The sequence below is a fragment of the Streptomyces sp. BK340 genome, from assembly GCF_007827595.1.
GTDB lineage: Bacteria > Actinomycetota > Actinomycetes > Streptomycetales > Streptomycetaceae > Streptomyces.
On record NZ_VISR01000028.1, the window covers coordinates 1 to 55,991 of the forward strand.

General features: G+C 72.5%; 53 protein-coding genes and 2 pseudogenes. 22 read left to right on the forward strand and 33 right to left on the reverse strand.

Features of this window, described 5'->3' with window-relative positions:
* Positions 1–130: 130 nt before the first annotated feature.
* The gene (locus FB157_RS36175) at positions 131–1,234 is read right to left on the reverse strand and encodes a lysylphosphatidylglycerol synthase transmembrane domain-containing protein (RefSeq protein WP_186581845.1); all 1,104 of its coding nucleotides are present in this window, start codon (positions 1,232–1,234) and stop codon (positions 131–133) included.
* A gap of 226 nt (positions 1,235–1,460) precedes the next feature.
* On the opposite strand from FB157_RS36175, the gene FB157_RS36180 reads away from it, so the two are divergent.
* The gene (locus tag FB157_RS36180) at positions 1,461–2,105 is read left to right on the forward strand and encodes a DedA family protein (RefSeq protein ID WP_145884960.1); all 645 of its coding nucleotides are present in this window, start codon (positions 1,461–1,463) and stop codon (positions 2,103–2,105) included.
* Between the two features lie 23 nt (positions 2,106–2,128).
* On the opposite strand, the gene FB157_RS36185 is transcribed toward FB157_RS36180, so the two are convergent.
* A complete protein-coding gene (locus tag FB157_RS36185) occupies positions 2,129–2,656 on the reverse strand; it encodes a gamma carbonic anhydrase family protein (RefSeq protein ID WP_145884961.1) in 528 nt (175 codons plus the stop codon).
* Between the two features lie 110 nt (positions 2,657–2,766).
* Between FB157_RS36185 and FB157_RS36190 the strand changes: the two genes are divergently transcribed.
* Entirely contained in the window at positions 2,767–3,531 is a 765-nt protein-coding gene (locus FB157_RS36190) for an acyltransferase (protein ID WP_145884962.1), read from the forward strand.
* Between the two features lies 1 nt (position 3,532).
* Here the strand turns inward: FB157_RS36190 and FB157_RS36195 are convergent, their stop codons facing one another.
* Positions 3,533–4,390 carry an EamA family transporter gene (locus tag FB157_RS36195; RefSeq protein ID WP_145884963.1) on the reverse strand — a complete coding sequence of 286 codons (858 nt, stop codon included), beginning with the start codon at positions 4,388–4,390 and terminating at the stop codon, positions 3,533–3,535.
* A 100-nt stretch (positions 4,391–4,490) separates the two neighbouring features.
* On the opposite strand from FB157_RS36195, the gene FB157_RS36200 reads away from it, so the two are divergent.
* Together FB157_RS36200 and FB157_RS36205 are read left to right on the forward strand one after the other, a co-directional pair.
* A complete protein-coding gene (locus FB157_RS36200; protein WP_145884964.1) occupies positions 4,491–5,063 on the forward strand; it encodes a helix-turn-helix domain-containing protein in 573 nt (190 codons plus the stop codon).
* Positions 5,064–5,106: 43 nt separating this feature from the next.
* Positions 5,107–5,664 carry a YbaK/EbsC family protein gene (locus FB157_RS36205; protein ID WP_145884965.1) on the forward strand — a complete coding sequence of 186 codons (558 nt, stop codon included), beginning with the start codon at positions 5,107–5,109 and terminating at the stop codon, positions 5,662–5,664.
* Positions 5,665–5,666: 2 nt separating this feature from the next.
* Here the strand turns inward: FB157_RS36205 and FB157_RS36210 are convergent, their stop codons facing one another.
* Positions 5,667–6,785, reverse strand: coding sequence for a cation diffusion facilitator family transporter (locus tag FB157_RS36210; protein WP_145884966.1), 1,119 nt, complete (start codon positions 6,783–6,785; stop codon positions 5,667–5,669).
* Positions 6,786–6,866: 81 nt separating this feature from the next.
* Here FB157_RS36210 and FB157_RS36215 point away from each other — a divergent pair, with 81 nt between their 5' ends.
* Entirely contained in the window at positions 6,867–7,268 is a 402-nt protein-coding gene (locus FB157_RS36215; RefSeq protein ID WP_186581846.1) for a metalloregulator ArsR/SmtB family transcription factor, read from the forward strand.
* Here the strand turns inward: FB157_RS36215 and FB157_RS36220 are convergent.
* A complete protein-coding gene (locus FB157_RS36220; RefSeq protein WP_186581847.1) occupies positions 7,236–7,502 on the reverse strand; it encodes a hypothetical protein in 267 nt (88 codons plus the stop codon). The genes FB157_RS36215 and FB157_RS36220 overlap by 33 nt on opposite strands.
* A 48-nt stretch (positions 7,503–7,550) precedes the next feature.
* On the opposite strand from FB157_RS36220, the gene FB157_RS47685 reads away from it, so the two are divergent.
* Positions 7,551–7,691 (forward strand): hypothetical protein, encoded by a 141-nt coding sequence (locus tag FB157_RS47685; protein ID WP_186581848.1) that lies wholly within the window; start codon positions 7,551–7,553, stop codon positions 7,689–7,691.
* 51 nt (positions 7,692–7,742) lie between these two features.
* Here the strand turns inward: FB157_RS47685 and FB157_RS36230 are convergent, their stop codons facing one another.
* The 3 genes from FB157_RS36230 to FB157_RS36240 form a co-directional block, all read right to left on the reverse strand.
* Entirely contained in the window at positions 7,743–8,966 is a 1,224-nt protein-coding gene (locus tag FB157_RS36230; RefSeq protein ID WP_145884967.1) for a 4-hydroxybenzoate 3-monooxygenase, read from the reverse strand.
* Positions 8,967–9,041: 75 nt separating this feature from the next.
* Positions 9,042–10,679 carry an APC family permease gene (locus tag FB157_RS36235; RefSeq protein ID WP_261386758.1) on the reverse strand — a complete coding sequence of 546 codons (1,638 nt, stop codon included), beginning with the start codon at positions 10,677–10,679 and terminating at the stop codon, positions 9,042–9,044.
* Positions 10,680–10,883: 204 nt separating this feature from the next.
* On the reverse strand, positions 10,884–11,291 hold the full coding sequence (locus FB157_RS36240; protein ID WP_145884968.1) for a CoA-binding protein: 408 nt from the start codon (positions 11,289–11,291) through the stop codon (positions 10,884–10,886).
* 142 nt (positions 11,292–11,433) lie between these two features.
* Between FB157_RS36240 and FB157_RS36245 the strand changes: the two genes are divergently transcribed.
* Genes FB157_RS36245 through FB157_RS36255 form a run of 3 tightly spaced genes read left to right on the forward strand, consistent with a single transcriptional unit; the run spans position 11,434 to position 13,459 of the window.
* The gene (locus FB157_RS36245; protein WP_145884969.1) at positions 11,434–12,228 is read left to right on the forward strand and encodes a hypothetical protein; all 795 of its coding nucleotides are present in this window, start codon (positions 11,434–11,436) and stop codon (positions 12,226–12,228) included.
* The gene (locus tag FB157_RS36250; protein WP_145884970.1) at positions 12,225–12,773 is read left to right on the forward strand and encodes a histidine phosphatase family protein; all 549 of its coding nucleotides are present in this window, start codon (positions 12,225–12,227) and stop codon (positions 12,771–12,773) included. The genes FB157_RS36245 and FB157_RS36250 overlap by 4 nt, the downstream gene beginning before the upstream one ends.
* A gap of 59 nt (positions 12,774–12,832) precedes the next feature.
* A complete protein-coding gene (locus tag FB157_RS36255) occupies positions 12,833–13,459 on the forward strand; it encodes a YigZ family protein (protein ID WP_145884971.1) in 627 nt (208 codons plus the stop codon).
* Positions 13,460–13,507: 48 nt separating this feature from the next.
* Here the strand turns inward: FB157_RS36255 and FB157_RS36260 are convergent, their stop codons facing one another.
* Positions 13,508–14,842 carry an MFS transporter gene (locus FB157_RS36260; protein WP_261386768.1) on the reverse strand — a complete coding sequence of 445 codons (1,335 nt, stop codon included), beginning with the start codon at positions 14,840–14,842 and terminating at the stop codon, positions 13,508–13,510.
* Positions 14,843–14,984: 142 nt separating this feature from the next.
* On the reverse strand, positions 14,985–15,383 hold the full coding sequence (locus FB157_RS36265) for a DUF3291 domain-containing protein (RefSeq protein ID WP_145884973.1): 399 nt from the start codon (positions 15,381–15,383) through the stop codon (positions 14,985–14,987).
* A gap of 115 nt (positions 15,384–15,498) precedes the next feature.
* Here FB157_RS36265 and FB157_RS36270 point away from each other — a divergent pair, with 115 nt between their 5' ends.
* Entirely contained in the window at positions 15,499–16,119 is a 621-nt protein-coding gene (locus FB157_RS36270; protein ID WP_145884974.1) for a MerR family transcriptional regulator, read from the forward strand.
* Between the two features lie 6 nt (positions 16,120–16,125).
* On the opposite strand, the gene FB157_RS36275 is transcribed toward FB157_RS36270, so the two are convergent.
* Positions 16,126–16,764 (reverse strand): hypothetical protein, encoded by a 639-nt coding sequence (locus tag FB157_RS36275; protein WP_186581849.1) that lies wholly within the window; start codon positions 16,762–16,764, stop codon positions 16,126–16,128.
* Positions 16,765–16,826: 62 nt separating this feature from the next.
* On the opposite strand from FB157_RS36275, the gene FB157_RS36280 reads away from it, so the two are divergent.
* The 3 genes from FB157_RS36280 (at position 16,827) to FB157_RS36290 (ending at position 21,596) form a co-directional block, all read left to right on the forward strand.
* Positions 16,827–17,228 (forward strand): IclR family transcriptional regulator C-terminal domain-containing protein, encoded by a 402-nt coding sequence (locus tag FB157_RS36280; protein ID WP_261386769.1) that lies wholly within the window; start codon positions 16,827–16,829, stop codon positions 17,226–17,228.
* Between the two features lie 217 nt (positions 17,229–17,445).
* The gene (locus tag FB157_RS36285; protein ID WP_145884976.1) at positions 17,446–18,609 is read left to right on the forward strand and encodes an exonuclease SbcCD subunit D; all 1,164 of its coding nucleotides are present in this window, start codon (positions 17,446–17,448) and stop codon (positions 18,607–18,609) included.
* On the forward strand, positions 18,606–21,596 hold the full coding sequence (locus FB157_RS36290; protein ID WP_145884977.1) for an AAA family ATPase: 2,991 nt from the start codon (positions 18,606–18,608) through the stop codon (positions 21,594–21,596). The genes FB157_RS36285 and FB157_RS36290 overlap by 4 nt, the downstream gene beginning before the upstream one ends.
* Positions 21,597–21,599: 3 nt before the next feature.
* Here FB157_RS36290 and FB157_RS36295 read toward each other — a convergent pair whose 3' ends face one another.
* Positions 21,600–22,046 carry an Lrp/AsnC family transcriptional regulator gene (locus FB157_RS36295; RefSeq protein ID WP_145884978.1) on the reverse strand — a complete coding sequence of 149 codons (447 nt, stop codon included), beginning with the start codon at positions 22,044–22,046 and terminating at the stop codon, positions 21,600–21,602.
* Between the two features lie 94 nt (positions 22,047–22,140).
* Between FB157_RS36295 and FB157_RS36300 the strand changes: the two genes are divergently transcribed.
* Together FB157_RS36300 and FB157_RS36305 are read left to right on the forward strand one after the other, a co-directional pair.
* On the forward strand, positions 22,141–22,614 hold the full coding sequence (locus FB157_RS36300) for a rhodanese-like domain-containing protein (RefSeq protein ID WP_145884979.1): 474 nt from the start codon (positions 22,141–22,143) through the stop codon (positions 22,612–22,614).
* Between the two features lie 23 nt (positions 22,615–22,637).
* Positions 22,638–23,153, forward strand: a complete 516-nt coding sequence (locus FB157_RS36305) for an immunity 21 family protein (RefSeq protein ID WP_145884980.1) — start codon at positions 22,638–22,640, stop codon at positions 23,151–23,153.
* Between the two features lie 18 nt (positions 23,154–23,171).
* Here the strand turns inward: FB157_RS36305 and FB157_RS36310 are convergent, their stop codons facing one another.
* From FB157_RS36310 to FB157_RS36335, 6 genes are all read right to left on the reverse strand, one after another.
* Complete coding sequence (locus tag FB157_RS36310) at positions 23,172–24,401, reverse strand: cytochrome P450 (RefSeq protein WP_145884981.1); 1,230 nt, start codon at positions 24,399–24,401, stop codon at positions 23,172–23,174.
* A gap of 56 nt (positions 24,402–24,457) precedes the next feature.
* A complete protein-coding gene (locus FB157_RS36315; protein WP_145884982.1) occupies positions 24,458–25,846 on the reverse strand; it encodes an NAD(P)/FAD-dependent oxidoreductase in 1,389 nt (462 codons plus the stop codon).
* Positions 25,836–26,078, reverse strand: a complete 243-nt coding sequence (locus tag FB157_RS36320; RefSeq protein ID WP_145884983.1) for a ferredoxin — start codon at positions 26,076–26,078, stop codon at positions 25,836–25,838. Before FB157_RS36320 ends, FB157_RS36315 begins: the two co-directional genes overlap by 11 nt.
* Before the next feature lie 157 nt (positions 26,079–26,235).
* Positions 26,236–26,913 (reverse strand): hypothetical protein, encoded by a 678-nt coding sequence (locus tag FB157_RS36325; RefSeq protein ID WP_145884984.1) that lies wholly within the window; start codon positions 26,911–26,913, stop codon positions 26,236–26,238.
* Positions 26,914–27,191: 278 nt separating this feature from the next.
* Positions 27,192–28,883 (reverse strand): DUF885 domain-containing protein, encoded by a 1,692-nt coding sequence (locus FB157_RS36330; protein WP_145884985.1) that lies wholly within the window; start codon positions 28,881–28,883, stop codon positions 27,192–27,194.
* 33 nt (positions 28,884–28,916) lie between these two features.
* Positions 28,917–29,420: an Lrp/AsnC family transcriptional regulator gene (locus FB157_RS36335; RefSeq protein WP_094219622.1), complete on the reverse strand. Its 504-nt coding sequence runs from the start codon at positions 29,418–29,420 to the stop codon at positions 28,917–28,919.
* Positions 29,421–29,480: 60 nt separating this feature from the next.
* Here FB157_RS36335 and FB157_RS36340 point away from each other — a divergent pair, with 60 nt between their 5' ends.
* Complete coding sequence (locus FB157_RS36340; protein ID WP_145884986.1) at positions 29,481–30,680, forward strand: PLP-dependent aspartate aminotransferase family protein; 1,200 nt, start codon at positions 29,481–29,483, stop codon at positions 30,678–30,680.
* A gap of 79 nt (positions 30,681–30,759) precedes the next feature.
* Here FB157_RS36340 and FB157_RS36345 read toward each other — a convergent pair whose 3' ends face one another.
* The 5 genes from FB157_RS36345 to FB157_RS36365 all read right to left on the reverse strand — a co-directional run bounded on the left by FB157_RS36345 (position 30,760) and on the right by FB157_RS36365 (position 39,689).
* On the reverse strand, positions 30,760–32,193 hold the full coding sequence (locus tag FB157_RS36345; protein ID WP_186581850.1) for a GNAT family N-acetyltransferase: 1,434 nt from the start codon (positions 32,191–32,193) through the stop codon (positions 30,760–30,762).
* Positions 32,194–32,329: 136 nt separating this feature from the next.
* Positions 32,330–35,002, reverse strand: a complete 2,673-nt coding sequence (locus FB157_RS36350; protein WP_145884987.1) for a DUF6493 family protein — start codon at positions 35,000–35,002, stop codon at positions 32,330–32,332.
* The gene (locus FB157_RS36355; RefSeq protein ID WP_145884988.1) at positions 34,999–36,405 is read right to left on the reverse strand and encodes an SWIM zinc finger family protein; all 1,407 of its coding nucleotides are present in this window, start codon (positions 36,403–36,405) and stop codon (positions 34,999–35,001) included. The genes FB157_RS36350 and FB157_RS36355 overlap by 4 nt, the downstream gene beginning before the upstream one ends.
* 158 nt (positions 36,406–36,563) lie before the next feature.
* Positions 36,564–38,150, reverse strand: coding sequence for an alkaline phosphatase (locus FB157_RS36360; protein WP_145884989.1), 1,587 nt, complete (start codon positions 38,148–38,150; stop codon positions 36,564–36,566).
* Between the two features lie 108 nt (positions 38,151–38,258).
* Positions 38,259–39,689 (reverse strand): PLP-dependent aminotransferase family protein, encoded by a 1,431-nt coding sequence (locus FB157_RS36365; RefSeq protein WP_145884990.1) that lies wholly within the window; start codon positions 39,687–39,689, stop codon positions 38,259–38,261.
* Between the two features lie 47 nt (positions 39,690–39,736).
* On the opposite strand from FB157_RS36365, the pseudogene FB157_RS36370 reads away from it, so the two are divergent.
* Positions 39,737–40,525 (forward strand): annotated as a pseudogene (locus tag FB157_RS36370) (EamA family transporter); the annotation flags it as partial.
* Between the two features lie 141 nt (positions 40,526–40,666).
* Here FB157_RS36370 and FB157_RS36375 read toward each other — a convergent pair.
* On the reverse strand, positions 40,667–41,497 hold the full coding sequence (locus FB157_RS36375; protein WP_145884991.1) for an alpha/beta fold hydrolase: 831 nt from the start codon (positions 41,495–41,497) through the stop codon (positions 40,667–40,669).
* Positions 41,498–41,604: 107 nt separating this feature from the next.
* A complete protein-coding gene (locus FB157_RS36380) occupies positions 41,605–42,258 on the reverse strand; it encodes an NADPH-dependent F420 reductase (RefSeq protein ID WP_145884992.1) in 654 nt (217 codons plus the stop codon).
* A gap of 513 nt (positions 42,259–42,771) precedes the next feature.
* Between FB157_RS36380 and FB157_RS36385 the strand changes: the two genes are divergently transcribed.
* The gene (locus tag FB157_RS36385; RefSeq protein ID WP_145884993.1) at positions 42,772–43,533 is read left to right on the forward strand and encodes a GntR family transcriptional regulator; all 762 of its coding nucleotides are present in this window, start codon (positions 42,772–42,774) and stop codon (positions 43,531–43,533) included.
* Positions 43,534–43,636: 103 nt separating this feature from the next.
* Here the strand turns inward: FB157_RS36385 and FB157_RS36390 are convergent, their stop codons facing one another.
* Positions 43,637–44,821: an ROK family transcriptional regulator gene (locus tag FB157_RS36390; protein ID WP_145884994.1), complete on the reverse strand. Its 1,185-nt coding sequence runs from the start codon at positions 44,819–44,821 to the stop codon at positions 43,637–43,639.
* 190 nt (positions 44,822–45,011) lie between these two features.
* Between FB157_RS36390 and FB157_RS36395 the strand changes: the two genes are divergently transcribed.
* A complete protein-coding gene (locus FB157_RS36395; protein ID WP_145884995.1) occupies positions 45,012–45,455 on the forward strand; it encodes a hypothetical protein in 444 nt (147 codons plus the stop codon).
* Here FB157_RS36395 and FB157_RS36400 read toward each other — a convergent pair.
* Positions 45,416–45,853, reverse strand: coding sequence for a mismatch-specific DNA-glycosylase (locus FB157_RS36400; RefSeq protein WP_261386759.1), 438 nt, complete (start codon positions 45,851–45,853; stop codon positions 45,416–45,418). The two genes, FB157_RS36395 and FB157_RS36400, sit on opposite strands and share 40 nt — an antisense overlap.
* Positions 45,854–45,908: 55 nt before the next feature.
* Here FB157_RS36400 and FB157_RS36405 point away from each other — a divergent pair, with 55 nt between their 5' ends.
* From FB157_RS36405 to FB157_RS36415, 3 genes are all read left to right on the forward strand, one after another.
* Positions 45,909–47,105, forward strand: coding sequence for a site-specific integrase (locus FB157_RS36405; RefSeq protein ID WP_186581851.1), 1,197 nt, complete (start codon positions 45,909–45,911; stop codon positions 47,103–47,105).
* Positions 47,106–47,298: 193 nt separating this feature from the next.
* Positions 47,299–49,545, forward strand: coding sequence for a site-specific integrase (locus FB157_RS36410; RefSeq protein WP_261386760.1), 2,247 nt, complete (start codon positions 47,299–47,301; stop codon positions 49,543–49,545).
* A gap of 44 nt (positions 49,546–49,589) precedes the next feature.
* The gene (locus tag FB157_RS36415) at positions 49,590–50,591 is read left to right on the forward strand and encodes a hypothetical protein (RefSeq protein WP_145884996.1); all 1,002 of its coding nucleotides are present in this window, start codon (positions 49,590–49,592) and stop codon (positions 50,589–50,591) included.
* 32 nt (positions 50,592–50,623) lie between these two features.
* Here FB157_RS36415 and FB157_RS48900 read toward each other — a convergent pair.
* From FB157_RS48900 to FB157_RS36445, 6 genes and pseudogenes are all read right to left on the reverse strand, one after another.
* Positions 50,624–50,791, reverse strand: a pseudogene (locus FB157_RS48900) (uracil-DNA glycosylase family protein); the annotation flags it as partial.
* The gene (gene purB / locus FB157_RS36425; RefSeq protein ID WP_145884997.1) at positions 50,788–52,230 is read right to left on the reverse strand and encodes an adenylosuccinate lyase; all 1,443 of its coding nucleotides are present in this window, start codon (positions 52,228–52,230) and stop codon (positions 50,788–50,790) included. The pseudogene FB157_RS48900 and the gene purB, both read right to left, overlap by 4 nt.
* A 59-nt stretch (positions 52,231–52,289) precedes the next feature.
* Complete coding sequence (locus tag FB157_RS36430; protein WP_145884998.1) at positions 52,290–52,646, reverse strand: DUF4326 domain-containing protein; 357 nt, start codon at positions 52,644–52,646, stop codon at positions 52,290–52,292.
* A 10-nt stretch (positions 52,647–52,656) separates the two neighbouring features.
* Positions 52,657–53,445, reverse strand: coding sequence for an SGNH/GDSL hydrolase family protein (locus FB157_RS36435; protein WP_145884999.1), 789 nt, complete (start codon positions 53,443–53,445; stop codon positions 52,657–52,659).
* 67 nt (positions 53,446–53,512) lie between these two features.
* Positions 53,513–54,526, reverse strand: coding sequence for a hemolysin family protein (locus FB157_RS36440; protein ID WP_145885000.1), 1,014 nt, complete (start codon positions 54,524–54,526; stop codon positions 53,513–53,515).
* Positions 54,523–55,878 carry a hemolysin family protein gene (locus FB157_RS36445; RefSeq protein WP_145885001.1) on the reverse strand — a complete coding sequence of 452 codons (1,356 nt, stop codon included), beginning with the start codon at positions 55,876–55,878 and terminating at the stop codon, positions 54,523–54,525. The genes FB157_RS36440 and FB157_RS36445 overlap by 4 nt, the downstream gene beginning before the upstream one ends.
* Between the last annotated feature and the right edge of the window lie 113 nt (positions 55,879–55,991).

The following is a 55,991-nucleotide window of genomic DNA, read 5'->3' on the forward strand; positions in this document are numbered from 1 at the left end:
CGTGTGGTGCGTTCCTAGACAGCTCCACCACACCGGAGGTCTTCGCCATGATCAAGACCCAGTGTCAACAACGCTCGTGATCAATACACCTAGGGCGCACACACGTGGGTCGCCGGCCGGACCCCGGCGCTCACAACACCCTGGCGCGGATCAGCGCGGACAGCACCAGCGCGCCCGGCAGCAGCGGCAACCAGTCGGTCAGCACCCGGTACCCGATCACGGCCGCGGTGGCCGCCGCCGGCTCGGCACCGAAGGCGACCAGCGTCCACACCAGCGCCGCGTCCACCGCGAGCCCGCCGGGCGTCGGCACGGCCCCGACGGCGGTACCGGCCGCCAGATGGGCGAGAACCACCTGCTGCCAGGGCAGCCCGAGGCCGAGCGCCGACCCCACACAGACCAGCGCACTTCCCTGCAGCAGGGGCATCGCGGCCGCCCCGCCCCACAGGGCCAGCACCCGGCGGGGCCGGCCGTGCACCTCCCGCGCATCGGCGAGGGCCGAGCGCACCAGCCCGGTCACCGGGCGCCGCAACGGCCGTACGGCCGTCAGCAGCACCCCCGCCACGGCGAGCACCCCGCCCGCGACGGCGGCGAGCGGCACCAGCAGCCGCCCGTCCGGGAGCAGGTCCCCGAGCCGCCGCCAGGCGGGCGATGCGGCCAGGAACACCAGCAGTACCAGGGTCTTCGCGCTGGACTTGGCCAGCGAGTACAGGCCGATCGAGGCGGTCGCCCGAGGCAGCGCCACGCCTCGGGTGCGCAGGAACCGCAGCGTGACGGCGTGTGCGCCGAGGCTGCCGGGCAGCGCGTGGTTCGCGGCTCCGGCGGCGAACTGGGAAGCCAGCAGCAGCCCCGGCGGCACCCGGTCCGGCAGCGCGCCCTGGCGGGCACAGGAGGCCGCCACCCAGTTCAGGCACGTGAACCCGACCCCGGCCAGCAGCCACCAGGGGTCGGCTGCGAGCAGCCGCGTCACACCGTGGTACGCCACGGGCCGGTTGGCCAGTGCCCAGCCCACGGCCAGCAGCAGGGGAGCAAGACAGAGCCCGAGCCGGAACGGCCGGGCCGCCATGAGCGAGCCCCGTCGCACCGGAGCCTCGGACTCCGGACACGATGACGAGACAGGTGAGACAGGGGAGAGGGGTGAGACAGGGGAGGCAGGGGGAGCAGCAGGCGGTGGTGCGGGTGGGGAGAGCGGGGAGAGGGGGGACAGTGAGGACACGGGGACGTCGTCCTTCCGCATCGGGCCCCGGTGGGGGACCTGGGGGAAGCGGGGCGGCGGGACCGCCGAGAGCCTTCCCCTCCCGCGTGACATCCGGATGTCCGGGGGCCGAAGGAGCGAGGGCGGGACGGTGCCGCCGGGTGTCCGCGGGAGCCGTCGTTCACCGCCGACCAGGTAGCCTTCCCTTGGGGTGCCCTTTGCAAGCCACACCCCGACAGCAGGGAAGGCGACACGGGAGGAACCAGCGGTGCACGTCCAGGAATGGCTCGACACGGTGCCCCCGGCCGCCGTCTACGCGGTGGTGGCCCTGGTGATCGGCCTGGAGAGTCTGGGCATCCCGCTGCCGGGCGAGATCGTGCTGGTCTCGGCGGCGCTCATGTCCTCCCAGCACTCCGGCATCAACCCGATCGTCCTCGGCGCGTGCGCGACCGCCGGCGCCGTCATAGGCGACTCCATCGGCTACGCGATCGGCCGCAAGGGCGGTCGCCCCATGCTGGCCTGGCTGGGGAAGAAGTTCCCGAGACACTTCAGCGAGGGCCATGTCGCCACCGCGGAGCGCTCCTTCGAGAAGTGGGGCATGTGGGCCGTCTTCTTCGGCCGCTTCGTCGCCCTCCTGCGCATCTTCGCCGGCCCCCTCGCGGGCGTTCTCCACATGCCGTACTGGAAGTTCCTGACGGCCAACGTCCTCGGCGGCATCTGCTGGGCGGGCGGTACCACGGCGGTCATCTACTACGTGGGTGTGGTGGCCGAGGACTGGCTGAAGCGCTTCTCGTACCTCGGCCTGGCGGCAGCGGTCCTGATCGGCCTGACCTCGATGCTGATCATCAAGCGCAGGGCGAAGAAGGTCCAGCCCGCGGACCGGGATCCAGAACCTGTGAACGCCGGCGAGTAGGACACCCGCACCCGCGAACGGCCCTACTGGTGCACATCCTGATGCGCCTTGGCCAACTCCGCGTACATCGTGCCGTTGAGGGTGACCCCCTGCCGCTCCTCCTCGGACAACTCCCGCCTGACCTTCGCCGGCACCCCCGCCACCAGCGACCCGGGCGGCACAACCATTCCCTGGGGCACCAGCGCCTGGGCGGCCACGAGCGACCCCGCCCCGATCACGGCCCCGTTCAGGACGGTCGCCCCCATCCCGATGAGACAGTCGTCCTCCACGGTCGCGCCGTGCACGACCGCGTTGTGCCCGATGGACACGCGCTCCCCGACGCTCACCGGAAACCCGGGATCGGCATGCAGCGTGACGTTGTCCTGCACATTCGCCTGAGCACCCACGGTGATCCGCTCGACGTCACCCCGCAGCACAGCCCCGTACCAGACGCTCGCCCCGGTGCGCAGCGTGACATCGCCGATCACGGATGCCGTCGGCGCCACGAACACCTCCGCGTCGAGCCGGGGCTCCTTCCCCCCGATGCCCACGATCAGCGCCTTCTGCGTCATCACGGTCTCCTCGCCATGTCAGTGGTACTCCGCACCGTACGTCAGGGGTGGGGCAAAGATCACAGCAGCCCGCCCTCATACCGAAGGCTCCCGCCGAGTAACTTGAGCCCGTGCCGAAGAGCAAGAACACGTTCTCATCCTGGCGACGCCGACTGGTGCAGCGTGCCGTCCACGCGGGCTGGGCATGGGTCCAGCGCACGGGATCGGTGACGGCCGAGAACCCCGGCCGCCTCCGCTTCGGCTCGATCGGCGAAGCCACCCGGCTCGCCTTCCCGCTCGGCACCGTCTTCGGCGAGCCCTGGATCCATCTCGGATCCCACTGCATCGTCGGCGAGCAGGTCACCCTCACCGCAGGTCTGATGCCGGACCTGGACCTCGGCCCGGACCCCATCCTGCGCATCGGCGACGGAGTCGTCCTCGGCCGGGGCAGCCATGTCATCGCCGACACCACGGTCACGATCGGCCGCGACTGCTACTTCGGGCCGTACGTCTACGTCACCTCCACCAACCACTCCTACGACGACCCGCACGAGCCCATCGGCAGACAGTGGCCGCGGATGGAGCCGGTGGAGATCGGCCCGGGCTGCTGGATCGGCACCGGCGCCGTGATCCTGCCGGGGGCGCGGATCGGCCGGAACGTGGTCGTGGCGGCGGGCGCCGTGGTGCGCGGGACCGTGCCCGACCACGCCGTGGTGGCGGGAGCGCCCGCCCGGGTCGTACGGCGCTGGACACCCGAGGACGGCTGGCAGCCGCCGCTGAGGACCCCCGCGCCGGTGCCGCTCCCGGAGGGGGTCACACCGGAGCAGCTGCGGGCGCTGGCCGACCTCGACGAGGAGGGTGTGGAACGGCTGGCCCGCCTGGAGGCCGACGGCTGAGTCAGCCGGTCGCCAGCAGCAGCGTCCCGAGCAGGGCGAGGCCCGCGCCCGCGGCCTGGATCGCGCGCAGCCGCTCGCTGAGGAAGCCGCGTGCGGCCAGCGCGGTGACCACGGGGTAGAGGGACGCCAGTACCGCCGCCACCGTGACCGGGCCGTGCTGGGCGGCGACCGCGTAGGTGCCGTTGGCCGCCACGTCGGCGAGGCCGACGAAGGCCAGCGCCGGCAGCGAGGACCGGGGCAGACCGCCCTCCGGCAGGGCGGGGTTGCCCCGCCGGACCGCCGCGTACAGGGCCGCGCCGCCCGCGGCGACGCTCGTCACGCGCTGCACGAAGAGAGAGAGGAAGAGGCCGGTGGTGTTGGTCGAGGCTTCCGTGATCAAGGCGAACACCGTGCCGAAGCCCAGTGCGGCGACCAGCGTGAGCAGGATCGTCAGCCGCTGCACGGGCGCTCCGCGCAGCTGGGGGCCGCCCGCGAGGACGACACCGGTGACGGCGACCGCGATGCCCGCGACCTGCAGGGCCCCGGGGCGTTCGCCGAGGACCAGGCCCACACCGACCGGGACGGCCACACTGAGCGTGGCCAGCGGGGAGACCACGCCCATCGGGCCCAGGGCGAGCGCCTTGTAGAAGGCGAACACGGCCAGCGGCCCGGCCAGGCCGGCCGCGACCCCGAACCACAGCCGTGGCCCGGCCTCGGCCCAGCCGCCGGTCGCGACCACGATCGTGCCCAGCACCGCCGCCGCGATCGCCTGGGAGGCGACCACCACCGTCAGTGCGGGCGTGCGTCGTGTCAGCAGCCCGCCACCGAAGTCGGCCAGGCCCCACAGGAGGCTGGTGGTCAGGGCGAAGAACGCTGTCACTGATGCCTCGCAGTACAGTTTGGTGAACGAGCGGGTGCATCCCACCGTAGTTCGATTCAGTGAACTGCGTCATCCAAAATATTGAACCCTTGGACGGAACGTGTCGGATCTCGAACTTCTGACCCAGTCCCTGGCGCGCAACGTCAAGCACTGGCGCGCGGTGCGCGGCTTCACCCTGGACGTGCTCGCCGCCCGGGCCGGTGTCAGTCGCGGCATGCTCATCCAGATCGAGCAGGCCCGCACCAACCCGAGCATCGGCACCGTCGTCAAGATCGGCGACGCGCTCGGCGTCAGCATCACCACCCTCCTCGACTACGAGCAGGGCCCGAAGGTCCGCATCGTGCCCGCCGAACGGGCCGTACGGCTGTGGCACACCGACGCCGGCAGCTACAACCGGCTCCTCGCCGGCACGGAGGCGCCCGGACCGCTGGAGATGTGGGACTGGCGGCTGATGCCGGGCGAGCAGAGTCCCTCCGAACCGCACCCCGGCGGCACCGTCGAACTGGTCCATGTCACCGCGGGTGAGCTGACGCTCACCGTGGACGGCGAGGAGTACCGCGTCCCGGCCGGCGCGAGCGCGTCCTTCGAGGCCAACCTCCCGCATGTGTACGGCAACACCGGTGACGTACCGATGGAGATGGTCATGGCGGTCTCGGTGCCGCCCGTGACCTGAGACGCCGGTACGGCCGGCGGACGGGCCTTGCTAGCGTGCGGCCATGCGCGCACCCATCGGGGACTTCGACACCGCCACCCCCGCCCCCGACTGCCTGGACGAACTGACCGCCCCGGTCGCCGACGCCGTACGCCACTGGCGGGGCGGCGTCCCCGCCGACCGGATCCTCTACGTCGAGACCGACCCGCGCTGGGCGGACACGGCCGTCTTCGTCGAGCACTACGGCCGCGACCTGCTCGAGCGGTCGGCGAACTGTGTGGTGGTCGCGGGCAAGCGGGGCGGCGGGACCACCCTCGCGGCATGTCTGGTGCTCTCCACCACCCGGGTCGACGTGAACGGCGTGGTGCGCCGCCGACTCGGCGCCCGCAAGGCGTCGTTCGCCGCCATGGACACCGCGACCGGCGAGACCGGCATGGAGTACGGCGGCATCACCCCGGTCGGACTGCCCGCCGACTGGCCGGTGCTGGTGGACGCGGCCGTCGCCGACCTGCCCTACGTCCTGGTCGGCAGCGGACGGCGCCGCGGCAAGCTGCTGGTCCCGGGCAAGGCGCTCGCCGAGCTGCCCGGTGCCGTGGTGCTCGAAGGGCTCGGGGTCGCCTGAGGTCAGGCCGTCAGGTGATGGGCGAGCGCCAGATGCGGGTCCGTCTCGCCCGGCACCGGTGCCGGGTCGGCGTGCACCAGGGCGGCGGTGAGCCTCGGTACGGCGTGCAGCAGGGCGTGTTCGGCCTCGACGGCGATCGCGTGCGCCTGGCGGACCGACACCTCGCCGTCCACCACGACCGCCAGCTCGGCGCGCAGCCGGTGCCCGATCCACCGCAGCCGCAGCTCGCCCACCTCGCGTACGCCCGGCACCGCGCGCACCGCCAGCTCGGCCCGGTCCACCAGGGCCGGGTCGACGGCGTCCATCACCCGCCGGAACACCTCCCGCGCCGCGTCCCGCAGCACCAGTGCGATCGCTGCCGTGATCGCCAGCCCCACGAGCGGGTCGGCCAGGTGCCAGCCCAGGGCCGACCCGCCGGCCCCGAGCAGCACGGCCAGTGAGGTGAATCCGTCCGTCCGCGCGTGCAGCCCGTCGGCCACCAGCGCGGCCGAGCCGATCTCCCGGCCCACCCGGATCCGGTACCGGGCCACCCACTCGTTGCCGGCGAACCCGACCAGTGCGGCCACTGCGACCGCCGGCAGATGTTCCACCGGGCGCGGGTCGAGCAGCCGCCCGACGGCCGCCCAGGCCGCGAACGCGGCGGAGGCGGCGATGGTCAGCACGATCGCGAGGCCCGCGAGATCCTCGGCGCGCCCGTAGCCGTAGGTGAACCGCCGTGTCGCCGCCCGCCGCCCCAGTACGAAGGCGATGCCGAGCGGTACGGCCGTCAGCGCGTCGGCCGCGTTGTGCACCGTGTCCCCGAGCAGCGCCACCGACCCGGAGAGGGCCACCACCACGGCCTGCGCCAGCGCGGTCGTCCCGAGGACGGCGAGCGACACCCACAGTGCGCGCAGACCCCGTGCCGAGGACTCCAGTGCCGGGTCGAGCTTGTCGGCGGTCTCGTGCGAGTGCGGGGTCAGGAGATGGGCCAGGCGGTGGCGCAGGCCGGGGGAGGGATGGGGGTGAGGCCGGGGATGGCGGTGACCATGGTCGTCGTGACGACCGTGGTCGTGGGAGTAGCCATGCCCGTGGACTCGGCCATGGGGCTGCTGCCCGTGCCCGTGCGTGTGCCGGTCGCTCACGTGGATCCCCTTCCGGTGGGTGGGAGCGGGGACGCGTGGGTGGGAATGGACGCGCGTCGCCCACGGAGCCATTATGTGCGTATGAGCGCACGCATGCACCTGTCACCTGCGCACCATGCGCAGCCGCGCACCCCGGGCGACGAGCAGTTCGCGGTGGCCGCCGAACTCCTCGCCCTGCTCGGCGACCGCACCCGCCTCAGCCTGCTGCACGCCCTCACGGCCGGCGAGGCCGACGTCACCACCCTCACCGAGGCATGCGGCGCCGCCCGCCCGGCCGTCAGCCAGCACCTGGCCCGGCTGCGCCTCGCCGGCCTGGTGAGCACTCGTAAGGAGGGGCGCCGTGTGGTCTACGCGCTGCGCGACGGCCATCTGCGCCGCCTGGTCGACGAGGCGCTGAAGGTGGCCGACCACCGGCTCGCCGACCGGGCCGCCGCGACAGAGCCGAGCGGCTCACCGCAGCAGGGCGCTGAGCCGCTCCAGTAGGGCCGGCACCTCGTCCGGATCGCCGGTCGCCGCCGCCAGGGCCGGGCCCAGGGGTGCCTCCCGTACGGCTTTCATGCGCCGCGAGGGCTTGGGGGCGGCGCGCAGCAGCGTACGGCGCCCGTCATGCGGGTCGGGCTCGGCGAGTACCGCCTCCGCGCTGCGCAACCGCCTCCCGCTGATGTGCACGGGCCTCGGCACCGGCTGCATGATCGCGCGGCTTTCCACCGAGGCCATGCGGCACGTTCCCGCCCGCCTCGCCGGTGCGGCCTCCGGTGTAACACGGTGCGGCAACTGGGTTCGTTGCTCGGCAGTGCGGCGGCCACCGCCCTGATGGCGGTGGGCACCACTCCGCCGGCAGGCCTCCACCTGGCCATGGCCCTCGCGGTCGTCCTGCTCGCCCTCGCGGGGCGGCCCTGTACCTGACCCGGCCGGGCCCGGGCCCGGCGGCCACCGCCTGATGCGGCCGCCGGGCGCTCAGAAGGCGGCGGCCGAGCCCAGGTACTGCTCGGCGAAGGCCGCCGCGGCGGCGGGCGAGGTGAACAGGCGGCGCAGCCGGGCGAGCGTGGTGCCGGCCCGGAAGGGGTCACCCGAGGCGACCCCGTGATAGACGTCCGACAGCCACTGCGAGAACTCCTGGTAGTCCCACACCCGCCGCAGGGACGCCTCCGAGTAGCGGTCCAGGCCGCTCCCGTCGCCCCGGGTGAGGCGCCCGACGAGCGCGTCGCCGAGCAGGAACGCGTCGTGCAGGGCGAGGTTCATGCCCTTGGCCGCGATCGGCGCCGTGAGATGACCGGCGTCTCCGGCCAGCAGCAGCCTTCCGTGGACGAGGGGTTCGACGACGTAGTGGTGCATGTCCAGCACCCGCTTCTCGATCAGCCGGCCCTCGGTCAGCGGTGGTGCGCCGGCCGCGCCGAGCCGGGTGCGCAGCTCGGCCCAGACCCGCTCGTGCGGCCAGTTCCCGGGATCGTCTCCGGGCGGGCACTGCAGGTAGTAGCGGGTGACCTCGGGGCTGCGGGCCATGTGCCCGGCGAAGCCGTTCGGGTGGACGCCGAACAGGACGCAGTCGGCGGAGGGCGGGGCCTCGGCGAGCAGTGCCAGCCAGCCGATGCCGTCGTCCTGCCGTGCGACCCGTGTCGCCTCCGGGGGCATCGCGTCCCGGGTCACCCCGCGGGCTCCGTCGCAGCCCGCGACGAACTCGCAGCGCAGCAGCCGCCGTTCACCGGTGTCCGGGCACCGGTACGACACGGCGGGCCGGTCCGAGTCCAGGTCGTGCAGTCGTACGTCGCGCACGCCGAAGCGGATGTCGCCGCCGCGTACGTCGGCGTACTCCCGCACCAGGTCCGTCACCAGCAGCGGCTGCGGGTAGACGTAGTGGTGGTGGCCCGTGAGGTCGCCGTAGGCGAACCGGAACCGTTCGCCGCCGAAGCGGAACTCGCAGGTGTCGTGCACCTGGGCCCGCTCCAGCGGGTTCGCCGCCAGGCCGCGCCGCGCGAGTTCACGCACCGCCCATTCCTCGATGACGCCGGCTCTCGGCCGGGTCTCGATGAACTGCCTGCTCTCGGTCTCCAGGACCACGCAGTCGACGGAGGCGTCCCGCAGGATCGTGCCGACGGTGAGCCCGGCGGGCCCGGCGCCCACGACGACGACCGTACGACGTTCTTCGGGCGCGGAGTCGGGGTGGGGGGAGGAGTGTGTCACCCCGGCATTATGACGGTGTCCCGTCAGCCACGGCGGAGTTGCCGCGGCTGACGGGACACCGGGTGAGGTGCGGGGTCAGTGCGCCGGAGCGTCGGTGACCACGACCTCCTCGATGCTGCGCTCGATCGCCTCGGGCTTCGAGGCGGTGGCCTTGGCCCAGTAGTAGATGACCAGGGAGAACACCGCGACCACCGCGATGTCCCAGTACAGCGGGATGGTGCTGTTGCCGCCGAAGGTGCTCAGGTAGGAGATCACGCCGAGGCCGGCCAGGTAGCCGGGCAGCCACTGCGCGGCCTTGAAGTCCAGCCGGGGCGCGTCGGGCAGGTTCTTGCGGATCGCGTACCAGGCGTAGGAGCCGAGCAGCACGTAGCCGATCAGGATCGCAGCACCGAGCCGCCACAGGGTCTCCCAGCCGGACCAGAAGATGATCAGGTTGGCGACCACGAACGACAGCGGCGAGACGAACTTGCCGAACGGCAGCCGGTACGGGCGCTCGTGGTCCGGCAGGCGGTCGGCGAAGACGCCGTAGGCCAGCGGCGCGCCCGCGTACATCAGGACGCTCGCCGAGGTGATGAAGCTGACGAGCTCCTGCCAGCTGGGGAACGGCAGGAAGCAGATCACACCGGTCACGAACGAGACGACCAGGCCGAACCACGGCACACCGCGCTTGTCCGTCTTGGCGAACACCTTCGGCGCGTAGCCGTTCTTGGCCAGGCCGTAGGAGATGCGGGAGGTGGCGGTGGTGTAGATCAGGCCGGTGCCGCCGGGAGAGATGATCGCGTCGGCGTACAGGACGAAGCCCAGCCAGCCGAGGCCCACCAGCGTGGCCAGACCCGCCCAGGGGCCGCTGATGCCGGGGTAGTCGAGCTTGGCCCAGCCGTGCGCGAAGGAGGCGTGCGGCAGCGCGACGATGAACACGACCTGGAGCAGGATGTAGATCACCGAGCCGATCGCGACCGAACCGAGGGTCGCGCGGGGCAGGTCACGCTTCGGGTTGCGGCTCTCGCCGGCCAGCTGGATCGCCTGCTCGAAGCCGAGCAGGGCGAAGATGATGCCGCTGGAGCTGATCGCACCGAGGATGCCCTTGGCGCCGAAGGGCGCGAAGCCCTCGGAGGTGAAGTTGCCCGGGTGGAAGTTGCCGATGGCGATGACGAAGATCGCGGCGAGCGGGACGGCGATCTTCCACCAGGTGGCGGCGCTGTTGGTGTGGGCGAGGACACGGACGCCGAGGAAGTTGACCGCGACGAAGACCGCCATGAGGACGACCGCGGTGACGATGCCGCTCGCGGTGAGCGTTCCGTCCGTGCGCTGCAGTCCGTCGGCCCAGCTCCAGTGCTTGGCGTAGCCGATCATGGCCTCGACCTCGATCGGTGCCACGGTGGCCGCCTGGAGCCAGGCGAACCAGCCGAACGACATGCCGGCCAGGCCGCCGAAGGCGTAGTGCGGGTAGCGGGCCGTGCCACCGGCCACCGGGAACATGCCGCCGAGCTCGGCGTGCACCAGCGCCAGCAGCGTGATGGCCACCGCGCCGATCACCCACGAGATGATCGCCGCGGGTCCCGCCACCACGACCGCCTTCTCGGCGCCGAACAGCCAGCCGGACCCGATGATGGAGCCCACGGAGGCCCACATCAGACCGATCAGACCGACGTCACGGCGCAGGCCGCCCTGGTCCTTCGCGGTTATCGGCGCTGCATGGTCGACTTTCACCATGTGCAAGTGGCCTCTCAGATCGTCTAACGCAGACTTAACGAACAACAGCGCCACACAGTAAGGACGCTTTCCGCGTCGCCAAAAGACTCTTGGTGAAGTCTTGACCTCGGATCTTGCCCCTCTTGGCCTCAGTATTCGCACAGGTCAGAGGGTGGGCCGAATGTCAATATTCAGCCGTGAATTGTGAGAAGAAGGTGAGACAGGTCAGCTCAGAAGGGGGATTTCGATCGCCGGGCAACGGTCCATGACCATGTCAAGTCCGGCCGCCCGGGCCCGCTCGTGGGCGGCCTCGTCCACTACTCCGAGCTGGAACCAGACCGCCTTGGCGCCCTTGGTGACGGCCTCGTCGGCGACCGCTCCGGCCAGCTCGCTGTTGACGAAGACGTCGACGACGTCGACCTCGAAGGGGATGTCCGCGAGCGAGGGGTAGCCCTGCTCGCCGTGCACCGTCTCCGCCTTCGGGTGCACCGGCACGATCCGCTTGCCGTAGCGCTGCAGGACCTGCGCCACGCCGTACGCGGCCCGCCGCTGGTTGGCGGACAGGCCGACCACCGCCCAGGTGTCGCCCAGCTCGGTCAGAATCCTGCGGATCGTCGCTTCGTCGCCGTACACGGCTGCCTCCTCGGGCTGCGGTATCTGTCGTCGGGGCAGAACAGCGCCCTTCAGGTGCTGATTCCCCCCATAACCCCGCCACGGTGACCGGAATCGGCGCAAGGTGACTGCGTACGGCCCTCCGCAGGCCTACGCTCGGGCCGTGCTGCGCATCCTCGACGCCCGAACCGGTGAGCCCGTCGCCGCCGCGCCCGCCCGGCGTGGCCTGACCCGCATCGAGGCCTACGCCTCCGGCCTCGACCTGACGGCCCTGCGGGTACTGCTCACCGCCGACGTCCTGGTCCGCGCCCTGGAACTCGGCGGTACCCCCGTCTGGGCCACCCTCACCGCACCCCACCGGCACGCCGAACTCCGCACGGCCGCGACGACCCTCGCCATCCGTCCCTTCGAGGACGGCCGCGACCTCGCGTCCGGGCTGGGAGAGGCGCAGGTCATCCATGTGGTGGCCGGGAACGCCGCGACCGTGCCGGGCGAGGGCCCCCTGCTGACGGTCGCCCCGGCAGAGTGGAAGGCGGCGGAGCCGGGGGAGGAGGAGCAGCCCCCCACCCCCCGCCCGCCGGGTGAGCAGCCCCCTCACGACCTCCCGGTCCTCCTCTCCGATCCCACGGCCCTGCGTCTCGCTCTTCTCTCCCTCCCCCGGAACACGGCGGTACGGCTGGACGCCGGCGCACTCGGAGAGGCCGCGCAGAGCCTCGCCCGCTTGCGGCGGGCGGTCGCCGGGTGGGCGCGGCAGCCCTCGCGGCCGGTGCCCGATGCGGTGCGCGTGCGGTTGCGGGCGGCGTGGGAGGCCGATCTGGACCTGCCCGGGGTGCTGGCCGTGCTCCGGGAGGTGGAGAACGCGCCGGAGCTGCCCGACGGGGCCCGGTTCGAGACGTACGTGTACGCGGACCGCCTGCTCGCCCTCGACCTCGCCCGTGACCTCGGGAGTCTCGCGTGATCGAGCGCGCGGGCACGGGCCCGCTGCGCCGGCTGATCGTGCTGCGGCACGCCAAGTCCGCCTGGCCCGAGGGCGTCGAGGACCACCGCCGTCCGCTCGCGGCGCGCGGCCTGCGGGACGCCCCGGCCGCCGGACGTGCCCTCGCCGAGGCCGACTGCCTGCCCGACCTCGCCCTGTGCTCCCCCGCCGTACGTGCCCGCCGCACCTGGGAACTGGCCTCCGCCCAGTGGGGCACGCCGCCTCCGGTGCGCTACGACCGCAGGCTGTACGGGGCGGACGTACCGGAACTGCTGGAGGTCGTGCGCGAGGCGCCGCGCGAGGTGGAGACGCTGCTGCTGGTCGGGCACAACCCCGGCCTTGAGGAGCTGGTCCTGGAGCTGGCCGGGGACGGTCTGGAGGACACGCTCGAGCAGGTGCGCCTGAAGTTTCCGACCTCCGCGATCGCCGTTCTGACCTGGCGCTCCACCGGCTGGCCGGCCCTGGCCCCGGGGACCGCCCTGCTGACCGCGTTCACCGTGCCGCGGGGCAGGAAGGAGAAGGGGTAGCCGAGCCCGGCGGACGCTCCGCGATCAAGGACGGCGCGGCGCTCGCATAGGCTGGCGGGATGCAGGACCAGTACCGCACCGTAGCCCGCGCGGGCGTGCACGAGACCGAGATCAACCGCTCCCGTTTCCTGTGCGCCCTCGGCCCGGCGGCCACCGAGCAGGAGGCCCAGGCGTTCGTCGCGGCCGTCCGCAAGGAGCACGCCGACGCCACGCACAACTGCTGGGCGTACGTCATCGGCGCCGACGCGTCCGTGCAGAAGGCCAGCGACGACGGCGAACCGGGCGGCACCGCCGGCGTGCCCATGCTGCAGATGCTGCTGCGCCGCGAGATGCGGTACGTCGTCGCCGTCGTCACCCGGTACTACGGCGGTGTGAAGCTCGGTGCGGGCGGGCTGATCCGGGCCTACGGCGGCGCGGTCGGGGAGGCCCTGGACGAGGTCGGCACACTCACCCGGCGCCGCTTCCGGCTGGCCACGGTGACCGTCGACCACCAGCGCGCCGGCAAGATCCAGAACGATCTGCGCGCCACCGGACGAGAGGTCCGCGACGTCCGCTACGGCGAGGCCGTCACCATCGAGATCGGCCTGCCCGACGCCGACGTGGACGCCTTCCGTGCGTGGCTGGCCGACGCGACGGCGGGCTCGGCGAGCTTCGAGCTGGGCGGAGAGGCTTACGGAGACGCGTGAGGTCCGGCGCCCGTTCGGGGGCGTCCGGACCGCACACGTCTCAGACGTTCACGCCTCCTCGGAGACCGTGCTCCGCGGGCGCGGAATGCCGAGGGCGCACAGAGCGCCGACGAGGACCACGGCGACACCGACCCACACCGCGGGGTGCAGTCCGTCGACGAACTCCTGGGGGCTGCGGGTGCTGCCGTGCGCCACGAACACCGTGCTGAGGACGGCGATGCCGAGCGCCCCGCCGATCTCGCGGACCGTGGTGTTCGCGCCGGAGGCCTTGCCCGCGTGCTCCTTGGCGACCGAGGCGAGCACCACCGCGGCCGTGGGCGCGAAGACGAAGCCCATGCCGATGCCCGCGACGATCATCGGGCCGACCATCGCCGAGTACGCGGTGTCGGTGTCCGCGACCAGGTTGATCCAGCCGAGGCCCACCCCCTGCAGGAACAGGCCGAGCGCCATCAGCCGGCCGCCGCCGACCTTGTTCGTGAGCACACCGGCGACGGGGGCGACGAACATCGGCATCAGCGTCCAGGCCAGCGTGCGCACACCGGCCTCCAGCGGGGTCCGCGGGGGCACGATCTGCAGGTACTGGGCGAGCAGGAACAGCGAGCCGAAGACGCCGAAGTACATCGCCGCCGAGACGATGTTGGTGAGCGTGAAGGCCCGTATCCGGTAGAAGGACAGGGGCAGCATCGGCTGCGCGGACCTGCCCTCCCAGAACACGAACACGGCGAGCAGCACCGCACCTGCGGCGAAGGCGCCCAGCACCTTCGCCGAACGCCAGCCGTCCGTGTCGCCGTGCACGATGCCCCACACCACGGCGCACAGTCCGGCCGCGGCCAGCAGCATGCCGACCAGGTCGAGGCGGATGCCCGGCAGCGAGCTCTCGCGCAGCGTCAGCAGGACGAGGGGGACGGCGACGACGCCCACCGGCACGTTGATCCAGAAGATCCACCGCCAGTCCAGCCCGTCGACCACCGCACCGCCGACCACCGGGCCCATCGCGACGGCCAGGCCGCTGATCCCCGACCACAGGCCCAGCGCCAGCCCGCGCATCCGGTCCGGCACGGCCTGGGACAGCAGGGTCAGCGACAGCGGCATCACGGCCGCCGCGCCGAAGCCCTGGATCGTGCGGAAGGTGATCAGCTGGGCGCTGGTGTCGGCGAGACCGCAGCCCGCCGAGGCCAGCGTGAACACGATGATGCCGAGCACGAACACCTGCCGGCGGCCGAACCGGTCACCGAGCGCGGCTCCCGTCATCAGCAGGCAGGCGAAGCTGAGGACGTAGGCGTTGACGAACCACTGGAGCTGCTGGGTGTCGGCCTTCAGGTCGACCGCCAGGGTGTGCAGGGCCGTGGAGACGACGAGGTTGTCGAGCGCGACCATGAACATCGGCACGCTGCAGGCGACGATCGCGAGCCAGAGCGGAACGCGCCGACCCGTGCGCTCCGGGCCGGCGACGACCGGATCGTCGAGGACCGGGTTTTCTTCGGACAGCGTCATGACGGGGGTCTCCTGATGGGGGTGGGCGGGGTCAGGCGTTCGTGTTCTGCTCGGCCAGCCGCCGCTTGGCGTCCGACCAGTCGATGGGCAGGCCGGCCGCCGGGACCTCCCAGAAGGTGAAGACCGACTGCTTCATCGTGGACCGCAGGCCGGTCATGATCGACTTGTGCGGCTCGGTCCGGGCGTAGGTGTACAGCGCGTCCTTGTCCTGCCAGGCGGAGAGCGTCCAGAAGGTGCGCTTGAAGGGTTCGGCGATGAGCGAGGCGCCGTAGGCGCCGGGCGCGCCGGAGACCTGCCTCCAGGCGACCAGGGACTTGAGGAAGAAGCGCGGTACGTCCTTCAGGGAACGGACCTCCAGGCGGGACGCCATGACGAACGCCTCGGCATCCGGCGCGGGCGTGTTGACGGTGTTCCAGGGCAGGGTCGGCATGGCTGCGGCCTTCTCGGGTCAGAGGCAGGGCGAGGGGAGGGACCCAAAATTGGATACCTCTACTATCTATGTTAGACAGTAGAGGTATCCAGTTTTCAAGAGCGGAGCCGACCCGATGCGCATGTCCGAGCTGAGCCGCCGCAGCGGCGTCTCCGTCACGACGATCAAGTACTACCTCCGTGAGGGCCTGCTCCCGGCCGGCCGGCAGACCGCCGCGACCCAGGCCGAGTACGACGAGCAGCACCTGCGCCGGCTCCGCCTGATCCGCGCGCTGACCGGTGTGCGCGGGCTGTCCGTCAGCACCACCCGGGACCTCCTCGACGCCCTGGACCAGCACAGCGGCGACACCCACCTCACCCTCGGCCTCGCCCTCGGCGCGATCAGGCTGGCCGAGGAGCCTGCGGAGCAGGCCCCCGAGGCCGCCGAAGTCGACGCACTGGTCAAGGAGTTGGGCTGGGACGTGCACGAGTCGGCGCCCGCGCGTGCCGCGCTCGCCGAGACCCTGGCCTCGCTGCGCTCGCTGGGCGTCCCGCGGGACTGGCACACCCTGCTGCCGTACGCCCGTCTCGCCGAGCGGACCGCGGCCCTCGATCTCGACCAACTGGACGGCATCGAGGACCCGTTGGAGCTGGCCGAGCGCGCGTTGCTGCTGACCGTCCTCCTGGAGCCCGCGCTGCTGGCGCTCAGGCGCATGGCCCAGGAGAACGAGTCGGCGCGGCGGCACACCGGGCACTGAGACGCGTCAGGACGGCTCGCGCAGGATCCCGGCCGCGGCCTCGGAGCCGGCCGAGAACGCGGCCTCGTGGGAGCCGATCAGGTCCGGGCCCAGCCGCTTGGAGTGGAAGTACGACCCGGCCGGCTTGACCTGGGTGCCCTCGTTGGCGTCGTGGATCACGTCCTGCCGCTCGCGCAGCGCCATGTCGATGACCGGGTGGGTGTAGTCGAACTCGCGGATGACCGTCTCCGGGTCGGCCCGGCGGGGCGGGTCGAGGGTGACGAAGTGGTCCCGCCCGGCCTCGAAGTCCTGCAGCCGGTTCAGGTAGTAGGTGACGAAGCAGCGGGTCGCGCCGTCCACCTGGACCTTGCCGTAGTTCCATGCCCGCCGGCTCCCGGCGGCGGCGGGCATCAGCGTCGGGTCGGTGTGCAGCACCACGCGCGAGCTGCTGTAGCGGACGCCCTCCAGCGCGGTGCGCTGGGCGTTCGGGGGGTTCTGCAGCAGGGCGAACGCCTCGTCGGTGTGCGTGGCCGGCACCGCGTGGTCGAACCTGCGTCTGTGGGAGACGGCCGTGCTGGCCCCGCGCAGCTCGTCACTTGCCGAGGCCGCCCAGCCGCACCTGGTCGAACTGCACAGACAGACCTCGGTCGGTGCGACGCTGGCCATACGTGACGGCGTGGAGAGCGTGTGCCTGTCCGTCGTGACCCAACCAGGCCGACATCGCCGAGCTGTACACCCATCCGGGCGGCCGACTGCCGCTGCACGCCTCCTCGGTGGGGCTGGTGCTGCTCGCCCATGCCGGCGAGTCCGTGCGGAACGCGATCTGCGCCGGTCCGCTGCCCGCGTGCACGCCCACCACCATCCCCGACGGCACCGCACTGGGCCGCTGCCTCGTGCGGGTCGCACGCGAGGGGCACGCGCTGGTCCACGGCATGCTCACCGAGGGATGGGGCGGGCTCTCCGTCCCGGTGCGCGACAGCCGTGGCGCCGTCGTCGCCGCCGTCGGGGAGGTCGGGCGCGTCGACCTCGTCCAGCCGGTCCGCCTGCTGCCCCACGTCCGCGCCACGGCCGAGGCCATCACACGGAGCATCCGCCCGCACGGCTGGCGGGACGCGGAGGTCGGCACGTGACGCTCATGACAGCGGCCCGGTGGCACCGCGGCCGACTTTTGTCCACATCGAGGTGATTTCCGGGCATACCGGGCACGGTTGTCGGTCGTGCATCGAGGTCCGTGGTGGATCAGGTGTGCCGAGGCATTAGCGTGGTGGGTGCTGTGCGCGAGCCTGTCCGGGTTCGTGCGGGTCCTCGAGGTGTGGATGGGGTAGTCGTGCGGGCCGGAGCGGTTTCGTGAGAGTGCTGCACACGTCCGACTGGCATCTCGGCCGGGCCTTCCACCGGGTGAGCATGCTCGGCGCCCAGGCCGACTTCATCGGCCACCTGGTCACCACCGTGCGCCGCCACGCGGTGGACGCGGTGGTCGTGTCCGGAGACGTGTACGACCGCGCGGTACCCCCGCTCGCCGCGGTCGAGCTGTTCGACGACGCCCTGCACCGCCTCGCCGCCCTCGGCGTGCCCACGGTGATGATCTCCGGCAACCACGATTCAGCCCGCCGCCTCGGTGTCGGCGCCGGACTCATCGACCGCGCAGGCATCCATCTGCGCACCGAGCCGTCCGCCGCCGGCACCCCGGTCCTGCTGGCCGACGCCCACGGCGACGTGGCCTTCTACGGGCTGCCGTACCTCGAACCGGCTCTGGTCAAGGACGAGTTCGCGGTGGACAGGGCCGGCCACGAGGCCGTGCTCGGCGCCGCCATGGACCGCGTCCGCGCCGACCTCGCCGGCCGCCCGCCGGGCACCCGCTCCGTCGTCCTCGCCCATGCCTTCGTCACCGGCGGCCAGGCCAGCGACAGCGAGCGGGACATCACCGTCGGCGGAGTCGCCGCCGTACCCGCCGGAGTCTTCGACGGCGTCGACTACGTGGCGCTCGGCCATCTGCACGGCTGCCAGACGATCACCGAGCGCGTGCGCTACTCCGGCTCCCCGCTCGCGTACTCCTTCTCCGAGGCCGGCCACCGCAAGAGCATGTGGCTCGTCGACCTGGACGCCGACGGCTCGGTCACCGCCGAGCGGCTCGACTGCCCGGTGCCGCGCCCGCTGGCCCGCATCCGGGGCGCCCTGGACGACCTCCTCGCCGACCCCGCCCTCGCCCGCCACGAGGATGCCTGGGTCGAGGCCACCCTCACCGACGCGGTCCGCCCCGCCGACCCCATGGCCCGGCTCGCCGAGCGCTTCCCGCACACCCTCAGCCTGGCCTTCGACCCGGAACGGGGCCCGGGCGACCCCGACGTGTCGTACGCCCGGCGCCTGGTCGGCCGCAGTGACCGGCAGATCGCCCAGGACTTCGTGGCCCATGTGCGCGGCGCCGGGCCCGACGAGCAGGAGGCGGCCGTGCTCGGCGAGGCCTTCGACGCGGTGCGCGCCGACGACACGGTGCGGGAGGCGGCCCGGTGAGGCTGCACCGGCTCGACATCACCGCCTTCGGCCCCTTCGGCGGCGCCCGGAGCGTCGACTTCGACGCACTGTCCGCCGCCGGGCTCTTCCTGCTGCACGGTCCCACCGGCGCGGGCAAGACCTCCGTCCTGGACGCCGTCTGCTACGCGCTCTACGGCTCCGTGCCCGGCGCCCGGCAGAGCGGCCAGGGCATGCACCTGCGCAGCGACCACGCCGAGCCCGGCACCCGCACCGAGGTCCGCCTCGAACTCACCGTAGCCGGACGCCGGCTGGAGATCACCCGGCAGCCGCCGTGGGAACGGAAGAAGCTGCGCGGCACGGGCACCACCGTCGACAAGGCCCAGACCTGGCTGCGCGAGTACGACGCCACAGCCCGCGCCTGGAAGGACCTCAGCCGCTCCCACCAGGAGATCGGCGAGGAGATCACCCAGCTGCTCGGCATGAGCCGCGAGCAGTTCTGCCAGGTCGTCCTGCTGCCCCAGGGCGACTTCGCCCGCTTCCTGCGCGCCGACGCCGAGGCCCGCGGCCGTCTCCTGGGCCGCCTCTTCGACACCCAGCGTTTCGCCGACGTCGAGAAGCGGCTCGCGGAGCGCCGGCGCACGACCGAGGCGCGGGTACGGGAGGGCGACGCGGCGCTCCTCGCCGACGCGCACCGCATGCAGCAGGCGGCGGGCGATGCGATGGAGCTGCCCGAACTGAGCCCCGGCGAGCCCGGCCTGGCCGAGGCCGTCCTCGGTGCCGCGGCCGTCGCCCGCAGCACCGTGCGGGAGCGCCTCACCGTCGCCCACAGCCGCCTGGCCGCCGCCGAGTCCCGCCGCGCCGAGGCACAGCGCACCCTGGACGACGTACGCGAACTCGCCCGGCTCCAGGGCCGGTTCGCCGAGGCCCGGCAGCGGGCCGAACGCCTCCAGGAGCGGGCCGGTGCCCACCGGGAGGCGCAGGAGCGGATGGCGCGCGCCCGCAAGGCGGAGACGGTGGCGCCCGCGCTGGAGCTGCGGGAGGCCGCCGAGGCCGAGCACGGCGGGGCCGCCGAGGCCGAGGCGCGAGCACGCCGTACGCTTCCCGGCTCCTACGCCGACGCCGGCCCCGCGGGCCTCGCGGCCGCCGCCCGCCGCGCCGCCGAGGAGCTGGGCGGTCTCGAGTCGGCCCGGCGCGCCGAGCGGCGGCTCGCCGAACTGGTCGAGGAGCGGGCCGGGCTGGACCGGCAGGAACGCGCCGACGAGGACGTCCTGCGCGAGGCCGACGCCTGGCTCGCCGAGTGGGACGCCACGCGCGCGGCCATCCAGTCCCGCACCGAGTCCGCGCAGGAGGCGGCCACCCGCGCCGAACAGCTCGCCGTCCAGCGTGAACCCGCACGACGGCGCCTGCACGCCGCACGCACCAGGGACGAGCTGGCAACTGACCTGGAGGAGGCGCAGCGCCGGGCCCTCGCCTCCGGACAAGGTGCCCTCGACGCCCGAGCCCACTGGCTGGAACTCAAGGAACAGCGCCTGAACGGCATCGCCGCCGAGCTGGCCGCGCACCTCACCGACGGCGAACCCTGCGCCGTCTGCGGAGCCACCGCACACCCGGCCCCGGCCCGCAAGGTCGCCGGACACGTCGACCGCGAGACCGAGGAACGTGCCCAGGCCGCCCACCGGCGCGCCGAGGAACAGCACACCGAGGACGAACGACGCCTCGGCGTCGTACGCGAGGCCCTGGCCGCAGCCACCGCCGAGGCCGGCGACACCCCCACCGCACAGCTCGCCGCCGAGGCCGACCGGCTGGAGAGGGACCATGCGCGCGCACGCCGCGACGCCTCCGCCCTGCACGCCGCCCAGGAGGAGCTGCGCCAGGCCGAGCGCGAGCGCGAGCAGCGCCTTCAGGCCCGTCAGGAAGCCGCCGTACGGGCCGCCTCCCGGCTCACCCGGCGCGAGACCCTGGAACGCGAACAGGCGCTCCTGGAGCAGGAGTTGACGCAGGCACGCGGAGCCGCGACCAGCGTGGCCGCCCGCGCCGCGCAACTGGAGCGGCAGGCGACGCTGCTCACCGAGGCCGCCCACGCCGCGAGCGCCGCACAGGACGCCGCGCAGCGGCTCAAGGACGCCGACGCCCGCCTCGCCGACGCCGCGTACCGCGCCGGCTTCGAGACCCCGCAGGCCGCGGCCGCCGCGCTGCTGGACGACGCGGCCCACCGTGACCTCCAACACCGCCTGGACGCCTGGCAGTCGGAGGAGGCGGCCGTACGCGCCGCACTGGCCGAGGCCGACACCGCGGCCGCCGCGCAGCAGCCGCCCGCCGACCTCGGCGCGGCGGAGCGGACGGCGGCCGAGGCGGAACGCCGGCTGCGCGCGGCCGCCTCCGCACGGGACGCGGCCGGCCGCTGCTGCACCGAGCTGGACCGGCTCTCCGCCCGTGCCGCCGCCGGAGTACGCGCCCTCGCCCCGCTGCGCGCCGAGTACGACCGGGTGGCCCGTCTGGCCGCGCTCACGGCGGGCACCTCCGCGGACAACGAACGCAAGATGCGCCTGGAGTCGTACGTCCTGGCGGCCCGCCTGGAGCAGGTCGCCGCCGCCGCGACCGTACGGCTGCAGCGCATGTCGTCCGGCCGCTACACCCTCGTCCACTCCGACGACCGCACCGGGCGCGGCCGCAGCGGCCTCGGGCTGCACGTCGTGGACGCCTGGACCGGCCGTGCGCGGGACACCGCCACCCTGTCCGGCGGCGAGACCTTCTTCGCCTCCCTCGCCCTCGCCCTAGGCCTCGCCGACGTCGTCACCGACGAGGCCGGGGGCGTCCGCCTGGACACCCTCTTCATCGACGAGGGCTTCGGCAGCCTCGACGACCAGACCCTGGACGAGGTCCTGGACGTCCTCGACTCGCTGCGCGAACGCGACCGCAGCGTCGGCATCGTCAGCCATGTCGCCGACCTGCGCCGCCGGATCCACGCACAGTTGGAGGTCGTCAAGGGCAGGTCGGGGTCTTCGCTGCGGCAGCGGGGCGGCTGACGGTCAGCGGCCGAGCGGACGCCGGGGCAGCGGTGAGGAGTACACGACGCTCGTGGTCACCGAACCCAGCGCGCCGATCCGGCCGGATATCTCCTCCAGATGCGGCATCGACCGCGCGGCGACCTTGATGACGAAGCAGTCGTCGCCGGTCACATGGTGGGCCTCCAGGATCTCCGGGGTCACCGCCACCAGGTCGTGGAAGGGCTTGTAGTTGCCGTTCGGGTAGCGGAGCCGGACGAACGCGAGGATCGGGAGGCCGAGACGCTCGGGGTCCACGACCGCCGCGTACCCCTGGATGACACCGGCCTCCTCCAGCCGGCGCACCCGTTCGGTGACCGCGCTCGGCGACATGGAGACGGCGCGCGCCAGCTCCGCGTAGCTGGCCCGGCCCTCCCGCTGGAGGACCTCGAGGATGCGCCAGTCGGTGGCGTCCGGGGAATACACGGTCATCCCGGATGGATAGCAGGGAAAACCCCGGCCGATCAAGGGGAAGCCCGGGGATCACCACTTCAGGCGCCCGGCCTGGCGCCATAGATTTCTGGCCATGATCACCAACTCCGTGAACCCCGTCCTGCGGGTCGCCCCCGCCGCCCCCGCCGAGGCCGCCGCCCACTTCCGGGCCGCCCTCGCCTTCCACGCCGACGTCTCCGACGTGGCCGCCGCGCTCGCGGCCGACGGCGACCCCGGCTTCGTCGTGATCGACACCCGCTCCACCGAGTCCTGGGACCAGGGGCACGTCCCCGGCGCCGTCCACCTGCCCACCGCGCTCATCCCCGAGCAGGCCGAGCAGCTCCTCGACAAGTCCGTGCCCGTGGTGACGTACTGCTGGGGCCCCGGCTGCAACGGCGCCACCCGCGCCGCCCTCGCCCTGGCCGAACTCGGCTACCGGGTCAAGGAGATGCTCGGCGGCTTCGAGTACTGGGCGCGGGAGGGCTTCGCCTACGAGACCTGGCAGGGGCCGGCGCGCCGGGACGCCGACCCGCTGACGGCACCCGTGGACGGCGAGTGCGGCTGCTGACACCCGCCGTGTAGGTTCTGCGCATGGCTCGATACGCGGATCCAGGCGCACTGGAGTGGGTGGAGTCGGGCGGCGGCCCGCTGATAGCCGTACCGGAGACGGTGCTGCCGTTCTGGGCGGGCGCCGACAGCGAGGAGCTCGCCACGGACTACGACCGCGCGTGCGAGGTCGACGGCCAGGTCGGCCTGCTCCCGGTCGGCGACAGCACCGCTCTCGTCCTCGGCGACGAACCCGCCTCCACCTCGTACCTGCCCGACCACGGCACCTTCGTGCGCTGGTCCGCCGCGAACTCCGAGAGCGAGCTGCTGGCCCAGATCCCCGGCGCTCTCGACGCGGCCGTGTGGGAACACGAGGTCCGCTGGAACGTGCCCGGCCCCGTGGTGCTGTTCGACTCGGCATGGCCGGGCGGCGCGGCCCAGGGCGAGGAGCACCTGCGCGTCGCGCTGGAACCGGGCGCGTACGCGGTGCGCGCCGCCTACACCCAGCCCGGCCCCGAGACCTGGGTCGGCCTCGTCCAGCTCAGACGGCTCGCGGACTGAACCGGGCCGCCCCTGCCGTCACCGCAGGCCGTCGAAGGTGATGCCGAGGTGGCGCGGGCCGCGCAGCACGGCGTTCGGGCGGTAGGGCGGCGGGTCCTCGACCAGCTGGGGATTGTCGAGCCGCCGGGCCAGTTCGGCCAGCGCGATCTGGGCCTCCAGCCGGGCCAGCGGGGCGCCGAAGCAGCTGTGGATGCCACTGCCGAAGCCGAGGTGCTGGATGTCCTCGCGGTCCGGGTCGAACCGGTCGGGGTCGGGGAAGCGCTCCGGGTCCCGGTTGCCCGCGCCGAGGACCAGCCAGATCCGCGAGCCCTTGGGGATGGTGACGCCGCGCACCTCGATGTCGGTGATGCAGGTGCGCTGCGGCACGAGCTGCACCGGCGGTTCGTAGCGCAGGAGTTCCTCGACGATCTTCACGGACAGGCCCGGGTCGTCACGCAGCCGCTGGAGGTACTGCGGGAACCGCAGCAGTGTGAGCATGCCGTTGGTGATCAGGTTGACGGTCGTCTCGTGACCGGCGATGAGCAGCAGCACCGCCGTGCTCAGCACTTCCATCGTGGTCATCGCGCCGTCCGGACCGCGGCTGTTCACCAGGTCGGACAGCATGTCGTCGTGCGGTTCCCTGGCGCGCTTCTCCACCAGCCCGTTCAGGTACATGCCGAGCTGCAGCCGGGCCTCCTGCGCGGTCTTCAGGGACTCGGCGCTCGTGCGGGTGTCGGGGTCCAGACCGGCGACGATCGGGTCCACCCAGGAACGGAAGCGGGGCTCGTCCTCGCGCGGTACGCCCAGCAGCCGGCAGATCACGGTCACCGGGAAGGGGTACGCGAACTGGTCGACCACGTCGATCTGCCGTGCGTCCCCGAACCCGTCGATCAGGCCGGTGACGATCCGGGCGAGTTCGCCGCGCATCGAGTCGACCCGGGTGGGCCGGTGCGGCGGTCCGAAGGAGCTGTTGGCGATCCGCCGCAGCCGGTCGTGCTCCGGCGGGTCGAGCCGGATGAAGCTCGGCGGCAGCCCCGTCGCCTCCGGTCCGGACAGCTCGTCGTCGCCCGGGGCGGTGAGGTTGGCCGCGTCGGAGCTGATCCGCGGGTCGTGGAGCAGGTTCTTGATGTCCCAGTACGAGCTGATGACGTACGGACCGTCCTCCTCCTCGTGCAGCACCGGCGTCTTGCGGAGCTCCTCGTACAGCGGATACGGGTTGGCGCGGTTCGCGAAGTCGGTGATCTGGCGCAGGAGCGGGGCGTGCGTCATGCGGAGTCCTTGGGGCGTGAAGGTCCCGGGAGCGGGAGCGGAGTCCGGGCGCCGGGTCAGTGGGCCGGGGTGAAGACGAGCTGCCGGTCGGTCGGTGAGTAGCCGCTGAGGGTCACGCCCGGGCCGTGGGTCGGCAGCGACGGGTCGGGGAAGTCGGCCGGGACCGGCTGGCGGCCCTCGGGGCGTCGGTCGACCGTCGGGTACTCCACCGGGAACGGCGCGCCGCGCTCGATCTCCCGCTGGTAGAACTCGAGCCACCGGGTGTTGTCGAAGCTCACGGCGGCGATGACGCGGCCCTGGTAGCCGTACACGCCGACGAAACGGCGATCCGCCAGGGAGCCCTGCGTGATCATGATCTGTTCGCCCATGGGCGGGACGCCGACGGACTTGATGTTCACGCCGAACTGCGACGACCAGAACGCGGGCACCCACAGGTGCGGGCGGCGGTCGCTGCTGGGGCTGATCATGTTGTGCGCGGCGATCTCGGCCTGCGCGACGGCGTTGCCCCAGTGTTCCAGGGAGAGGAACTGGTAGCCGAACAGCGCGTGCGGGGACCGGGCCACGTCGCCCGCGACGAAGACGTCGTCGGTGACGATGCCCCGGAAGTCGAAGGCGCGGCAGCCCGCGTCACAGGCGATGCCCCGGGGACCCGCGCCGAGCCCCGACCCGGTCAGCCACTCGGTGTTGCGCGTCGAGCCGAGCGAGACGACCACGAGGTCCGTCTCGACGACGCTCTCGTCGGACAGATGGGCGGCCTTCACCCGGCCCACCGAGTCGCCCTCCAGGCCGGTGACCATGACACCGGTGCGCAGGTCGACACCGTTCTCGTGGTACAGCTCCGCCGACACCCCGCCGATCACCCCGCCGAGGGCTCCCACCAGGGGCGCGCCCGCGCGCTCCGCCACGGTGACCGCGAGGCCCATCTCCCGGCAGGCCGAGGCGATCTCGGACCCGGAGAACCCGGCGCCGATGATGAGGACGCGGTGCGGACCGGCCTTCAGCCGCCGGTACAGGGCGGCCGCGTCGTTCCGGGTCCGCAGCAGGAGGACGCCGTCCAGTTGCGCCTCCGACTCCTTCGGCCAGGGCCGGGCGCGCACACCGGTCGCGATCAGCAGGCGGTCGTACTCGACCTCGTCCCCGTCGGCCAGCCGCACCCGCTTCACGGTCATGTCGAGCCCCGCCGCCGGCACACCGAGGCGCCACTTCGCGTCGATCTCGCGGCGCCGGGGCAGTTCGGTGTGGAGCGGGTCAGCCCTGCCGAGCAGGACGCTCTTGGACAGCGGCGGCCGGTCGTAGGGATCGTACGGCTCGTCACCGATCAGGGTGAGTTCACCGGCGAAGCCCTCGGCGCGCAGCGTCTCGGCGGCCCGCAGGCCGGCCAGCGAGGCGCCCACGATCACGATCCGGCCCTCGCGCCTGAGCCAGTCCACGTAGTCAGTGACCATCGGGCGCCTCCCGGCCGGAGCCGTCGTCCGCACCCGTGCCGTCCAGCCCGTCGGCCGTGATCGCCTGCACCGGGCAGGCGGCGACGGCACGGGCCAGTCGCTCCCGCTGTTCCTCCTGCGCCCGTGGGTTGTAGATCAGCGCCTCCTCGCCGTGCATGGCGAAGACGTCGGGCGCGAGGAACGCGCACTGCGCGTAGCCCTGACACTTGTTGAGATCGACGACGAGCCTCATGGACGCTCCGTCCTTCAGGTGGCCAGGCCCGGTGCGCGCCACCACGTTCCGCGCGGACGCCTCCGGACGGCGGTCATGTCCCCGCTCGCCAGCATGCGAGCGGCGCGGGGGACCCCGCGCGCTCAGGCACGCCGTTCGAGTGAAGGACCTCGCGGCGTCACGCGGACGCCGTGCGACGCGACCCGGTGCGACCGCTCGCCACGATGATGTGGACGCTGAGCACCAGCGACCAGGCGGGGAAGACCAGTTCGGCCCAGGGGACGTTCGACGAGACGAAGAGCAGGACCAGGGCGGTCAGGAAGCCCAGCACCGAGAGCCAGCGCGGGAGCACGCCGAGGCGATGCCCGATCACCGACATGGAGCACACGAACACGGCCGCCATCCGCATCGCGTACCCCGTGATCAGCAAGTACGCGAGGTGGCGGCCGAAGTCCCAGGTGGGCAGCGCGGGGCTGGCTCCCGGGGAGTGCGCGAGGGCCATTACGGAGCCGGCCGCCGCGGCGGCGGCGAACATCGTGGCGGTGAAGACCAGTCCGCTGCCGAGGAAGACGGTCGCGAGGAACTTGTCCTCGACGGCCCCGACGTGGGCCCGGACGGCGCCGACGAACCACAGGAAGAAGATGCCGGCGAACGGCACGAGCGCGAGTGCGATCCGCACCGCGGTGCGCCGAGCCGAGTCCGTGAACCCCTGGACGTCGGCCGCGTCGGCCCCCTCGGGAATGGCCAGCCGGATCAGCACGATCGCCGCCGCCAGCAGCAGCGCGAACACCACTCCGGCCAGCCCCGCGGCGCGCGGGGTCTCCATCGCCTCCTGCCCCGGCCCCTTCCCCTGCATACCCGGCCCGCCTCCTCCGACTCGCCTCTCGCCACCAGCAAGCCGTCTCACCACGGGGTCCGCCACCCGGGCACGGCCGTACGGCCGTACGGCCGAACGGGGTGCGGTCCACCGCCCGGGACCCGGCCGCGTACGGCGTGAGCGTTCAGCCGCGTCACCATGCGCCGCACGCCGCGATGTTCCCCGCCGGACGCCGGGGCGGGCCCGAAGAGCCGGGCCGGGGCCCCGGCGAGGTGATCAACTCCGAAGCCGGCTCCAGGTGTCGAGACCCGGACGGGTCAGAGCTGGGACAGCTCGTCCAGCAGGTCGTCCAGGCCCAGCGAACCCTGCGACAGGGCCGCCATGTGCCAGGCCTTCAGGTCGAAGGCGTCGCCGTGCCGCTCACGGGCCTTCTCACGGCCCAGCAGCCACGCCCGCTCGCCGAGCTTGTAGCCGATCGCCTGGCCCGGAATCGTCAGGTACCGGGTCAGCTCGCTCTCCACGAAGTCCGCGGGCCGGCTGCTGTGCGCCCCGAAGAACTCCTGGGCCAGCTCCGGCGTCCAGCGCTCACCGGGGTGGAACGGGGAGTCCGCCGGGATCTCCAGCTCCAGGTGCATGCCGATGTCGACGATCACCCGGGCCGCCCGCATCATCTGCGCGTCCAGGTAGCCGAGCCGCTCCTCCGGGTCGGTGAGGTAGCCCAGCTCGTCCATCAGCCGCTCCGCGTACAGCGCCCAGCCCTCCGCGTTGGCGCTGACCCCGCCGACCGTGGCCTGGTAGCGGGAGAGGTCCTCGGCGACGTGCGCCCACTGCGCGAGCTGCAGGTGATGCCCTGGCACGCCCTCGTGGTACCAGGTCGACACCAGGTCGTAGACCGGGAACCGGGTCTGCCCCATGGTCGGCAGCCAGGTCCGCCCGGGACGCGAGAAGTCCTCCGTCGGGGGCGTGTAGTACGGGGCCGCGGCACCGCCGGGCGGGGCGATGCAGGACTCCACCTTCCGCACCCGCTCGGCGAGGTCGAAGTGGGTGCCGTCCAGATCCTCGATGGCCTTGTCCATCAGGCCCTGCAGCCACTCCCGGACCTCGTCGACACCCTCGATGTGCCGGCCGTGCTCGTCCAGGTGCGCGAGCGCCGCCCACGGGGTGTCCGCACCGGGCAGGATCTTCTCCGCCTCCTGCCGCATCTCGCCGAGGATGCGGTGGAACTCCGACCAGCCGTACGCGTACGCCTCGTCCAGGTCCAGGTCGGTGCCGTTGAAGTAGCGGGACCAGCGCGCGTAGCGCTCGCGGCCCACCGTGTCCGGGGCGCCCTCGACGGCCGGCGCGTACACGTCCCGCATCCAGTCCCGCAGCTCCACCACGGCGGCGCTCGCCGCGCGGGCCGCCTCGTCCAGCTCCGCGCGCAGCGTGTCCGGACCGGCGGAGGCGAAGTCCTCGAACCAGCCCAGGCCCTTGCCGTCGGTGTCCGACCACTCGGTGAGCTGCTCGACGAACGTCGCGGTCGGCCGTGGCGCCGCGTACAGCTTGCGCTCCAGACCGAGCGCCAGGGACTCCCGATAGCCCGCGAACGCCCCCGGCACGGCACGCAGCCGCTCGGCGATCGCCGCCCAGTCCTCCTCCGTCTGCGTCGGCATGACCGTGAAGACCTCACGCACCGAGTGGCCCGGCGTGCTCAGGTTGCCGACCTCGCGCAGGTGCTCGTCGGCCTCGTGCACGGCCAGGTCGGCGGTCAGCCGCTCGCGCAGGAGCCGCCCGCAGCGACGCTCGACGTCACTGTCGGCGCCGGGGCGCCGCTCCGCCTCGTCGAGCCGGGCGAGGGTGGTCCGGGCCAGCTCCGCGAGAGCCTCCCGGCCCCGCGGCGAGTAGTCGGGCAGCCTGCTCGAACTCTCCTTCACACCGAGGTAGGTACCGGTGACCGGGTCGAGGGCGATGAGGTCGTCCACGTAGGCGTCGGCGACCTGGCGGGGCAGCGGGCTCTGGATCTCAGACATGCCGCCCATCCTCGTACGGGGACTATGCCTGCGTCACCCAGGTATTCGTGATTCCGCTCTGGGCGTGGCCGGAGGCAGCAGCGGCCCGCAGTCCCACTGCTGGAAGATCAACCGGGTCTCCACCCGGGCCACTTCGCGGTGCGCCGTGAACTCGTCCAGCACCAGCCGCTGCAAATCGGCCATGTCCGCCACGGCCACATGCACCAGATAGTCGTCGGGCCCGGTCAGATGGAACACCGTGCGTGACTCCGGCAGCGCCCGGATCCGCTCCACGAACGGCCCGACCAGCTCCCGCCGGTGCGGCCGCACCTGCACCGACAGCAGAGCCTCAAGACCGCGCCCCAGCTTCGCCGGATCCAGCCGCAGCTGGTGGCCGAGGATCACGCCCGCACGGCGCAGCCGGGTCACCCGGTCCAGACAGGTCGACGGCGCCACGCCCACCTGCGCGGCGAGATCGCGGTAGGTGGTCCGGGCGTCGTTCTGCAGCAGCCGCAGCAGGTGAAGATCCACCGGATCCAGTACGACGGATTCAGCCATTGGCCGAACGTAGCACGGTGTTCGATTCCTGTGGCCCGTCCTGTGTTCAACCTTCCGCCCATGGAGACAGCGAGCACGGGTGCCTACGACGCCGTACGCACCGCATCGAGAGCACTGGCCACCGAGGCCGTGCACGCCGGCCGCGACGACCTCGCCCGGCAGGGCCTGCACGCCCCGCCCATCGACCTGTCCACCACCTACCCCTCGTACGACAGCCGGGGCGAGGCGGCTCGCATCGACGCCTTCGCCACCGACGGCGCCGACCCGGTCGGCCCGCCGATCTACGGCCGCCTCGGCAATCCGACCGTCGCCCGCTTCGAGACCGCCCTGGCCAGGCTGGAGGGCACCGAGTCCGCCGTCGCCTTCGCCAGCGGCATGGCGGCGCTCAGCGCGGTCCTGCTCGCCCGCTCCGCCATGGGTCTGCGCCATGTGGTCGCGGTACGACCCCTGTACGGCTGCAGCGACCATCTGCTGACCGCCGGGCTCCTCGGCACGGAGGTGACCTGGACCGACCCGGCCGGCATCACCGACGCGCTGCGTGCCGACACCGGTCTCGTGATGGTCGAGTCCCCGGCCAACCCCACGCTCGCCGAACTCGACCTGCGGGCGATCGCCCACGCCTGCGGCTCGGTCCCGCTGCTCGCCGACAACACCTTCGCCACACCCGTCCTGCAGCGCCCCGTCGAACAGGGCGCGCGACTGGTGCTGCACAGCGCCACCAAGTACCTCGGCGGCCACGGCGACGTGCTGGCCGGTGTGGTGGCCTGTGACGAGGAGTTCGCCGGACAGCTTCGGCAGATACGTTTCGCCACGGGTGGTGTCCTGCATCCGCTGGCCGGCTATCTGCTGCTCAGGGGCCTGTCCACACTGCCGGTGCGGGTCCGGGCCGCCTCCGCGAACGCCGCCGAGCTGGCCGCCCGGCTCGCCGCCGACCCGCGGGTGTCCCGCGTCCGCTACCCGCGTCTGGGCGGCGCGATGGTCGCCTTCGAGGTCCACGGCGACCCGCACGAGGTGATCTCCCGGGTCCGGCTGGTCACCCCGGCGGTCAGCCTGGGCAGCGTGGACACCCTCATCCAGCACCCCGCCTCCATCAGCCACCGCATCGTCGACGCCGACGACCGGCGCGGCGCCGGGGTGAGCGACCGGCTGCTGCGGATGTCGGTGGGCCTGGAGGACGTCGACGACCTGTGGGCCGACCTGGACCAGGCCCTGGGGGAGCGGACCGCCACGCCGGTGCCGCTCCAGGAAGCCGTGCGCTGACGGGGGTGCGCACGACCACGGCCCGGCGGGAGACCGCCGGGCCGTGGTTCCGTCGGGCCGTTCGTCCGTCGGGCCGGGCTCAGTCGCGCCGGCTCGCCCCGCCGAGCCGGTCCTCGCCGCCGCCGTACGGCGCACGCGCGGCGACCGGCGTGGCGTCCAGGCGGGCCGTGATGACCAGGGTGCCCTCCTCGATCTGGTAGTCCAGGGGCAGCCCGAGACCGCGCATCGCGGCGACCATCCCCGTGTTGGAGGCCTGCGTCACCGCGTAGACGCTCTCGCAGCCCGCCTCCACCGCCATCGCCACCAGGCGGCCGAGCAGTTCGGCGCCGACGCCGCGCCGCTGCCAGGCGTCCTCGATCAGCAGCGCGACCTCGGTCTCGTCCCCGTCCCACAGCAGATGCCCGAGGCCGACGATCCGGCCCGAGGGGGTCTGCGCGGCCAGCGTCCGGCCGAACCGGGGGCTGAGCAGGTGGTTCAGATAACGTTCGGCGTCCCCTACGGGCCCGTGGTACCGCATGCCGAGGGTGCGCTTCGAGCACCGCTCGTGCATCGCCCGGGCCGCCGCCAGGTCGCCCGTGTCCGCCCGGCGCACGGCGATGTCGTCGCCCTCGGGCAGCGTCAGCACGTCCTGGCCGCGCGGGATCCGCGGACCGAGCCGGCTGTCCAGCTCCACCAGAGCCCTGGCCCGCGCGAACTCGGTCGGCGTGAACGGCAGATACGGCCGCTCCACGGTGAGCACACCGCCCTCCGGAGCCGGCAGCCGCATCACGGTGTCCTCGAGGACTCCCCCGACCGGTACCGGCTCCGGGCCGTGCCCCCCGCCGACCGGCCGGGCGGGCAGCGAACGGATCGTGCACCGGCCCAGCAACTGCCTCAGCGCCAGCGGCAGTTCGGCAGCGTCCAGCGCGGTGCGCGCCGCGAGGCCGAGCACCCGGGTGGGGGCGTCCACCAGGTCGTGGGCGTCGGCCCGCTCGATCCAGGTCGACGTACCGCCGGCCAGCGAGACCGCCCGGGTGATCTCGGCCCCGGTCAGCGCCTCGGGCGACCGCAGCAGGAACTCGTCGACCGTGCCGTCGGCCAGCGGATGCGTCTGCAGGCTCAGGATGTCGACGCGCCGCCCGGCCAGCGCCGTGCACAGCGCGGCCAGCGAACCGGGCTCGTCCTTCACCGTCGTCCGCATCCGCCACAGCGCGCCGGTCCCGGCCACGTCCCGCGTCTCCGCTTCCTGTACGGGCCCGGCCGACCGTGCGGCTGCGGTCGACCGGGCACCGGTATCCTCGGCCGGCGGCGGTGCGTGACCGTGGCGCCGAGCCCACCATGTGTGGAAGCCCGCCGTCGCGGCCAGCGCGATCGCCGAGATCACCAGCAGCGCCGGACCGTCGGGCCCGTGCCCGATCAGGTTCGCCACCCCGTCGGCCACGGCAACGGCAGTGAACACGGCGGCTAGCTCGACGAGGTCCCGCCGCCAGTGGTGCACGGGCCGTCCGTGCTTCGTCCGGGTCACTTGAGACATGTCTGGAGTCATGCACCCACTGTGAAGGAACGGTGTTGCGTGATCACGAACGGTTTGTGACCGATGGGTAAAGCATGCTTCCGCCCTTTTTATTGCAATCTTCTACGGTTCTGGTGCGTGGACATACCGGTCCGGCTCAGGCGGCCACCTCCTCGGCCAGCGCGTCCCGCAGCCGCCGTGCCTGGACGACCAGACGGGAGGAACCGCCACGCGCGGCGGCCTCCGCCAGATGCGGCACTTCTCCGCGTGCCCCGGACCGCTCGGCGCACTCCGCCGCCACGGCCATCAAATCCCCGAGACCCCGGGCCGCCACGGCCGCCGCCTCCGGGCGGGCGGTCACCAGACCTGCCAGCGGAACGGGCAGGGCGTGCCGGAGCAGCTCCCATATCGTCGCGTTGGCTCCCGTGGCCGCCGCCGTCCGCACCGACTCGGCCAGCCGCTGCGGCTTCACCGCGCCGCGCCCCACCAGCTCGCCCAGATCCGCGCCCAGCCGCGCCGCGTCGAGCTGCCCCCGCGCGGCCAGCACCAGCAGGGCGTCCACCGCCGCGAGCCGGTCCTCCTGGTGCCGCGCACCGAGCCCGTACGCCACGCACAGGTGCACGGCCTCGCCCGCCGCGCCGCCGGATTCGGCGAGCAGCGGAAGGACGCCGGTACCGCGCTCGTCGTCCACCGCCGTGTCGGCCAGATCGTGCAGCAACCGGGCCGCGACCAGCTCCCGCCGCTCCGGGAGCACGGCGAGCCAGTGCCGGCGTGTGGCGCGGTTCCAGTGGCTGCAGTGCCAGCGGTTGGAGAAGACGGACAGCGGCCGGCCGAGCCGGTGGAACTCCTGCGGGAAACCGTCCTGCAACTCGGGGAGTTCGGCCAGCTCCAGCAGGATCCGCTCGCCCTTGGTGTGCCGCCGGGCCTCGGGGAGGGCCGCGTTGGTGCCGCGCAGCCAGCGGGCCAGCCGCACCCCCTCCGGAGTGCCGAGCGCCCTGGCCCGCCCCGCCGCCTCCTCGGCCGCCGCACGGTCGTCCCTGCGCACCCGCAGCAGGGCCTGGGCGAAGTCGGTCGCACACACCCGGGCGTCCAGGCGCCGGTACTCCGCCAGGCGGGCCACCAGCTCCGCCGGCTCCAGCAGGCCCGTGCTCCAGGTGGGCGTGGCGAGCAGCATCGGCATCGGTTCCGTGCGCAGGCGGTACGCCACCTCGCGCAGCCGCGCGTCGAAGACCCGGGCGAGGCCGCTGTGCGGGCACTCGTGTTCCGACGGCCCCTTCCGCACCGCGGCGTGGAGCGTCGCCGTGCTCACCTTCCCGTGCAGGGTCGCGAGGAGCAGTTCGAGGCCTTGCTGGGCGCTGAAGAGGCCGTAGCGGGAGTTGCTGAACATGTCGTCCGTACGCGGCCACTGCCGGTCCTCGTCCGTGGCCCACCAGCGGTTCGCGACCACCGGGACGAGCGCCCGGCGCAGTGCTTCCGGATCCTGGTACGCGTGCCGCACCAGACCGTCCAGCGCCCGCTCGAACGCGGCCACGTCACCCTCGGAGGCCAGCAACGCCCCCATCTCCTCGGCCACCTCCTCGGCCGTCAGCGGCGCGGGCTCCAGCCGGAACGGCTCCGGGGCGGGCGGCAGCACCTCCTCGTACACCTCCTCGGACCCGCTCGCCACGACGCCCAGCGCCGCGGCCGCCCGGGCGCGCAGCGCCGGGGACAACTGCTGGGCGGCTCCGGCGAGTTCCTCGCGGACCTCGTCGGCGTCGAGCACCTTCAGGTGGCGCTCGACGAGCTTGAGCGCCCGCTCCTGCACCTGGGTGTCCTCGTGCCCGAACGCCTGGGCCACCACCGGCAGCAGCTCCGCCGCCGTGCCGGGGTCGCGGGCGAGCACCTTGCCGAGCAGGACGAGCTGGGCCCGCACGAGCTTCTTCTCACTGCGGAACAGCAGTCCCTCGGAGACCTCGGCCAGGTGCCGGGCGGTCAGATAGCCCTCCAGCGCCAGGCCGGTCAGCACCGCCTGTGCGTGTGCGGCGACGGGGGAGACCGCGTCGCGGGACAGCGCCGTCCAGTCCGGGATCCGCGCCCGCTCCTCCTCCCGGGTGAGTGCGAGCCCCGTCAGCACCGGCAGGAAGATCCGGTGGTCGGTGGGCCCGCCGCCGCGCACCAGCCGGGCGGCACAGGCGTCGACCAGGAACTCGCGGTCCAGGGAGCCCTCCTGCACGAGTGCCGCGAGGGCGCTCTGCCAGGAGCCCGGTCCCTCGCCGAGCAGCCAGCGGACCTCGGAGAGATCCGAGAGCGTGAACAGCCCGCCGACCAGCGTGGCCAGGTTCGGCTCGCGGCGCAGCACGTCGGCGACGCCCTCCCGGCGCCGGCCGCGGTCGCCGACGCTGACGTGCCGGACCCAGCCGACCACATAGGCGTCGGTCACCGGGACCTCGCAGCCCGACCGGCTCACCAGCCCCGCCATCAGGGCGTACGGCACCTGCGCGGACACCGGCCGCTGGGCCAGCCGGTGCGCCACGTCGGCCAGCCAGCCCGTGTCCCGGTCCTCCAGCACCCGCAGGAGTGACTCGGCGGACGCCTGCCGCCACCGCAGGTCGCTCGCCGCGAGCCAGGCCGCGGCCGCCGCGGCTCCCGTGTGACAGGCGGCACCGGCCAGGTGCAGCGCCGGGCGGATCTTCTCGAACCGGCCCTCCCACGGCGGCACGGCCCGCAACTCCTTGCGCAACTCCTTCAGATCCGGCAGCGACGCGCGCCGTTCGGCCGCCGTCATGCCCTTCACCAGCCGCAGAGTCTCCGCCGTGCGCCCGGCCCGCACCGCCTCCATCAGCTCACTCATCGCACGCCCCCGTCGATCGCCGCCATGTCCTGTCCCACCGCGGCGCCCCGCCGCACCATCCGCACCGCCAGCGCGTGCTTGCACGGACCGCGTCCGCCCCGGTACTTCGCCCACCACAGGCAGCTGCAGGTGAGCACCCCCGCCGTGTCCCGGACCCGGTGCACATGTCCGTCCTCGGCGGTCACCGTGGCCAGCGCGCCGTCGAGGGCCACCGCGCCCGCAGCCACCAGGGCTCCGGCCGAGCGCAGCCGCGGATTGTGCTTCTCCACGCGCTCGGCGTCGTAGGGCAGTTCCCGGTGGAAGTAGGCCGCCTCCGCCGTGTCGTATCCGACACGCCCCGAGGTGCCGAGGCGGACCAGGGCGGCGCGCACCCGCTCGGGCGTGAGTCCCGAGGCGGCCGCGAGGTCGGCCACGTCGATGCGGGGCTCCCACGCCAGCAGCACGGCTATGAGCTCGGCGTCCCCGGCGGCCTCGTCGGTGGCGAGCGCGTCCAGGACGCCGCCCTCGCCGGAGAAGCCGCGCGAGGCGTCCGGCGACAGCGTGAGCGTGAGACGCATGCCGGGCAGGACGGCCTCCCAGGCCGCGGCCGTACTCGCCGCACTACCGACCGCGGGGCCGTACACCCGAAGGGCCGTCGCATGCCGCAGCACCCGCTGCAGCGCGGCCAGCCGCTCCGGACCCGGCAGGCACACCGCGCCCGGCACCGGCCGTGTCGTGGGCCGCAGTCCGCGGCCCACCGGGACCACCCAGCGCGGTCCGCCCGAGGCCCGCCGGGCCCCGCCCGCCTTCGGCAGCCCCCGCAGGAACCGCACCGCCTCGTCCGCCGGCAGCTCGGCCCGCAGGTCGAACCCGGCCGCGATCACCTGGGCCTCGGCGAAGCCGCGCAGCCACCGGTCGGGCAGCGGGACCTTCTTCTCCACCACCGGGCCGTCCAGCGTGGTGACCGCCAGCTCGTCCGGCCCGACGCGCAGATGGAGCGGATCGGCGGTGCCGATCCGGGACAGCGCCTCGCGCAGCGGATTGTTGACGTCGACGTTCGTCGTGCCGTGCCCCACCTCGCCGCCGTCGAGGCCGGGGGTGAGGACGTCCAGCCGGGCGTACACCCCGCCACAGCCGGAGAAGGACTCGAAGCGCAGCCGGTCGCCGTTGCCGGTCACCACCGGGTCGAGCGAGGCGCGCAGCTGCGGCTGGTAGTAGCGCGCGGCCGCCACGTCGGCCACCGCGAGCAGCGCCGCGGCGACGACCTGAGGCGACGTCAGAAAGCCCGCGAAGAAACGCGGATGGTCCTGCACACCCGTGGGTGTCGCACCCCGGGACGTTTCCAGCCCGAGGCGGCGCCCGTCCGCCGCGGACTCGAGCGCGGAGGGTCGGCGATAGGCCACGGCCTGCAGTGATCGCGTCATGGGAAAAACCGTAGAGGCGACCACTGACAATCGGTCTGAACTGCTAAAACACCGACCCGGCGGAGGAGTTGGCGGGCGGCTGACCGTGCCGCGCTCCGGGGGATGACGCCGGTGCGCGGCACGGCTTCGAGCGTACGGGACCGGCGGCCCCGCTGTGCCTACTGGCCGACCCGGCCCGGCTGCAGCGTCTGCGTGAACAGCACCGTGCCGTCCTGCTCGCGCAGCCGTACCGTCAGTTCGCCGCTCCCGCCGTCGATGTCGACCTCGCCGAAGAACTGGTAGCCGCTGGCGGGCGAGACGTTCGACGCGGTCGGCGCCTTCACGAACACCCGCTCGGGACCGAACGTGTTGTCCAGCGCGCCGGCCGGGAACGCGCCGGCGTTCAGCGGCCCGGAGACGAACTCCCAGAACGGCTCGAAGTCCGTGAACGCGGCCCGCGCCGGCTGGTAGTGCTGGGCCGAGGTGTGGTGCACGTCCGCCGTCAGCCACAGCGTGCCGGTGATCCGCCGGTGCTTGATGAAGCGCAGCAGCTCGGCGATCTGCAGCTCACGGCCGAGCGGGGCGCCCGGATCGCCCTGCGCCACCGCCTCGAAGTTCGGCAGGCCCTCCATCGGGTCGGGCACGACGAGGCCGAGCGGCATGTCGGCGGCGATCACCTTCCACACCGCACGCGAGCGGGACAGCTCCCGCTTGAGCCACTCCAGCTGCTCCCGGCCGAGGATGCCCTGCGGGTCCACGGTCTGGTTGTCGGGTGAGTTGGCGTTGCGGTAGGTGCGCATGTCCAGCACGAACACGTCCAGCAGCGGCCCCTGGCGGAGCACGCGGTGGACGCGGCCCTCCTGCGCGCCGGGCCGCAGAGTGGAGATCGGGAAGTACTCGCTGAACGCCCGCCGGGCGCGCGCCGCCAGCACGTCGATGCTCTTCTCGGTGTACCGGGTGTCGGCGGAGGTGATCACCTCGCCCGGGTACCAGTTGTTGCGCACCTCGTGGTCGTCCCACTGGATGACGGAGGGCACCTGGGCGTTGAACCGCTTCAGGTTCTCGTCGAGCAGGTTGTAGCGGAAGTTGCCCCGGTACTCGGCGAGGGTCTCGGCGACCTTCGCCTTCTCCTCGGTGGTGATGTTCCGCCAGGCGGAGCCGTCCGGCAGGGCCTGGGTGGCGCTGATCGGGCCGTCGGCGTAGATGTTGTCGCCGCTGCACAGGAAGAAGTCCGGGTCGAGCTTGGCCATCGCGTCGTAGATCCGGTAGCCGCCGAGGTCGGGGTTGATGCCCCAGCCCTGCCCGGCCAGGTCGCCCGACCACAGGAAGCGCACACCGTCGCGGCGGTGCCGGGACGCGGTGCGGAAGCTGCCGGGCACGGGCTCGCCGGTGCGGCGCGGGTCGTCCGGGTCGGCGAGCAGCACGCGGTAGTGGATCTGCTCGCCGGAGGGCAGGCCGTACAGCCGGGTGGTGCCGGTGAAGTCCGTGTCGGCGCCCAGCAGCGGGCCGTGCCACCTGCGCGGGCTACGGAACGACTCGGTGGCCGAGGTCTCCACGATCATCCGGGCGGGCCGGTCCGAACGCACCCACACCAGGCCCGAGTCGGCGGTCACGTCACCCGTCTGCACGCCCCAGCCCGCCTGGGGGCGGCCGGAGAGGGCGAACGCCGGTGCCGCGCCGAGGCCCGCGGGCAGGGCCAGGGCCGCCGACGCGGCGAGGGAGCCGCGCAGAACGCTGCGGCGGCCGGGGAAAGGACTGTGGGACATGGCTGTGCCTCCAGGAGCGGGATCCGGCCAGTGTGCAGAGCCACACCTACTGGGGCGCTGCGGCGCGCACGCGAACCGCAGGTGAACAACCGGACGCCCGGCCGGAGATCACCCGTCCAGAGCCTCGGCCATCAGGCGTACGCCGGCCCGGATCCGGGCCGGCGGCAGATGCGCGTACCCGAGCACGAGGCGCACACCGCGGTCACCGGTACGCGCATGCGTGCAGTCGCTGAGCGGCCGTACGGCGACGCCGGCGGCGGCGACCCGCTTCACGAAGTCCTCCTCCGGGCCGTACCGCTCGGGGAGTTCGGCGATGGCGTGCAGACCCGCGGCGATCCCGGACACCCGTGCCTCGGGGAAGTGCCCGGCCAGGGCGGCCACCAGGGTGTCGCGCCGCTCCCGGTAGGCGCGCTGGCAGCGGCGCAGCTGCCGGTCGTAGTCGCCGCGCTCCAGGAAGTGCGCGAACAGCGCCTGGTCGAGCGAGGGATGGCCGAGGTCCATGGTCCGTTTGCGCTCGACGATCTCCTCCGTCAGGTCCGCGGGTACCAGCAGCCAGCCCAGCCGCAGCCCGGGGGCGAGGGACTTGCTGACCGATCCCATGTAGGCGACGCGTTCCGGATCGAGGCCCTGGAGGGCGCCCACGGGTGCGCGGTCGTAGCGGAAGTCCCCGTCGTAGTCGTCCTCCAGCACCAGACCGTCCACCGACCGTGCCCAGCCGAGCAGTTCGGCACGCCGCCGCGCCGAGTACGCGATCCCGGTGGGGTACTGGTGGGCGGGCGTGGTCACCACGGCCCGTACACCCGACGCGCGCAGCGGGCCGAGGGCCAGGCCGTCCTCGTCCAGCGGCAGCGGTACGGTGCCCAGGCCGGCCGCCGCGTACAGGCCGTCGTGCTGCGGACTCCCCGGGTCCTCGACCCCGATCGAGCGCAGCCCGCGCGCGTGGAGCACCGATCCGGCCAGGGCGCTCGCCTGGGCCACCCCGGAGACCACCACGATCCGTTCCGGGTCGGCCACCACGCCCCTGCGGCGGGCCAGCAGTCCGGCGAGCGCGGTGCGCAGCCGGGGCAGCCCGCGCGGGTCCGGATAGCCGAGCTCGTGGTGCGCCAGCCCGGCCAGCACGGCCCGCTGTGCGGTGGCCCAGGCGGCCCGCGGGAACAGCGACAGGTCCGGCGTGCCCGGGACGAAGTCGGCCCGGGTGCCGGATGAGCGGGGCGCGAGGTCCCGCGCGCCGGGCCGGGCCGCCCGTACCGCGTCGCCCACCCACGTTCCCGCGCCCCGGCCGCTGCGCAGATACCCCTCGGCCGTCAGCTGCTCGTACGCCTCCGTGACCAGCCCCCGTGACACGCCGAGGTCGGTGGCGAGGTCCCGGCTGGACGGCAGCCGGGTGCCGGGTGCGAGCCGGCCCGAGCGGATGGCCCCGCGCAGTGCTGCCTGGAGGGCACGGCCACGCGCGCGTGCCGGTGCCGAGGCGGCGGGCAGCAGCAGCTCCCACGCGGTGGAGCCCGTCAGACCGGCCGCATTGGTCCCCGATGACGTCATGGAAGTGGACCTTAAACCGGACCGCGCCGCTTCCTAGCGTCACGGTCATGAACGCCACCACCACCCGCGGTGCCCTCCTCGCCGCCCTCGCCTGTGTGCTCGTCGGCGGGTCCTTCACCGCCAACAGCGTCCTGGGCCACTATCCGTACGCCGGCGGTCAGTTCCTGCGCTACGCCCTCGCCTGCCTGCTGCTCGCCCCACTCGCCGGACGGGACGCCGGCCGGCGGCTGCGCGCGCTCGGCCCGCGCCGATGGCTCCGCCTCGGGCTGCTGGCGGCCGTCGGCATGGTCGGTTTCAACCTGGCGGTCATCGGGGCCGAACGCAGCGCGGAACCGGCGGTGCCGGGTGTCTTCGTCGGCTGCGCACCGGTCGTGGTGGCCGTCGTCGTGCCGCTCCTCGACGGGCGCCGCCCGCAGCGCGCGGTGCTCCACGGCGCCCTGCTCGTCGCCGCCGGCGCGCTCACCGTGCAGGGCTGGGGCCGCACGGACGGGCCGGGAATCGCGTTCTCGGCGTGCGCGCTGGGCGGCGAGGTGGGGTTCGCCGTCCTCGCAGTGCCGGTGCTGAGGCCGCTCGGGCCGCGGTTGCTGTCCGCGACGGTGTGCGCCGTCGCCGCCGCCGAGGCAGCGCTCGCCGGGGCGGTCCTGGACGGTGGCGCGTGGCTGCGCCGTCCCGACGCCGCGGAGACCGCCGCGCTGCTGTGGCAGGCGGCGGTCGTCACGGTCGTCGGCTTCGTGTGCTGGTACATGGGCATGCAGCGGCTCGGAGCGGAGCGCGCCACGCTCTTCTCCGGGCTCATCCCGGTGGCCGCCGCCTGCACCGCCCCGCTGGTCGGCACCGGCTCCTACGGCCCCGCGCAGGCCGTGGGCAGCGCCCTGGTCGGCGCCGGGGTCGCCCTGGGCTCCGGCGCGCCGGGCTTCCCCGGCGAACGCCTGCCCGGCGCGCGCCGCCCCGTTCGCCGTCCCGTTCGCGGGCGCCGGTCAGCGGCTGCCGTCGAGGATCACGCGGGCGACCAGCGCCGGGTCGTCGCTCATCGGGCAGTGCCCGCAGCCGGGCAGCCGCACCAGCCGGGCGTGCGGGATGATCGTCTTGGCGCGTACGCCCTGACGGCGTACGAGGAGCCGGTCCCGGGTGCCCCAGGCCACGGTGACCGGCATGCCCGGCAGATCGTCGGTGAACTGGACGGTGGTGCCCGCCCGCAGGGTCGCGTCGAACCCGGTGGCTCCCACGAGCGCGAGCGTCTCGGCGACCACGGCCTCGGGTGAACGGCGTGCCGGACGGCCGTAGATGGTGCTCGTCAGCGCCGTGCGTCCGGCCGCCGTGCGCGACAGCCGCTCCACCAGGGGCAGCGGGAGCCGCTTGGCTATGCCCCGCATCGTGAGCAGCAGCGCGAAGGCGTAGCGCCGCTCGGGCTGCGTCCAGAATCCGGCCGGGGAGAGTGCCGTGACGGACCGCACGAGCTTCTCGCGGCCCAGCTCCAGGGCCAGCAGGCCGCCCAGCGAGTTGCCGGCCACGTGCGGGCGGTCCAGCTCCAGCGCCTCGAACAGGGCGCCGAGCACGGAGTCGGTCGTGGGCAGGTCGTAGTCCAGGCCGGCCGGCAGGCCGGGGGACGCGCCGAAGCCCGGCAGGTCCACGGCGATCACGTCGCGCTCGGTGGCGAGGATGTCCACCACCGGGTCCCACGCCTGCCGGTGGTGGCCGATGCCGTGCAGCAGGACCAGCGGTTCACCGCGTCCCACGCGCGCGTAGGAGACGGTCACGTCCTTCGGGCCGTGCGGAGTGGGGACCGTGAAGGAGACGGTGGCGGACATGGGGGTGCTCCTCGTCTGGGCTGCTGACGGACGCCGTAGACAGCTTGTCAGCAATTACTACCGACGGGTAGCCCCTGGTTCGGCGGCGCCGCGCGCTCGCGCCGTCCTCAATGCCCCCGATGCACCGCGAAGTTGAAGTCGGCGTGCCCGAACTTCTGGAAGAGGTTGAACCACAGGGGCAGCAGCATCTCCACGGACCGTGCCGACCGGATGCCGCCCAGGTCCAGCACCCGGTCCGCCGGCCAGCCGAACTCCCCGAGCAGTTCCGTCGCCTGTTGCTTGGCCGCGGCGTCGTCACCGCACACGAACAGGTTGTGCTCGCCCGGCACCCGCGCCGGAGCCACCATCACCTGGCAGTTGACCGTGTTCAGCGTCTTCACCACGCGCGCGTGCGGGAAGGCCCGCTGGATCTGCTCGGCCACGCTGTCCGACTCCACCGGGTCGAGACGCAGTTGTCCGTCCTCGAACGCCAGGGGATTGCAGACGTCCAGCAGGACCTTGCCGTGCAGGTGCTCCGCCCCCGCCGCCCGCAGCGCGTCGAGCGCCACCCGGCCGCCCACCGCGTTGATGACCGCGTCCGCCGCCGCGGCCGCGTCCCCGAACGAGCCCGCGTGCGCCCGGCCGCCCGCGGCAGTCGCCCACTCCACCGCGATCGGATTGTCCTTCGTCCGCGACCCGAGGGTCACCTCGTACCCCAGCTCCACCAGCCTGCCGGCCAGCGTGCGGCCCACCTCGCCCGTGCCCAGCACCGCGTAGCGCATCGGTCACCTTTCGGACCCCGGCCGCCGGCCACCGGCGGTCCGCGGACATTGTGGTCCGGACCGGTACGGAACTGGTCGATTCCACCTGGGCGTCGGGGGGCGTGTCGGACGAGACGGTGAGCACGGGCACGTCGAGGTCAACGGCGCGCAGGTGATGCTCACCCTTTCGGGTGGCAAGCCTGACGCCGTCCTCCGGGTGGACGTCGCCGACCGTCGCATCAGCACCGTGTGCCTCGTCCGTGACTCCGGCAAGCCGCGGTCCCCGGCCGTCCGCCGAGTCCTGGGACGAAAGTCCAGGTCGTACCACGGGGGCTTTGCCGCGATGTCACACATGCGGCCGCGTGCGAACGCCTCGTGAACGCTCCACGGCGCCGCCCCTGTGCGTTGCCTCAGGGATCGAGGATTGGTCTTGACCAAGGGTTTCGGCCGCCCTATGGTCACAGATAAGTGCAACAACCTTTAATAAACAAGGGCGCTAAAAACCGCCGGACCACGGCTCTTGCGGAGGACAGGGTGGGGACCCAGCAGCTGGAATCGGTGCCGGAACCGAAGTACTGGCATCTCAAGACCGTGCTCAGTGAGGCACTCGACTCCGAGTTCTCGGTCGGCGAGATCCTGCCCAACGAGCGCGACCTCGCCGCCCGCTTCGGCGTGGCCCGCGCCACGCTCCGCCAGGCCTTGGAGCAGCTGGAGCTGGAGGGCCGGCTGCAGCGCCGCCGCGGTGTCGGCACGACCGTCGCGCCCCCGCGTGTGGGCGTGGCCGTCGGCGGCGAGCAGCACGCCTGGCCAGGGGCCGCGGACGACGCCTGGCAGCCGGTCGACTGCGACCGGTCCGCGCCGCCGGTGGCCGTGGCCGCCGCCCTGGAGGCGGACTCCGGCGAGCCCGTGCACGTCGTGCGCCGCTCCCGGATGTCCCACGGCCAGCTCGTCGCCACCGAGCTGCTCTACGTCCCGGCCGCCTCGGTGCCCGACCTCACCGCGATCGACGCCCCGTCCGGCCCGGCACGCGCGCGTGCGGTGCTGCGCGAGCTGCAGCGCCAGGAGCTGGAGGGCCAGGACCGCGCCGTCGAGCTGGGCTCGGCCCGCGCGGACGACGCCAAGGACCTCGACCGGCTGCCCGGCGCACCCGTCCTGGTCGTCACCACCCGCTTCTTCGCGGGCGGCCGCACCGTGGCACTCTCCGTGGCGACCTACCGCGCCGACACCTGCCGCCTCACCTTCGGCGACTCGCCCGGCGTGGAGATACACCACGACCCCGAGCAGCGGGCCTCCTGAGCCCCGGCCCACCCCACCGCGCCCCGGAACCCCTCCGGGGCGCGCGGTGTCCCACCGGTCCGGATCGCGGCTTCACGCACCGTGCCCCGCTCAACCGTGCAGATCAGACAGCGCCGCCTCCGCGCCACGCGGTCCGACGGGCCGTGACCGTGCCCTCCACCGCGAACAGCTGCTCCTCGACGTGGTCGAGGGCGAGCCGCAGGGCGCCGGTGGGCACGGCTGCCTCGCCGAGGAGGGACAGCGCCACCCGGGGCGGACGCAGGCAGTAGCGGGCGAGTTCGCGGCGCAGGGGATCGAGTACGCCGTCCAGGCCGGCCGCCCAGCCGCCGATCACGACCAGCTCCGGGTCGAGGGCCAGGACCAGCGCGGCCACGTCGTGGACGAGGCGCTGGATGAACCGCTCGACGGCCGCCCGAGCCCGCTGGTCGCCCTCGCGGGCCAGCGCGAACACCTCGGCGACAGCCTGTTCGTCCAACGGGTGCAGCGGCTCGTCGGTGGTGGACAGCAGCGTCTCCGGGGTCGCCTCCCGGCCCAGCAGATGGAGCGCGCCGATCTCACCGGCCGCCCCGCCGTAGCCTCGGTGCAGCCGTCCGCCGATCAGTGAGCCCGCCCCCGGGCTGAGCCCGGCCAGCACGAACACCACGTCGTCCGTCTCCGTCGCCGCACCCTTCCAGTGCTCGGCGACGGCCGCCGCGTTGGCGTCGTTCTCCACCAGCACCGGGCACTTGAAGGAGCGGCTGAGGCGCTCGCCCAGGTTCAGGCCCGTCCACTGCGGCAGGGCCGTGCCCAGCCGTACCGTGCCGCCGGCCTCCACGATGCCCGGAGTTCCCACGCCCACCGCCCGCAGCGAACTGCGCGCGACCCCGGCCCGGCGCAGCAGCTCGGCGACGGCGCCGCGCAGCCGCTCCAGGCGCTCGTCCGCCGGAGCCGTCTCGTCCACCTCTTTGGCCTGCGCGCCCAGCACCCGTCCGTCCAGGTCGGACAGGAGCGCGGCGACGCGGTGGGCGCCGATCTCCAGCCCCAGCAGATGCCCCGCCTCGGCGCGGAACCGGAACCGGCGAGCCGGTCGCCCCTGACGGCGTGCGGTGCCCTCCTCGGCCGCCTTCTCGACCACGAGCCCCGCCTCGATGAGCCCCTCCACGACTCCCTCGACGGTCGGCCGGGACAGTCCCGTGACCCGGGTGATCTCGGTGAGCGTCGCGCAGTCCGTGGCACGCAGCGCGTGCAGCACCACCGCGGAATTGATCCTCCGCAGCAGCGAGGGATCGCCGCCGGTCAGCTGGCCCACCGTCCGTCCTCCCAGCTCGCGGGCGTGTTGGGCGGATCGTACTCGGCCGCGCCCACCCCGGCGAGTGCCGGGCTGCGCCGGCCCGCGGCAACGGGGATGCCGTACGGCCCGGCACGGGACGCCTGACGGCCCGGCACGGGCATGGCTGACGGCCCGCCAATTGTCAGTGGGCCTCGCTTTACTGGATCACATGGACATCGCGAAGTGTCTGACCCTCATCGACCTGCTGTGTGCCCGGGAGTTCCCCACGGCACACGGCAGGACGGAGCACGGCGAGAGCGGACCCGGCTATCACCTGGTCGCCTTACAGACCAGTGGCGAGTTCTGGGAGGACGACGGCACCGGCCGGGAGGAGACCGCGGCGCAGTACGAGGCCGACCGGGACGGCCTCGCGGAGCGGCTCACCGACCGGTGGGGACCACCGCAGCACTTCAGTCTGCACAGCCTCTTCGGCCGGACGACGGAGGGCGAGGAGATAGCCGAGCCGTGGGCCGGACTCAGCGGACACGTACCGGACGTCCACCTGTGGGAGGCGGCCGGGACGGGCCGATGGGTCGCCCTCGGCGTCTCCCAGTGGGGCACGGAGCTGCCCTTTCAACTCCTCGGCGTCGTGACCGCGACGGATCCCCCCTGATCCGGCGCGCCGCCCGCGGCTTCCCGCAGCAGCGCGAACTCCTCCGCCATCGTCGCCGCCGTCCAATGCGCGTTCAGCCCACTGGGATTGGGCAGCACCCACACCCGTGTGTCCCCGATGGTCCGCTCCTGCGGCCCCACTTGCGCCTTGCGGTCCCCGAAGGCCGCCCGGTAGGCGGTCACCCCGACCACGGCCAGCCACCTCGGCCGGCGTCGCGTCACCTTGGCCGTCAGCAGCCGCCCGCCCTCGGCGTACTCCTCGGCGCTCAACTCGTCGGCCCGCGCGGTCGCCCGGGCCACCACGTTCGTGATGCCGAGCCCGTACGACAGCAGCTCCTGCTGCTCCGCGGGCTTCAGCAGCCTCGGGGTGAACCCGGACAGGTGCACAGTTATCTGCACTACGTCTTCTCGTTGGTCTCGGTGTCGGTACCGGAGATCAACGAGGAGAGTGCGAGTGGACCTGCGACATGAACTGATGGAGGGGCGAGCGGACGTCCCCCGTGTCGGTGCGGTAGTTCCGGCGAGGAAGGTGCATCCCCCATACCTCGTCCTCAACGGGTACGACGACGAGATTGAGCCGGTCACTGCGTACCTGAGGGACCTGGCCCTACACGACAGCAGCCCGCTGACGGTCCGCAGCTACGGGTACGGCCTGCTGCGCTGGTTCCGCCTGCTGTGGCTGCTCGGGGTCGGTTGGGAGCGGGCGACCGAGGCCGAGACCGCGGTGCTGGCCGGGTGGCTGCGGACAGCGCCGAACCCTCAACGGCAGCGCAAGTCGGCTGGTGGCCTGGCTCCGGGCTCGGTGAACCTGCGTACGGGGAAGCCGGTCCTGCGTGCTGGCTACGCGCCGCGGACGATCAACCACGCGCTGTCGGTGGTCAGCGGGTTCTACGAGTTCCACGCGCACCAGGGCAACGGGCCGGTCACGAACCCGGTCCCGGTCTCCCCGCAGCGGCGCCGGGCCCTGGCCCACCGCAGCCCGCTGGAGCCGATGGTGGTGCTGGGCCGGGCCCGGCTGCGCCAGAAGGTGGCAGACCGGCCGCCGCGGTCGATCCCCGATCAGTTGTGGGATGAACTGTTCGAGCGCATGGGATGCGAGCGCGACCGCGCCCTACTGGAGTTCTACGTCACCAGTGGCGCCCGCGCAGAGGAATTGCTCGGCGTCGGTATCGGCGACCTGGACTGGGCTGGCCAGCGCGTCTACGTGATCTCGAAGGGGTCGCGGGAGCGTCAGCCTGTTCCGGCCTCTCCACAGGCGTTTGTACGGTTGGCCCGCTACCTCGACGAGGTCGGCACCCCGCCGACGGACGAGCCTTTGTGGCGGACTCGCCGAGGGACGGACCGGCCCTTGTCCTACTGGGCGATGCGGCGAATCATGCAGCGCGCCAACGAGGTACTGGGCACCAATTGGACGCTGCACGACCTGCGGCACACGGCCGCGAGCCGCATGGCCAACGGTGGCAAGCTCACGCTGCCCGAAGTGCAAGCCATCCTGCGGCATGCCAACATCCAGACCACCAGCCGCTACCTGACGGTGCGCGTCGAGGAGCTTTTCGACAAGCTCACCGAGCACTACAACGCTCCACGCATCGAACGGAGCTACCCCAGCGGCTACGACGCCGACGACATCGCGGCGGTGTTCGGTGCCTAAATCCCGTCTCAGCACCACCACGGGGGCCAGTCGACGTCATGGCCCGGTTGCCGAAGGTCTCGACTTCGCCAGCCGATTTGTCGGAGGAACCATCACGCCCGAACCAGCCGTCGCTGTGGCACCGCCCCGCCCGCACGGCGAGCTCGGCTCCGCCTCCGCCGCTCACATCTCCCGACTTGCCGCCACGGTCTGGATGGACGCGGACAAGGTGACCCGATACCAGCGAGCGCAGGCCACCGAATGCGTCTTGCAGTACCTGCGTGACTTCTCCGGTCACACGTGGCAGGAGCGATGGGATGCCAGCCCCATCGGACAGGGACTTGTCGCCGCCAACTCGCTCGGAACTCGACGCTCCACGGGCGTGGCCATCACCCCGGGGGTGCGGGCGCTCTACTGCCTGCGCGTCATCCAGCCGACCCTCGTTACCTTCCGGCGCAACGTATTGCACAACTTCGCGCTGATGTTCGTCGCCGGCCAGGACGACCCGCTACTGGACAAATACGCCGCGCAGGTTCAAGCGCAACCGATGCGGCACGTCCACCGTCGAGAGGCCATGGCCGAGCTGTGCACCCTCCTTGCGGTCCAGGGAGTGGCACTGAGTGATGTGACGCCGGCAGCGGTGGTGCACTTCACGCAAGAAAACCGCCGAGCTCGCAGTGTGTTGCAGCCGGGGAACAAGGTGGCGAACCGGCTGGTCGGCCAAGGGATGTGGAATGTTCTATATGCCATGGGGCACTTCCCGCCCGCGACGCCTCCCACGCTCCGGGCCGCTCTGATGCGGGGCCAACGCACCGTTGAGGAGATGGTTGCCCAGTACCCGATCCGCAATCAGGCGGTGCGGGCTCTGCTGATCGACTACTTCACGCGTCGCCGGGCCGACACCGACTACTCCACGCTGAAGAACCTCGTCCTGCTGGTCGCCCATCACTTCTGGGAGAAGATCGAGCGCGTCAACCCCGACCAGGCTGATCTGCGGATCTCCCCCCAGCACTACGCGACCTGGCGGCAGATGATCACTGTCAAGGACAACGGCAAGCCTCGTGCCGGCCAGGACAGCATCGTCATCGCGGTCCGAAGCTTCTACTTCGACCTGCACACCTGGGCCGCGGAGGAACCAGAAAGCTGGGCAGCGTGGGTCGCCCCTTGTCCTGTTCCGCCCAGCGAACTCCACGGCCTTGGGACTCGCCGACGCCGGATCAACGAACGCTCAGCCAACCGCACCCGTCAGCGCCAGCCCCTGCTGCCCGTCCTGGTCGACCACGTGGAGACGCGCTACGACCGTGCCCGCCTCCTGCTCGAACGGGCCAGCAAGGCAGCGGAGGGAGAAGTCTTCGCTCACGACGGGACCGACTACCGCCGCGTCATCACCGAAGCCGACCGCAAGCTCCTCCGCCACGGTGACGCGGTCCCCACCCGTGTCATCGAAGAGTCCAGCGGCCAGATCATCCACATCGGAACCGAGGAAGAAACAGCCTTCTGGGAGTGGGCCGCGGTCGAGACCCTGCGGCACTCCGGAGTACGGGTGGAAGAACTCATCGAGCTCACCCATCTCAGCGTCCGGCAATACCAGCGGGCAAACGGAGAGGTCATCGCATTGCTGGTGATCGCACCATCGAAGACCGACCGCGAACGCGTGATCCCGATGTCTGCCGAACTCTTCCACGTCATCGCATCCATCATCCGCCGGCACACCGGCACAGGCCGCCCGATCCCTCTCGTCAGTCGGTACGACCCGCACGACAAGGAGTGGAGCGCCCCCATGCCGTTCCTCTTCCAACGGCAGAACGGCACCACGCCCGCCGTGTTCTGCACGGGCACCATCCAGGAGATGATCAGTCGACGCGGGCAGGCCCTTGCCGAAGCACATCCAGGGTTCCGGGGATTGAAGTTCACCCCGCACGACTTCCGAAGAATCTTCGCCACCGAACTCGTTAACAGCGGCCTGCCGATCCACATCGGAGCGGCCCTGTTGGGCCACCTCAACATCCAGACCACCCGTGGTTACGTCGCGGTCTTCGACGAGGACGTCGTCCGCCACTACCAGGAGCATCTGCACCACCGCCGCCAAATTCGGCCTGAGGGTGAGTACCGCGACGCAACAGGCCAGGAATGGGACGAGTTCCAGGAACACTTCGACCGACGCAAGGTCGAACTCGGTTCCTGCGCACGCCCTTACGGCACCCCCTGTCAACACGAACATGCCTGCATCCGCTGCCCGATGCTCCAGATCAACCCGAAAATGCTCGCGCGTCTGGACGATTTGGAGGAAGATCTTCAGGTCAGGCGGAAGCGGGCGGAGGCCGAGAAGTGGCTCGGTGAGATCGACGGCATCGACCTGACGCTGACCTTTCTTCGCGCCAAGCGCGAGGAGGCCCTGCGGCTCACTCGCCGCGGCCCTGTCGATCTCGGCTTGCCCCATCCACGACCTCCGGAGGCATGATGACCACCCCGACTAACCCGCTAACACCCCAGACCGTGCAGAGGTTGGCCTTCATCCGCTTCCTCCACGAGCAGGGCGTGGCGCAGTCTCGGCAGCCTCAGCCCCTCGCAGCAACCGCTGTGCTGTCCTTTCATGACGCAGTCGAGCTGTTCCTTGTTCTTGCGGGGGAACACCTCCAGGTCGGCCTTCCGACCCAGATCAACTTCTCTCAGTACTGGGAGAAGCTCGCAGTCGGCCTGCCGCCCAACACGCAGCTGCCGAGCAAGAAAGCAATGGAGCGGATGAATAAGCTCCGGGTCAACCTCAAGCATCACGGTGCCGTTCCATCCCCGACAGACATTGACCAGGTTCGCGCGGACGTGCTGACCTTCTTCACCGACGCCACCCCCATGATCTTTGGAGGGTCGTTCACGCAGATCGACATGATCGACCTCGTGTCGCGGCCTCAGACCGTGAAGTTTCTGCAATTCGCGCAGACTTGTGCTGACGGGGGAGATCTTCCGCAAGCCATGGCTGCGCTTTCGATCGCCTTCACGGAGCTCATCGAGCACTACACCGAGACTCGACGGTCGGCCTACAGGCCGCCGTTCCGGTTCGGTGATGTCAAAGACTACCGTGACGAGAGTCGCAGGATCGGTGGGGACAGGGAGGCCAAGAAGCTACGCCTGACTGATCTCTTGAGTCATATCAAGGACATCTCAAAGCAGTTGTCGAGTGTCACGAAGGTGACTAAGGAGATGCAGCGGGCAATGCGAGTGACTGCACTTGGGATCGACTACACCCGGTATGCGCGTTTCGATGTCCTGACGCCTCAGGTTGGGCGCTACATGGGCGGAAACGCCAGATTCTTCGTGGAAGAAGGGCACAAGTTGCTTACCCACGAGGACTATCAGTTCGCCCGCCTGTTCGTGATCGAATCCGCAATGCAAGCAGCCAAGGCAGACGCTGTGCTCCAGCGCAGGCTTGATCATCGCGCGGCCTCTCCGGCTGGCTGGGGCCAGGCCGAGGAGCGCGACTGGGAAGGGCCCGACCCCTTCGGGAACTAGGTCGTCACTCGTCCGGGTGAAGTGCAGAGAAGCAGCACCGGCCAGAAGCGGTTGCCCGGGCGGGCGAAGTGATGGCCCGTGGCCGCCGTCATCAGCCCCGGATTGATGCCGCAGAACAGCACCTGGAGACCGTCCGCGACCACGTCGGGGACGAGACGGTCGCGGGCGGCCTCCAGTTCCGCCTGGGTGAATCTGGTCAGAGGATCGCTCCGGGCGTGTAGCCGGCGGCCTCCGGACGCTGCTTGACGATCTCCTCGATCCGGCCGACGACCACGCCGACCTGGGCGGCGGCCGCGCCGGTGAAGGACAGCTTGTCGGCCATCAGCGCCGACAGCTGCTCCCGGTCGAGCGGCAGCCGCCCGTCGGCGGCGAGCTTGTCGAGCAGGTCGTTGCGCTCGGCGCCCTGCTCGCGCATCGCGAGCGCGGTGGCGACGGCGTTCTCCTTGATCGCCTCGTGCGCGACCTCGCGGCCGACCCCCGAGCGCACGGCGCCCATGAGCACCTTGGTGGTGGCGAGGAACGGCAGGTAGCGGTCCAGTTCACGGGCGACCACTGCGGGGAAGGCGCCGAACTCGTCGAGCACCGTCAGGAAGGTCTCCAGCAGGCCGTCAAGGGCGAAGAACGCGTCCGGCAGCGCGACGCGGCGCACCACCGAGCAGGAGACGTCGCCCTCGTTCCACTGGTCGCCCGCCAGCTCGCCGGTCATCGAGGCGTAGCCCCGCAGGATCACCATCAGGCCGTTGACGCGCTCGCAGGAGCGGGTGTTCATCTTGTGCGGCATCGCCGAGGAGCCGACCTGGCCCGGCTTGAAGCCCTCGGTGACCAGCTCGTGCCCGGCCATCAGCCGGATCGTCTTGGCCAGCGAGGACGGCGCCGCCGCCAGCTGCACCAGCGCGGTCACGACCTCGTAGTCCAGCGAGCGCGGGTAGACCTGGCCGACCGAGGTGAACGCCTGCGAGAAGCCCAGGTGCCGCGCGATCCGGTCCTCCAGCTCGGCGAGCTTCGAGGCGTCCCCGCCCAGCAGGTCCAGCATGTCCTGCGCGGTGCCGACCGGGCCCTTGATGCCACGCAGCGGGTAGCGGCCGAGCAGCTCCTCGACCCGGCCGTGGGCGACGAGCAGCTCGTCGGCGGCGGTCGCGAAGCGCTTGCCGAGGGTCGTGGCCTGCGCGGCGACGTTGTGCGAGCGGCCGGCCATGACCAGCTCGGCGTACTCGCCGGCCAGCTTGCCCAGCCGCGCCAGCACGGCCACCGTGCGGTCGCGCATCAGCTCCAGCGACAGCCGGATCTGCAGCTGCTCCACGTTCTCGGTGAGGTCGCGGGAGGTCATGCCCTTGTGCACGTGCTCGTGCCCGGCGAGGTCGTTGAACTCCTCGATCCGTGCCTTCACGTCGTGCCGGGTGACCTTCTCGCGCTCGGCGATCGAGGCCAGGTCGACGGTGTCGAGGACGCGCTCGTAGTCGGCGATCGCCTCGTCCGGCACCTCGATGCCGAGGTCCTTCTGGGCCCGCAGCACGGCGAGCCAGAGCTGCCGCTCCAGCTTCACCTTCTGCTCGGGCGACCAGAGCGTGGCGAGCTCGGTGGAGGCGTAACGTCCGGCGAGGACGTTCGGGATGCGGGGCTTGGCGGGCGCTGAAGTCACGTACACGGATTCTACTGGCGATTTGTGCAGGCCAGCGCCATGGGGTTGTTCGGCGGATGCTACGAGAGCTGCGCCACTTCGTCCGTGTCGGCCAGTTCCGCCAGTACACCGGCATGGCACAGCTCGGGTGCGCACCAGCAGGCCAGGGTCTTTCCACGCAGGTCCGGGACCAGGTCCAGCAGCTCCGGGCGCTCCAGGAGGCGGGCCCGGTACAGCGCCATGACCTCGGCCCGGGTGCCGTCCCGCTTCTTCTTCGGTGTGTCGTAGGCGAACGGGTTGTACAGCGGGTGGCGCGGGAGATCCCAGCCGCCCATGGTCCAGCGGCGGCCCACGTAGACGACGTCCGCTGGGGCGTGCTCCAGCCGGGGGCCGAACTCGTGGATCCGGCCCCTGAGGCTGATCACCCGGGTGGTCATGACCTGAACGCTACGCCGGTCCCTCGTACGGCAGCAGCTCCGGCCGCTTCGCCGGGCGGCCGTCGCCGGAGGAGCGGCCGGTCAGACGACGGCCGATCCACGGCAGCAGGTGCTGCTTGGCGAACCGGGCGTCCGCGACCCGCCGGGTGCCCCACCCGGGCGGTGCGGTGGCCGGCATCGGCGTGCGCCACTCGCCGTCCTCGGGCTCGTAGCCGAGCGTCTGCCACACCGCCTCCGCGACCCGGCGGTGCCCCTCGGCCGTCAGATGCAGCCGGTCCACGTCCCACATGCGCGGGTCGGCCAGCGACGGCGCCCCGTACAGGTCCACCACCAGGGCGCCGTGCCGCTCGGCCAGCTCGTCGACGCAGGCGAACAGCTCCTCCATGCGCGGCCGGAACCGCTCCAGCACCGGGCCCTGCCGGCCGGGGCTGCGCATCAGCACGAGCTGCCCGCAGCTGGGGGCCAGCCGCTCGACGGCCTCCGTCAGCAGGCCCCGCACCCGGCCCATGTCGCACTTGGGCCGCAGGGTGTCGTTGAGTCCGCCGACGAGCGTGATCACGTCGGGGTTCATGGCGGCAGCCACCTCGACCTGCTCGTCCACGATCTGCCCGATGAGCTTGCCGCGCACCGCGAGGTTGGCGTACCGGAACCCGGGGGTACGGGCGGCCATCCGCGTGGCGAGCAGGTCGGCCCAGCCCCGGTAGGAGCCGTCGGGCAGCAGGTCCGACATGCCCTCGGTGAAGGAGTCGCCGACCGCGACCAGGCTCGAGTGCGTGGGAGGTATGGGATTCGTCTGCATGGCGACAGCGATGGTATCCCGGCTCCATACCCAGCGGTCGGTCACCCCGGACGATCCAGGACGCCCCTCACGCGGGCTGCGCGAACAGCTCCCGCAGCACGTCCTCCATGGTCACCAGACCGGCCAGCCGTCCGTCGTCGCCGAGCACGCCCGCGACGTGCGTACGGCTGCCCCGCATCGCGGTGAGCACGTCGTCCAGCGGGGTGCTCTCGCGCACCCGGGCGATGGGCCGCATGTCGCGCAGCCGGAACGGCGTGTCCCGGGGCATGGCGTCCAGAGCGTCCTTGACATGCAGATACCCCACGATCCGGCGGCCCTCGTCGACCACGGGGAACCGGGAGAAGCCCGAATCGGCCGACAGCCGCTCCAGCTGCTCCGCCGTGACGCCCACGCGTGCGTACACCACCCGCTCCAGGGGCACCACCACGTCCCGCACCGGCCGTCTGCCCAGCTCCAGGGCGTCGCGCAGCCGCTCCTGCGCCCGGTCGTCGATCAGTCCCGCCGCGCTGGCGTCCTTGACGATCTCGGCGAGTTCGGTCTCGGTGAAGGTCGCGGCGACCTCGTCCTTGGCCTCCACCCTGAGCAGCTTCAGCAGCCCGTTGGCGAAGGCGTTGATCGCGAAGATCACCGGCCGCAGTGCCCGGGAGAGCGCGACCAGGGGAGGGCCGAGCAGCAGCGCGCTGCGCACGGGCTCGGCCAGCGCGATGTTCTTGGGCACCATCTCGCCCAGCAGCATGTGCAGATAGGTGGCCAGGGTCAGGGCGATCACGAAGGACACGGCGTGGCCCGCGCTCTTGGACACGCCGACCGCGTGGAACACCGGCTCCAGCAGATGCGCGATCGCCGGCTCGGCGACCACACCCAGGACCAGCGTGCACAGCGTGATGCCGAGCTGGGCGGCGGCCAGCAGCGCGGAGACGTGCTCCAGACCCCACAGCACACTCTTCGCGCGCCGGTCGCCCTCCTGGGCGAGCGGCTCGATCTGGGAGCGGCGCACGGAGATCAGCGCGAACTCGGCGCCCACGAAGAAGGCGTTGACGACCAGCGTCGCCAGACCGATCAGCAGCTGTACGGCGGTCATCGCGCCCCCTCCGTCCTGTCGTCGTCGCGCTCGGTGTCCTTCGCGTCGTCCAGCGGCGCGTGCAGCAGCACCCGGGCCGCCCGCCGCCCCGAGGCGTCCACCACGTCCAGCCGCCAGCCGGCCACCTCGACGCGGTCCCCGACCTCGGGTATGCGGCCCAGCTCGGTGGCGACCAGGCCGGCCAGGGTCTCGTACGGCCCCTCGGGCACCCGCAGACCCACGCGCGCGAGCTGGTCGGTGCGGGCGGCGCCGTCCGCGGAGTACAGGGCCCGGCCCGTCTCGTCGGCGCCGGCGGGGGCGAGGTCGGGCGTCTCGTGCGGGTCGTGTTCGTCCCGTACCTCGCCGACGACCTCCTCGACGATGTCCTCCAGCGTCGCCACGCCCGCCGTGCCGCCGTACTCGTCGATGACGACGGCCATGGTGCGCTTGCCGGAGAGCCGGTCCAGCAGCCGGTCGACGGTGAGGGACTCGGGCACCAGCAGGGGCTCGCGCACCACCTGTGTGACCGAGCGGCGGGGCCGCTCCTCGGCGGGCAGGGCCAGGACGTCCTTGATGTGGGCGACGCCGACGACCGAGTCGAGGCTGCCGCGGTAGACCGGGAACCGGGACAGGCCCGTCGCCCGGGTCGCGTTCGCCACGTCCTCGCAGGTCGCAAGGGTGTCGAGGGCGACGACCTGGACGCGCGGGGTCATCACGTTCTCCGCGGTGAGGTCGGCCAGGTTCAGCGTCCGGACGAACAGTTCGGCGGTGTCCGCCTCCAGCGCGCCCGCCTTGGCGGAGTGCCGGGCGAGGGCCGCCAGCTCCTGGGGCCCGCGCGCGGAGGCCAGCTCCTCGGCGGGCTCGATGCCGATCCGGCGCACCGCACGGTTGGCCGTGTTGTTGAGATGCGTGATGAAGGGGCGGAACGCGGCGCTGAACCAGCGCTGCGGGTTGCCCACCCGCTTCGCAACGGCCAGTGGCGAGGAGATCGCCCAGTTCTTCGGCACCAGCTCGCCGACGACCATCAGGAACACCGTCGACAGCCCCGTGCCCAGCAGCAGCGCGGCTGTGCTCGCCGTGGCGGACGAGAGACCCAACGCCTCGAACGGCCCGGCGAGCAGCTTGGCGATCGACGGTTCGGCGAGCATGCCGACCACCAGGTTGGTGACCGTGATGCCGAGCTGTGCGCCGGAGAGCTGGAACGTCAGGTTCCGTGCGGCCTTCAGGGCGCCGGCCGCGCCGCGCTCGCCGCGCTCGACGGCCCGCTCCAGCTCGCCCCGCTCGACCGTGGTCAGCGAGAACTCGGCGGCCACGAAGCCGCCGCAGGCGAGCGAGAGCAGGATCGCCACCAGAAGGAGCAGCACTTCGGTCATCGGGTCACCCCTGTCCCATGATCGGACAGGGCGGGGCGGAACGCGCGGTGTCGCGGACTGGGAGCATCGCCCATGGGTGGACGCTCACAACCTTTCATCGAGGGCCGAGTGCT

Coding starts and splice junctions, on each gene's coding strand:
- FB157_RS36440 (WP_145885000.1), bottom strand. CDS start 54,526: ATGACCGCCGTACAGCTGCTGATCGGTCTGGCGACGCTGGTCGTCAAC.
- FB157_RS36335 (WP_094219622.1), bottom strand. CDS start 29,420: ATGGCTGAATCCGTCGTACTGGATCCGGTGGATCTTCACCTGCTGCGG.
- FB157_RS36315 (WP_145884982.1), bottom strand. CDS start 25,846: ATGGTCACTGACTACGTGGACTGGCTCAGGCGCGAGGGCCGGATCGTG.
- FB157_RS36260 (WP_261386768.1), bottom strand. CDS start 14,842: ATGTTCATGGTCGCGCTCGACAACCTCGTCGTCTCCACGGCCCTGCAC.
- FB157_RS36365 (WP_145884990.1), bottom strand. CDS start 39,689: ATGACGTCATCGGGGACCAATGCGGCCGGTCTGACGGGCTCCACCGCG.
- FB157_RS36305 (WP_145884980.1), top strand. CDS start 22,638: ATGGCTCGATACGCGGATCCAGGCGCACTGGAGTGGGTGGAGTCGGGC.
- FB157_RS36175 (WP_186581845.1), bottom strand. CDS start 1,234: ATGCGGAAGGACGACGTCCCCGTGTCCTCACTGTCCCCCCTCTCCCCG.
- FB157_RS36345 (WP_186581850.1), bottom strand. CDS start 32,193: ATGTCTCAAGTGACCCGGACGAAGCACGGACGGCCCGTGCACCACTGG.
- FB157_RS36340 (WP_145884986.1), top strand. CDS start 29,481: ATGGAGACAGCGAGCACGGGTGCCTACGACGCCGTACGCACCGCATCG.
- FB157_RS36320 (WP_145884983.1), bottom strand. CDS start 26,078: ATGAGGCTCGTCGTCGATCTCAACAAGTGTCAGGGCTACGCGCAGTGC.
- FB157_RS36265 (WP_145884973.1), bottom strand. CDS start 15,383: ATGCCGACCCTGCCCTGGAACACCGTCAACACGCCCGCGCCGGATGCC.
- FB157_RS36220 (WP_186581847.1), bottom strand. CDS start 7,502: ATGGCCTCGGTGGAAAGCCGCGCGATCATGCAGCCGGTGCCGAGGCCC.
- FB157_RS36310 (WP_145884981.1), bottom strand. CDS start 24,401: ATGACGCACGCCCCGCTCCTGCGCCAGATCACCGACTTCGCGAACCGC.
- FB157_RS36350 (WP_145884987.1), bottom strand. CDS start 35,002: ATGAGTGAGCTGATGGAGGCGGTGCGGGCCGGGCGCACGGCGGAGACT.
- FB157_RS36445 (WP_145885001.1), bottom strand. CDS start 55,878: ATGACCGAAGTGCTGCTCCTTCTGGTGGCGATCCTGCTCTCGCTCGCC.
- FB157_RS36355 (WP_145884988.1), bottom strand. CDS start 36,405: ATGACGCGATCACTGCAGGCCGTGGCCTATCGCCGACCCTCCGCGCTC.
- FB157_RS36205 (WP_145884965.1), top strand. CDS start 5,107: ATGCGCGCACCCATCGGGGACTTCGACACCGCCACCCCCGCCCCCGAC.
- FB157_RS36410 (WP_261386760.1), top strand. CDS start 47,299: ATGGACGCGGACAAGGTGACCCGATACCAGCGAGCGCAGGCCACCGAA.
- FB157_RS36300 (WP_145884979.1), top strand. CDS start 22,141: ATGATCACCAACTCCGTGAACCCCGTCCTGCGGGTCGCCCCCGCCGCC.
- FB157_RS36430 (WP_145884998.1), bottom strand. CDS start 52,646: ATGACCACCCGGGTGATCAGCCTCAGGGGCCGGATCCACGAGTTCGGC.
- FB157_RS36270 (WP_145884974.1), top strand. CDS start 15,499: ATGCGCATGTCCGAGCTGAGCCGCCGCAGCGGCGTCTCCGTCACGACG.
- FB157_RS36255 (WP_145884971.1), top strand. CDS start 12,833: ATGCAGGACCAGTACCGCACCGTAGCCCGCGCGGGCGTGCACGAGACC.
- FB157_RS36375 (WP_145884991.1), bottom strand. CDS start 41,497: ATGTCCGCCACCGTCTCCTTCACGGTCCCCACTCCGCACGGCCCGAAG.
- FB157_RS36395 (WP_145884995.1), top strand. CDS start 45,012: ATGGACATCGCGAAGTGTCTGACCCTCATCGACCTGCTGTGTGCCCGG.
- FB157_RS36295 (WP_145884978.1), bottom strand. CDS start 22,046: ATGACCGTGTATTCCCCGGACGCCACCGACTGGCGCATCCTCGAGGTC.
- FB157_RS36275 (WP_186581849.1), bottom strand. CDS start 16,764: ATGGCCAGCGTCGCACCGACCGAGGTCTGTCTGTGCAGTTCGACCAGG.
- FB157_RS36235 (WP_261386758.1), bottom strand. CDS start 10,679: ATGGTGAAAGTCGACCATGCAGCGCCGATAACCGCGAAGGACCAGGGC.
- FB157_RS36360 (WP_145884989.1), bottom strand. CDS start 38,150: ATGTCCCACAGTCCTTTCCCCGGCCGCCGCAGCGTTCTGCGCGGCTCC.
- FB157_RS36435 (WP_145884999.1), bottom strand. CDS start 53,445: ATGCAGACGAATCCCATACCTCCCACGCACTCGAGCCTGGTCGCGGTC.
- FB157_RS36325 (WP_145884984.1), bottom strand. CDS start 26,913: ATGCAGGGGAAGGGGCCGGGGCAGGAGGCGATGGAGACCCCGCGCGCC.
- FB157_RS36215 (WP_186581846.1), top strand. CDS start 6,867: ATGAGCGCACGCATGCACCTGTCACCTGCGCACCATGCGCAGCCGCGC.
- FB157_RS36380 (WP_145884992.1), bottom strand. CDS start 42,258: ATGCGCTACGCGGTGCTGGGCACGGGCGAGGTGGGCCGCACGCTGGCC.
- FB157_RS36185 (WP_145884961.1), bottom strand. CDS start 2,656: ATGACGCAGAAGGCGCTGATCGTGGGCATCGGGGGGAAGGAGCCCCGG.
- FB157_RS36330 (WP_145884985.1), bottom strand. CDS start 28,883: ATGTCTGAGATCCAGAGCCCGCTGCCCCGCCAGGTCGCCGACGCCTAC.